Source organism: Haloarcula terrestris, assembly GCF_031624315.1.
Taxonomy (GTDB): Archaea; Halobacteriota; Halobacteria; order Halobacteriales; family Haloarculaceae; genus Haloarcula; species Haloarcula terrestris.
In genome coordinates this window covers 55,861-111,397 of the sequence record NZ_JAMQOM010000003.1, presented here as the reverse complement: position 1 = coordinate 111,397, position 55,537 = coordinate 55,861, and the positions used below count along the sequence as shown (strand labels likewise).

Genomic DNA, 55,537 nt, shown 5'->3' with positions numbered 1-55,537 from the left:
TCGGGGTTCTGTAGCAGGTGGACCGTCGCGTCCACTAGTTCGCCGAGGTTGTGCGGCGGGATGTTGGTCGACATGCCGACGGCGATCCCCGACGAACCGTTCAGTAGGAGGTTCGGGACTTTCGACGGCAGCACGTCGGGTTCCTGCAGGCGGTCGTCGTAGTTGCTGGAGAAATCGACAGTGTCTTTCTCGATGTCTGCGAGCAGTTCCTCGGCAATGGGGGCCATCCGGGCCTCCGTGTACCGCATGGCGGCCGCCGGGTCGCCGTCCATGGAGCCGAAGTTCCCCTGGCCGTCGATCAGCGGATACCGCATCGAGAAGTCCTGTGCCATCCGAACGAGCGTGTCGTAGATGGCTGAGTCGCCGTGTGGGTGGTAGTCACCCATCGTGTCCCCGACAATCGAGGAGGACTTCCGGTGGGCGGAGTTCGAGGAGACGCCCATCTCGTGCATCGCATAGAGGATGCGCCGGTGGACGGGCTTGAGGCCGTCTCGAACGTCCGGGAGCGCCCGGCCCGCGATGACCGACATCGCGTAGTCGATGTAGGACTGCTCCATCTCGTCCTCAATGCGGACGTGTTTGATCTGCTCTGCTGGCGCGTTCGCGTCGTTAGCGTCGGAACTCATATATCGACCCACTCCGCTTCAGGCGAGTGCTCCTTGATGAATTCCTTGCGCGGTTCGACGGCGTCGCCCATCAGGACGTTGAACATCTTGTCCGCGGCCGCGGCGTCCTCGATGGTGATCTGCTTGAGAATCCGGTTGTCGGGGTTCATCGTCGTCTCCCAGAGCTGTTCGGGGTTCATCTCGCCCAGCCCCTTGAACCGCTGGACCTGGGTGGGGTTGCCGTCACACTTCTCCTCGATGATCGTGTCGCGCTCCGCGTCCGTCATCGCGTCGTAGGTGTTCCCGCGGTAGCGAATCCGGTACAGCGGCGGCTGGGAGGCGTACACGTAGCCCGCTTCCAGCAGCGGCTTCATGTGCCGGTAAAACAGCGTCAGCAGGAGCGTCCGGATGTGTGCCCCGTCGACATCTGCGTCGGTCATCAGGATGATCTTCTCGTAGCGCAGGTCCTCGATGTCGAACTCGTCGCCGATCCCGGTCCCCAGCGCGGTGATGAGGTTCCGTATCTCGTTGTTCTCCAGAATCCGGTCCAGGCGGTGTTTCTCGACGTTCAGAATCTTCCCCTTGATGGGGAGGATGGCCTGGAACTCCGGGTTCCGGCCCTGTTTGGCGCTGCCGCCCGCGGAGTCACCCTCAGCGATGAACAGTTCGGCTTCCTCGGGGTCCCGCGTCTGACAGTCTGCGAGCTTGCCGGGGAGTGCCGTCGAATCCAGTGCCGACTTCCGCCGGGTGAGCTCCTCGGCCTTCTGTGCGGCCTTCCGTGCCTTGGCGGCCTCGACGGCCTTCCCGACGATGGCTTCGGCGGTGTCGGGGTTCTCCTCGAAGAAGGTCGCAAGCCCGTCGTGCATGGCCGACTCGACGATGCCACGGACCTCGCTGTTGCCGAGTTTCGTCTTGGTCTGGCCCTCGAACTGCGGGTCGGGATGTTTGACAGAAATAACGGCGGTCAGCCCCTCGCGGATGTCGTCGCCTTTGAGCGTGTCGTCGAGGTCTTTCAGCAGATTGTTGTCGGTCGCGTAGTCGTTGACAACCCGTGTCAGCGATGTCTTGAATCCTGTGAGGTGTGTCCCACCTTCGCGCGTGTTGATGTTATTGGCGAAGGCGTGGATCGAGCCCTGCAGGTCGTCGGTCCCCTGCATAGCGATCTCGACCTGAACCGGCCCCTCCGTGATCTCTTCTTCGTCCTCGAAGTAGATGACATCTCGGTGGAGCGGGTCCTTGGTCTCGTTCAGATATTCGACGAACTCACGGATGCCGCCGTCGTAGGCGAACGTCTCCGTTTCGCCGTCACGTTCGTCGGCGATAGAGATGGCGACACCGGAGTTGAGGAACGCGAGTTCGCGCAGCCGGGACGACAGCGTCGAGAACTTGAAATCGCCGGTCTCGAAGATCTCGTCGTCGGGCCAGAACCGGACCGTCGTCCCAGTCTCTTCGTCGGGTTCGAGATCGCGGACCTTCTTCAGGCCGTACTCGGGTGCGCCGTGGTCGAAGCGCTGCTTCCAGAGCGCGCCCTCGCGCCTGACCTCGACTTCGAGCCACTTCGAGAGCGCGTTGACGACGCTGACACCGACCCCGTGGAGCCCCCCGGAGACCTGGTAGGACTTGTTGTCGAATTTCCCACCGGCGTGGAGAATCGTCATCACGACTTCGACGGCCGGACGGCCGTGTTCTTCGTGCGTGTCGACGGGGATGCCCCGTCCGTCGTCGCTGACAGAGACAGACCCGTCGTCGTGAATCGTTACGTCGATGTTGTCACAGTAGCCGGCGAGCGCCTCGTCGATCGCGTTGTCGACCACCTCGTAGACGAGATGGTGGAGGCCGCGAGCATCCGTCGACCCGATATACATCGCGGGTCGCTTCTGGACGGCTTCCAGCCCTTCGAGGGTCTGGATCGACTTTGCGCCGTACTCATCAGACTCTCCTGACATAGGAACTTACCCGTGCTAATACAGGGGGACGTATAAAGGTCCCGCACGCGCGCGAGACCACGGTTTCGGGAGACAGCGACCACTTTCACTCCGGTGGCGATTACCTTATAACCCCGACGCGGGTACGTACCGCACGACAATGACCTCGTATCAGTCGCGACTCGGCGAGGGCGAGGGGATCGCCGAGGAGTTGGCCGAGTCCCAGCGGGCCATCTCCATCGCCGAGTTCTTCGAGAAGAACAAGCACATGCTGGGCTTCGACTCGGAGGCCCGAGCGCTCGTCACGGCCGTCAAGGAGGCCGTCGACAACGCGCTCGACGCCTGCGAAGAGGCCGGTATTCTCCCCGATATCTACGTCGAAATTCAGGAGTCCGGGGACTACTACAAGCTGGTCGTCGAGGACAACGGTCCCGGCATCACGAAGGAACAGGCACCGAAAATCTTCGGGAAGCTCCTCTATGGCTCCCGTTTCCACGCCAGAGAACAGAACCGCGGCCAGCAGGGGATCGGGATTTCCGCGGCCGTGCTCTACTCGCAGCTTACCTCCGGCAAGCCGGCGAAGATCACGTCCCGGCCGAAGGGCCAGGACGAGGCCCAGTACTTCGAACTCATCGTCGACACGGACACCAACGAGCCGGAAATCAGCGTCGACGAGACGACGACGTGGGAACGCCCCCACGGGACCCGCATCGAACTGGAGATGGAAGCCAACATGCGGGCTCGGTCGACGCTGCGGGACTACATCCAGGACACCGCCGTCGTCAATCCTCACGCCCGAATCGAGTTCGACGAACCGGGGCTTGACGAATCACTGAAATTCGAACGGGCCGAGCGTGCCGAACTCCCCGACGAAACCGAAGAGATCCGCCCACACCCACACGGCGTCGAACTGGGGACGCTTCTGAAAATGCTCGAAGCCACGGATTCGTACTCGGTGTCGGGCTTCATGCAGGAGGAGTTCACCCGCGTCGGCGGGAAGACCGCCGATAGCGTCATCGCGAACTTCAACGACCGCCACTACGGCCGCGGCATGGCCTGGCAACCGCCGAAAGTCAACGAGGACGCCGACATCGAGAGCGCCGTCGAAGACGCCGTGGCGAACAAAGGCGCTGAAACAACAGCGACGTTCGCGGCCGCCGTCTCCGACGCCATCCACGACCGCGACCGGGTCGCGTACCACGAGGTCGAAGCTATCGTCGACGATGCAGCCGAGGACGCCGAAGCCGACGGCGATACGACGTTCGGTGCGACGGTTCGAGAGAACGCCGTCGACGCCGCCTGGGGGGCCGTCACCACGGACCTGACCGGCGACCTCTACGCCCTCGTCGACGAGGTGACGACGAAGCGGAAAGACGACGCCGCCATTGAGGGGCTGGCGAGCCGACTGGCCGACAAGTTCGCCGACGACGGCCGCCATCGGCTGACCCGTGACGAACTCCGAGCGTACATCGACCGCGCGGCCGACATGACCGAGGAGCAGGACGATGCCACCTACGGCGACACGGCACGCGAAAACGTCCTCGAAGCGCTCTGGACGGCCGCCGAGGGCGTGCCGGCGGAGCCGCCGAAGGTCGCCGACATCGCCGCCGACCGCGACACCGCCAGCGAACTGCTGTCGGCGATGCGGGAGACGGACATCATCGCGCCGCCGACGGACTGTCTCTCCCCGATCAGCGCGGAACTCGTCGAGGAAGGACTGCGCAAGGAGTTCGACGCGGACTTCTACGCCGCCTCGACGCGGGACGCCGCGGTCCACGGCGGCGACCCGTTCATCGTCGAGGCCGGCATCGCATACGGCGGCGAACTCGAAAGCGAGGGCACGGTCGACGTGATGCGCTTTGCCAACCGCGTGCCGCTCGTGTACCAGCGCGGGGCCTGTGCGACCACGGACGTGGTCAAATCCATCCGCTGGCGCAACTACAACCTCGACCAGCCCGGCGGCTCCGGCATCCCGAAGGGGCCGGCCGTCATCATGGTCCACGTCGCCTCGACGAACGTCCCCTTCACCAGCGAATCGAAAGACGCCATCGCGAACGTCCCCGAGATGGAAGACGAGATCGAACTCGCCATCCGGGAGGCCGCCCGCGAGCTCAAGAGCTACCTGAACAAGCGCCAGTCGATGCAACAGCGCCGCGAGAAGCAGGACAAGCTGGCGACCATCCTGCCGGAGATGGCCGAGAAGCTCACCGAGGTGACCGACAACGACGAGCTCCACATCGACGACTCGCTGGCCCGCATCATGAACAACGTCCTCGTCGAGCGCGAGATCGAGGACGGCACCGTTCGGGTTCGCATCGAGAACAACGACGACACGAACGCGGACGTGGAACTGACCGACATCGTTACCGCCGAACCGCAGGACACCAACGGCGCGACGGTCGTCGAGATGGACGGCGAGTGGTTCGTCAAGTGGTCCCCGACCGTCGGGGCCGGCGAAACCGCCGTCCTCGAATACAGCGTGCCCGGCGAGGCCGAGTTCACCGTCTCGGTCGACGGCATCGAAGACGAGAAACTCACGGTGAACGCCTGATATGAGCACCGATTCAGACACCACACCCGACACCGAGGAAGCGCGCGAGCAACTCATCGACCTCGCGGCGGACTTCTACGACCAGTTCGCCGACGGCGAGGTGCCGACGATGACAATCCCGACCCGGACCAAATCGAACATCGTCTTCGACGAGGATGAGCAGGTCTGGGTGTACGGCGACCGCGACTCCACCCGGTCGGCCAAGACGATTTCCGGGGCCGAGAAGATCCTGAAAGCCGTCTACACCATCGACTTCCTCTCCCAGCAACTGGAGGAAGACCGCTCCTCGACCCTGCGTGAACTGTACTACCTCTCGGAGTCCTGGGACCTCGACGAGGCCCAGTTCAACACGCAGGACGAGTCCAACAACCTCATCGAGGACCTGGAAATCGTCTCCGATGTCAAGCGCGAGGACTTCCACATGCGCCCGGAGGAGTCCGGCGCGAAGGTGATGGGGCCGCTGCTTCTCCGCGAGCAGACCAACCGCGGCGACCGCGAGATCCACTGCCAGGACGACGTTGGACAGGGCGGGTACCAGATCCCGAACAACCCCGACACCATCGAATTCCTCGACAACGACGCGAAGTTCGTCCTCTGCGTCGAGACCGGTGGTATGCGCGACCGGCTGGTCGAGAACGGGTTCGACGACGAGTACGACGCCCTGGTCGTCCACCTCGGCGGCCAGCCAGCGCGGGCGACCCGGCGGCTCATCAAGCGCCTCCACGACGAACTCGACCTCCCGGTCACGGTCTTCACTGACGGTGACCCGTGGTCGTACCGCATCTTCGGGTCGGTCTCCTATGGCTCCATCAAGAGTGCACACCTCTCGGAGTACCTGGCGACCCCCGAAGCCCAGTTCATCGGCATCCGCCCGGAAGACATCGTCGAGTACGAACTGCCGACGGACCCGCTGTCGGACTCCGACGTTAACGCCCTGGAGAGCGAACTGGAGGACCCGCGGTTCCAGACGGAGTTCTGGGAGGAACAGATCGAACTCCAGCTCGACATCAACAAGAAGGCCGAGCAGCAGGCGCTCGCCTCTCGGGGCCTGGACTTCGTGACGGATACGTATCTGCCCGAGCGACTGGACGAGATGGGGCTGCTGTAGACGGCATCTGCGAGACGTTTTTCGATTATTCCAGCGCGTACACAGTATCGGCAGCGGCGACGTAGGCCCGCGTTTCGCCGACAGACACGTCGGTCAGGTCGCGCTCGGCATCGAAGGCCCACCGTTTCGTTCCAGTTGTCGCATCGAGTGCGAACTTGAATCGGTTCCGGGGGTCGTCGTCCGTCCACGAGTCCACGTACAGGGTGTCGGAAACGACCGCTGCCGGCACCACCCCTTCAACGTCCGCGTCGGGCTCCCACGTCCAGTTCGGTTCGCCGTCGCTACTGTCGTAGCTGCGTAGTACGTCGCCACCCGCATAGAGGAGGCCGTTCTGCACCGGGGCTTGCTGGACGTATCCGGACTGCTGTGCTCGCCACTGTTGCTCGCCGGTCGAGGGATCGAGCGCAGCGACATGTGTGCCACCGGCGTAAAGTGTTCCGTCGTGGAGCGTCGTCGATGCGACGGACCCGTCGTCGTGTCTCCAGACGGTCTCGCCGGTGTCAGCGGCGACGCCGATGAGCGTCCCGTGGGTCTCGTCCACGTCGGCGGCATAACAGAGCGTGTCGTCGGTGGCGACCATCGTCTGAGAGTAGTAGTCGGCAACGTCGTTGGTCCACCGTTTTTCACCGGTTTCAGCGTCGTACGCGTAGAACCGACCGTGCGACGCCACGTATATCGTCCCGTTGTGCACGACCCCCTCGTCCTGGTCCCCGATTTCTCCGGACCATTGTACCGACCCGTCAGAAACGGCGAGCGCGTAGAGCGTCCGTCCCTCCTTCGACGGGGCGTCGGTGTTCGTCCCGACGTACACCAACTCTTCGGTCGCGCCGAGCATCGCAAGCCACCACTCTCCGGGCGAAAACGTCCACTGCTTCGCACCGCTTTCGGCGTCAAGCGCCACGACAACCTGGTCCTCGTACAGCCCTTCTTTCCCACTTACGACGAAGACGCTGTTCCCGACGTGTATCGGTTGCGAGCGGATGGGGTCGTTCACGTCGTACGACCACTGTTGGCTCCCGTCAGCAGTTGCGAGCGATTTGACCCTTCCCGACTCAGTCCCGACGTACAGACGGCTCCCCGTGCTGATCGGCGGGGCGGTGATCGCCGAACCGAGTGACTGCCGCCAGGCGACGGACGAGTCCGTTTGTTCACTCTGTGTGTGGGTGTCAGTCCCATCCTCTGATTCCGGTATCGCCTCAGTTCCAATCGGCGAAGTCTCTACGTATCCGTTCGAACCGAGACAGCCAGCGGACGCCAGTCCGAGGGTCGCGATACAGCCACGGAGGTATCGCCGACGGGAGGAGGGCATTAGGAGTCCATCTCCTGTCTCTCGGTAAGTGTTTTCTGTCGAGTGGAAAACGGGAACAGTCGTCGTCGGATGAATGATTCGCCAGCCGAACAGTGGCGAATCCAGATGCGTCTGGCCCGATTCTGCGTGGCACCCCATCACTCGCGATTGGCCGCCCTGTCTTGGGGCGGTAGTTTCAGCAGAGAGCGGATGTGCCGCCGGAACCAGTTTCGTATTTTCGCACCAACAGGGGAGAACACTAGCGTCGCAGCGAGGGAGATCGAGACGAGTTGGACCGCGACCGCGACCCACGATGTAAATGCCGGAGCAAAAGCCGTAGCGATCCCGACAACTAGGACCAGATAGATGCCCTGTTCCGCGAGAAAGTAGCCGAAACTGGCCCGGAGTGAAGGATGAAAGCCCGCGGTCCAGAACAACACGACGACGACCGTTCCGAACAGCAGGCCGGTTCCCATCGTCGACAGCGGCAGTTCGGCCTGAATCGCAGCGGCCACCGCGGAGCCGAGGGACCACAGCGACGGCCCGACGAAAAGCCAGACGAGCAGTAGATGACCGAAAGAGGGGGAGGTCGAGGACTGTTCTTTCCCCCCTCGTTCAGTGGGGCGTTCCATCGTGGTGGTGTTCTGCTGAACGCCCCAATACTATTTTTGATTGATAGATGCAGCGAGGGAGACCTGTTTCTGGGCGTCGCCGGGCGCTTTGCCAGTCAGTTCTCGTCCAGTACGACCGGAACGCCGCGTTTCGCTACGTCCTCCGCGAACGCGCCGGAGTCGCCCTCCAGCGATTCGAACGTGTTGTAGTGCATCGGCAACACGAGATCCGGGTCCATCTCCGCGGCCAGCGCCGCGGCGTCGTGGCGGTCCATCGTGTAGTTCTTGGCGATAGAGGGGACGAACAGCGACACGTCGAGTTCGGCGTGACCGTCCAGCACGTCGCTGTCACCGGGCCAGAAGACGCGGGTGTCGTCGACGGCGACGAGGAAGCCACAGCCGATACCCTTCGGATGGATCGGGCTGCCGTCGTCGTTGACGTTCGGGCCGTCCTCGTGGTTGTACGCCGGCATGGTCCAGATCGGCACGTCGTCGACCAGCACGTCGGCCTCCATCCCCACTTTGCGGACCTCGTAATCGAGGTCGGACAGGCGGTCGAGGTCGCGGTCGGTCGCGTGGACGTTGATTCCCTCGAACGCGACCACGGTGGCGTCATCGCTGGCGACGCGGCGGATGCCGTCGGGGTCGTAGTGGTGGATGTGGGTCACGCAGACGATGTCGCCGTCTTTCGGGGCGTAGTCCTGTGACGGCGGGTGGCCGATGCCGTCTTTGTGGGGTTCCCACTCTCCAGTGAGGACGCCGTAGCGGCCGGGGTCGAAGTAGACGACCGTATCATCGCCTTCCAGTCGGAGCGTCGCGTAGCCGAGCCACTCCGCGGTGATGCCGTCGTGTCTGACTGTCATGCGTCCCGCTTCTCAGAGGGGGCCATTACGCGTGTCGGTACAGTCCGCCACGACTCGCCCTGATTAACCGTCGCCAGCCAGTCGTTCGACGCGCTCCAGCGAATCGGCGTTGTCAGGCGTCTTGTCCTCGCGGACCGAGAGGAACCGCGGGAACCGGAGCGCGTAGCCCGAGTCGTAGGACTGGGAGGCCTGAATCTCCTCGTAGCCGACCTCGAAGACGACCGCCGGGTCGAGCACCACGTCGCGGCCGTCCTCGCGCCGGATGTGCGGTTCGAAGCGCTCTGTCAGGTCATCCAGTTCCGCGTCGGTGATGCCCGTGGCGACGTTGCCGACGGTGGCGTAGCCGTCGTCGGTCCGGACAGCGAGTTCGAACGAGCCGAGGACGTTCGCCCGGCGGCCCTCGCCCCACTCCGCGCCGGTGACGACGCAGTCCAGGGTCTCTACGTCGGGCTTTCGCTTGCGCCAGTGCTTGCCCCGCTTGCCGGGCGAGTACGTCGCAGTGGGGTCTTTCAGCATGATACCCTCCTGCTCGGCGGCGAGGGCGTCGGCCTCCAGGTCCGCGATCTCGTCGGGCTCGTCGGACAGCCACATCCGCGAGATAACGTCGCTCTCTGGCGGGAACAGCGATTCCAGTCGGTCGTGGCGCGTCTCCAGCGGGGCGTCCAGCAGGTCCTCGCCGTCGACGTGCAGACAGTCGAAGGCGTGGAGGCGAACGGCCACGTCCTCGCGGGCCGCGGCCACGTCGTGTTTCCGGCGGAAGCGACGCAGCACCTCCTGGAACGGGAGCGGGTCGCCGTCCGCGTCGACCGCGACCACCTCTCCGTCGAGGATCGCCGGCGCGTCCAGCGTCGATTCGACAGTGTCGACCACCTCCGGGAGTGGGTCAGTGACCTCCTCCATGTTCCGGGAGAACAGCCTCGCGTCCTCGCCGTCGAAGTGGACCTGGACGCGAGCGCCGTCGTACTTCCACTCCACCGCGGCGCGGTCCCAGTCCTCCAGTGCGCCGGCGACCGTCCCCGCCTGGGCCAGCATCGCCTGGACGGGACGGCCGATTTCGAGCGTGATACCTTCGAGTCCCGATTCGCCCTCGTCGCGGGCCACCTCGGCGACCATGCCGTAGTCGTTTGACACCTGCACGGCCCGCTCGACGGCGTCGACCGGCACGTCGAAGGCGGCGGCGACGGCGTCCCGAACGGTGCCCTCGCCGACACCGATGCGCATCTCCGAGAGGACGAGCCGTGCGAGGTAGCTTGCTTCGGCTGGCGAACACCGGGAGAACAGGCCAAAGAGGATGTCTACTTTCGTCCCCTGGCTTCCGCTGCCGTCGACGGCGGCCAGGTCCCGGAGCGTCTCGTCGAGTTCCGCCACAGTGAGGGCGTCGTTCCCGCCCCCGCCTGCGCCGAACGCGGCAAGGCCCTGCTGGCCGCCGAGGTCGTAGCTCGCCGCGACGGCCCCGATTTCGCCCATGTCGGCCAACCGTCCTTCCACGTCGTCGGCGCTGACGTTCCGGCCGGCCGCCCGAGCGATGGCCTCGTAGCAGAGCCGCGGCCCGATATCGAGCGTTCGGGACTCGTAGGCCGGAAACACACGGCCCTGGACGAAGCGGGCAAGCGTCGGGAGGTCCGAACCGGCCGCTCGGAACAGGTCGGTCACCGCCTCGGTGATCGCGGTGTCGGCGCTCTCGGCTTCGATTGCTGCGGCCCGGTCGGCGAAGGCGGCGAACTCCATCAGCCCACCCTACCCGACTGGGAACCGTAAATCCAGCGTCACTCGACCGTGTACTGGACGGTGACGTTCTCGCCGGCCGTCGACGACGCGTACGGGCGGTCCGCTGTTCCCGACGTTCCGTCGAAGGGGTAGTCGAGCTGCTGGTTCCCGTTGGTGTCTTGATGAGCGACCAGCACGATCGGACGGCCGGACGACGGCGGCCTATCGAGCGTAATCCGTACGTCGCTGTGGCTTCCGGCAGTAAGGTACTCGGAGGTCCCGAGCACCCGACCGTCTTCCTCGAACTGGCGGACGACGATGAACCCGCCCTCGGAGAGAGAGGCCGATTCGACCGTGATCTGGTCGCCCGAGACGGCGGGGCTGGTGACCGTCATCGACGCGACCGGTGAGGACAGCAAGATGAAGGCGACGTAGGCGACGCCAAGCAAAATTGCGGCGTGTTTCGCGCCGTCTTTGAGCGTTCCCTCGCCGAGCTGGCCGCCGATGAAGCCGGTCAGGAGCGCCTGAATGAGGGCGGTGTGGAAGAACACGAGCGTGTACGCGGCCTTGTCGACGCGGCCAAAGCGGGCGAACTGGTCGACGCCGACGCCGAGGCGGTTCGATTCTCCGGCCGGCATCGGGACGCTCGACGGAAGGCTCGGGACCAGCACCTCCTGAACGGCGACGATGATGACCAGGAACACCAGGAATGCGACGTAGATGACGACGAGATAGGTGAGCATCTGCTGGCGTCGTCGCCGTTTCAGCCGGAGGTCGGCCCGCGACTGGGTGGCCGCGATGCGGAACACCGGGCCGAGCTGGCCCGAAGCGTGCATCGCGTGGGTCAGCAGCGTCACGATGCGCGTGATGGCCGTCGTCTGGACCCGGCGGCCGAACCGAACGAGCGCGTCGTCGACGTTCGCGCCCATCCTGATGTCGGCCCAGATGCGGTGCATCTCCTGGGTGAGCACGCCGATATCGCTGCCCCGGACCCGGCGGAGGCTCTCCACGACGGTCATCCCGGCCTCGTTCAGGCTCGCCAGCCGTTCGAGCAGGTCCGGCGTCGCGTCCTCGATTCGGGACAGTCGCCGGGTGTAGACGTACCGGGCGAGCGCGAACGGGCCAAGAATCAGCAGGACCGACTGGATGACGAGGTCGTCGAGGATACGGATATTGACCGTCGACGCCTGGAACGCCGCCGGGGCGCGAACGAGCAACAACACAAGCGCGAGGGGGACGGCGAGATAGAGGACGTACACCGGGTTCCACACCAGCGACTGGAGCGGGGCGCTGAGCAGGTCCCGGATCGATTCGACGCGGTCGTAGAACCGGAGCCGGAGCCAGTTCGCCTCGTCGGCCGGGGCGACGCCGCCGTCGGTCACGCCGAGACGGCCGGCTCCGAGACTGGGTTTGCCCAGGGTCGCCGTCTCGTACCGGTCCAAAATGTCGGTCGTTCCGGCGCTACCGATGCCCAGCGACTGGAGCTTGCTATCGAGATACACCATGAAGCCGACGTTGGCCAGCGGGATGACGAGATACGCCATCATCTGCAACAGCCAGAGGGTGTCCGTCGTCGTCAGGCCGAACACGAGCAGTATCGTCATCAGGAACAGCACGGCGGCGACGAACACGGTGACGTAGGCCTCGGCGACGGTGGCAAGTCGCTCCAGCAGGTCCTCCTGGCGCTCGGCGGCCTGCTCCTGGTGGCGCTCGTACTGCTCCCGGAGGAACGGGGCCAGCGACTGGCCGCTCTGGAGGACGCTGGAGAGGTTTTCGGTGAACGTCTTGAACTGTTCACTGGGGGTCCGTCGAGAGACGTGTTCGAGCGCCGAGATCATGTCCCGGCCGAACAGGTCCATCTCCCTGACGGCGACGCCGACCTCCTTTGCCGTGTCGCCGTAGATCTCTTGATTCCGGGCCAGCACGCGCATCACGTCCGGGAACGACATCCCCCCACGGGAGAGCGCGTACATAAAGGCGATAGTGCGGGCCATTCCCTCGTCGATGTTCCGGCTCCGCACGTCCGCCTGGTTTTTCAGCCGTTCCCAGCGATAGAGATACGTGAGTCCAGCCGTTGCCGCGCCCGATAACACGCCGCCGACGATGAGGATGTAGAGCGTCTGGGTCGGCGTCAACACGAGTTCGAACGTGCGCAGGCCGAAGGCGGTCACCATCGTCGACGGGAGCCCCTGTGCGAGGGTCACCAGCGCCGGCAGCACTAACAGCAGGCCGCCGATGGCGTATGCGCCGGTTATCGCCCCGGCGACAGCCCCCACACAGGCGTACACGAGCGTTCTGGCGGCGTACCCGCGGTAGGTCTCGTCGACGTAGGCGGCTTCGAGCTGGCGTTCGCGCTTGGGCGACGCACCCACGTAGCGGCCAAAGAGCCGTCGGGACAGCCGCGTGACGGTGCGGTCGAAGCGCTCGTTAACGGTGCTGTAGCCGATAAGCCCGAGAATCCCGACGACGACGGCGAGCGGTGCCAGACCGAGCGGGTTCAGCGCCATGTCAGGCTATCGCGTCGTCGTCGATGTTCGCCATGACTTGCTCTTTGTCCGCGTAATACTTGTTGACCATCGCCGTGAACTTCCGGTAGTCAGTGATGCCTTGCGACTGGAGATACCGGAGGAACCGCTGGCGGTTCCGAAGTTCCGTGAGCAGTTCCGACTGGGTCCAGCCCCGTTCATTTCGGATTTCGTCCAGTAGCTCGCTGTTGTTCTCGGTGAAGCGGTCCTCGGTGGCTCGCCAGTTGTACGTCGTTGAGTAGTCCAGTTCGCCGGTCCGCTGGTCGATACCCTCGATTTCGGCCAGCGTCTTCGCGCGACGGACGCGCTCGTCGCCGGAGCGGGCAAGCACCTGCACACAGAGGATGTCGAGGCTCTGGACCATCGGCCGCGGGACGTTGATTGGCTCGTTCTCAAGCCGATTGATGACCGTCTGGACGGAGTCAGCGTGCATTGTCGAGAACGTCGTGTGCCCGGTGTTCATCGCCTGGAACAGCGTGATCGCCTCCTCGCCGCGCACCTCGCCGACGATGATGTACTCGGGGCGGTGCCGGAGCGCAGAGCGCAGGAGGTCGTACATCGTGATGTCCGAGTCGCCCAGGCGCTCGCGGGTGACCGAGGAGAGCCAGTTGTCGTGATACAGTGACAGCTCGCGGGTGTCCTCGATTGAGAGCACCTTCGAGCGGGGCGGGAGAAACATCGCCAGCGCGTTCATCGACGTGGTCTTGCCGGCCGCCGTCCCGCCCGCGAAGATGAGTGACTTGTTGGACTCGATGGCCAGCCAGAGGTAGGCGAGCATCTCGACGGAAAAGGTGCCGTACTCCAGCAGTTCGATGGGCGTGAACGGCTCGTCGGCGTACTTCCGGATGGTGAAGGCGGAGCCACGCGGCGTGACTTCCTCGCCCAGGGCCAGTTCGATACGCGAGCCGTCGGGCAGCGTCGTCGAGACGACTGGGTCCGAGACGGAGACGTGCCGGCCCGAGCGCTGGGCCAGCTGGATGACGAAGTCGTTCAGTTCGTCGGCGTCGTAGACGATGCTCGTCTCGATGTCGGTGTAGCGGTCGTGGTAGACGAAGATGGGGAGGTTCGCCCCGTCACAGGAGATGTCCTCGATGTCCGGGTCGTGCATCAGGGGGTCGATGTGGCCGTAGCCCTGGAACGAGCGATACAGGTAGTAAAACAGCCGGTAGAACGTCTCCGGTTCGATGACGACGCCGTACTCCTCAAGCCTGGCTTCGAGTTCCTCCGTGAGGACCCGCTCCGGGTCAGTGTCGACATCGTCGCGGTAGATGAGCGGGATACGGATGTCCTCGAACAGGCGGTCCAGCAACTCCCGCTCGATGTCGGACAGCGAGGGTTCGACGACCTGATACAGGTGTTCGTCGCGCTCCGGGTCGTGGTTGATCGAGGCGAAGGCGAAGGGGACGTTCAGCCAGTAGCGTTCGACCTCGTTGTAGCCGTCAACCCCGTCGAACTCGACCAGCGCCCCGTGGCGGTTGGGGTCGTAATTCGCCGTGGGGACCGCTGACCCGCTCAGTACCGTCGCGGTCCGCGAAAGCCACGACTGGATGTGGCCGAGCGGATCCGAAACGAAGTCACCGGGTTCGGGGGGTTCTGGGTTCGACATCGGTGGTTCAGTGGGGAGCACACGGCACTCCCCGGAATATACACCTGCTATCGTATCCACCTACTTAAATTCGCTCGCCGAATTATCAGCAGTCTAATCGCCAGCAGTCGTGCGAACGAGGCCCGTGACGATCACGCCCGGTCGATAGTCAACAAGAGGTAGGCGAACACGAGCGCGACGAGCGCGCCGACGGGAACGGTGATACCGGGAAAGGACGTGATGAACAGCCCGCTGGCCGCGAGCGTGAGGACGCCGACGAGTCCGAGCAGCCCGCCGAACAGCCGAACCGGATCGATCGGAAGAGTCGCGTCCATGTGATCTTCAGCGACGTAGTAATAGAGGCTGAGTCCAAGCGGGAGCAGGAACGTTGCGAACGCGGCGAACCCGAGCGTGCCGGCGAGCGCAAGCGGCGCTGACCCCTGAAAGCCGGCGACCTGCCAGGCCCAGAGGAACGGCCGCTCGCCGGGCAGCGTCGCGCCGAAAATGAACTGGAACCGGAACGGGAGGAAGCGGAAACCGATGACGGTCACGCCCTCGATCTCGAACAGCGAAACCGACCACGGGGCCAGTCCCACGAGCCACGTCGCAAGCACCGCGAACTCGCCGGCGTACTCTGATTTCACCCAGGCCATGCTACTGTCAGAGGGTAGGCCGGTCCGGTAAAAGCTACCGATACCGACAGTCGGTGCGCCGTTACGTTCATTTGGTCGGGCCACTAACCGTTAGATACCGGAATGAGGCGTGATTACTTCACCGTCGATATCCAGGCTTCGGCCGCCGACAACGACGACCCGACGATCGCGATCGAGTACGACGGGCCGACAGGAGCGCTCCGCGAACGCCTCGACAAAGTAGACGGCGGGACACTCGACGGCGAGGAGATCGACGTGACCTTCCGCCGCCAGCCCGAAACCGACGGCGTCCTCTCGCTGACGAACCGCCTCACCGGCGAGTACGTCTTCGAAGCGACAGCACCGACCGGCGATATTGACGCGCTCGTCTCCGCGGCGGACGCCCAGGAAGACCCACAGTTTATCATCCAACTCACCGACGGCGAAGGCGAGTCACGGACCTACGAGCTGCGGACGCTGCTCGTCTACGACCACGACGGGAGCCTCCTGCGGGGACAGAGTCTGATCCCCGGCGGCGTCGAGCTGTAAGCCGTCTCCTCGTTGTTACAGCCGCTCGACAATCGCTGGAAGCACCCGTGTGACATCCGCCCGCAAGACGTGTGTGGCTTCGGTATCACACGGCGTTTCCTCGTAGTTTATCACGACTAGCGTGCTGCCCGCCTCAGCAGCGATTTTCGGCAGTAGCGACGCCGGCCGCACCGACAGCGACGATCCCACAGCCAGGAACACGTCGCTGTCGCGGGCCAGGCGCTGGGCCTCGCTCATCGCCACGTCGGGCAGGGACTCGCCGAACAGCACCACGTCAGGCCGGTAGACGCCGCCGCAGTCACAGCGCGGCGGGAGGTCGCCATCTGCGGCGGCCCGCTCGAACACGGCTTTGGCGTCCCGACGGTCGCCGCAGTCGTCACAGACGACGCGTTGGTGGTTCCCGTGCAGTTCGATGACGTGATCCGTCCCGGCGGCGTCGTGCAGTCCGTCGACGTTCTGCGTGAGGACGCCGTCGAGGTGGCCCGCAGATTCGAGCGCCGCCAGCGCCTCGTGGGCGGCGTTGGGCTCAGGGTCCAAATCGCCGTAGATGGCCTCCCGAAGCGAGAGCCGGTCCGCCCAGAAGCCCGCTGGGTCGGCGTCAAGTCGGCGGCGACGGAAGTCCGCCGGGTCGTGGCGCTCCCAGACGCCGTCGTCGCCGCGAAAGGAGGGGATGCCCGACGCCGTCGAGACGCCCGCGCCGGTGAGGGCAACGCCGGTTTCGGCGGTGCGGAGCGCATCGGCCACGGCATCGAGTGTCTCGTCGGCGACGCCATCGGTCCCGTGCCTGTCATCGGCCATACGCTCACTTCACGATGGGATGCCGTGGGTCTATCGGATAGGACGCCGGCGGTGATGGCGACGGCGGTGGACGCTGCTCCGGGAGTTCACTTCCCACGGAGTCGCCCGTATTGTTCCGCCTATAGAAACTCCCGACTCGTGATACCCAATCGACAGTGGGCTGGTAGAATGTCACACGACCACGGGAAGAGAAAGACGGATTTAAATCGCCACCGCTCGCGTGTCTGCATGACATGCGCTTGCACGAATACCAGGCGAAGCAGGTTTTCGCTGACGCGGGGATTCCAACGCCCGCATCGCAGTTGGCCGAGACAGTGGACGAGGCCGTCGATGCGGCCGAGGAGATCGGATACCCGGTCGCAATTAAGGCACAGGTACACGTGGGCGGCCGCGGCAAGGCCGGCGGTATCAAACTCGTCGAGTCCAAAGAGGAGGCTCGCGAGGCCGCCGAGGACATTATCGGGATGGATCTCAAGGGGTACCACGTCTCGAAGGTCCTCGTCGAGGAAGCCGTGGACTTCGTCAACGAGCTATACGTGGGCGTGACGATGGACCGCAACGAGGGTCGCCCCGTTGCGATGGTCTCTACCAAGGGTGGCGTCAACATCGAGGAGGTCGCCGAGGAAGACCCCGACGCCATCGCCCGCGAGCACATCGACCCCGCCTTCGGGATGCATCCGTTCCAGGCCCGGAAGGTCGTCTACGAGGCCGGCGTCGACCGCGCGGTCGCAAACGACGTGGCGAGCGTCCTCACGACGCTGTACCAGCTCTGGGACGACCGCGACGGCGCTGACACGGAGATCAACCCGCTGATGATTACGGCCGACAACGAGGTCATCGCGGCCGACGCCGTCATGAACATCGACGGCGACGCCTTGTTCCGCCAGCCCGAAATCGCCGAGATGGGCGAGGAGGCCGCGGAGGGCGACGAACTCGAACAGAAGGCCGACGAGTACGGCTTCGACTACGTCCGACTGGACGGCAACGTCGGCATCATCGGCAACGGCGCGGGCCTCGTGATGACGACGCTGGACCTCGTGGACTACTACGGCGGCGAGCCCGCCAACTTCCTCGACGTGGGCGGCGGCGCGAAAGCCGACCGCATCGCCAACGCGCTGGATATGGTGTTCTCCGACGAGAACGTCGACTCCGTCGTGTTCAACATCTTCGGCGGCATCACCCGCGGCGACGAGGTCGCCAACGGTATCAACCAGGCCCTAGAGCAGTTCGACGAGATCCCGAAGCCGGTCACCGTCCGGCTCGCGGGGACCAACGCCGAAGAAGGGATGGAGATTCTGAACAAAGACCTGGTCACGGTTGAGCACACGCTGGAGGACGCCGTCCAGCGTGCGGTCGAGTACGCAAAGGAGGTGGAAGCATGAGTGTTCTAGTCGACGAAGACACGCGCGTCGTTGTACAGGGGATCACCGGCGGTGAAGGGAAGTTCCACACCGAACAGATGCTGGAGTACGGCACGAACGTCGTCGCCGGAGCCGTCCCCGGCAAGGGCGGCCAGGAAGTCGCCGGCGTCCCGGTGTACGACACCGTCCAGGGCGCGGCCCGCGAGGAAGACGCCAACGCCGCCGTCGTGTTCGTCCCGCCGGCCTTCGCCGGCGACGCCTGTTTCGAGGCGCTCGACGCCGACGGTCTGGACCTCGTCGTCGCCATCACAGAGGGCATCCCGACCCAGGACATGTCCCGGGTCTACCGGAAACTGCAGGAGACCGACACGCACCTCGTCGGGCCGAACTGCCCCGGCGTCATCACGCCCGGCGTCGCCAAGCTCGGTATCCTTCCGGGGAACATCTTCTCCGCGGGGAACGTCGGTCTGGTCTCCCGCTCGGGGACGCTGACCTATCAGGTCGTCGACAACCTCACCAACCGCGGTATCGGCCAGTCGACGGCCATCGGTATCGGCGGCGACCCAATCATCGGGACGGATTTCATCGGGGCCTTGGAGCAGTTCGAGGCCGACCCCGACACCCACGCCGTCGTGATGTGTGGCGAAATCGGCGGCGAGGACGAGGAGGAAGCCGCCCGCTACATCGGCGAGCACATGGACACGCCGGTCGCCGGCTTCATCGCTGGCCGCACCGCCCCGCCCGGAAAGCGGATGGGCCACGCCGGCGCTATCGTCTCCGGCTCCGGCACCGGCACCGCCCAGTCGAAGATCACCGCGCTTGAGGACAACGGCGTCCCGGTCGGCGACACGCCCGAAGAAGTCGCGGACCACGTCGAAGACCTGCTGTAGGGCACCGTCGGTTTCTTGGTACCCGTTTTCGTAGTGTCAGACGATGACGCGTACTCGCGGGACCGTCCATCTCGTCGCCGGTACCGAAGCGACTGACCTGGCCGCAGCGCTCGCCGAGGAACTGACAGCGGGCGGTGTAACAGCCGAGGCCCTTCAGGATCCCAGCACGGTCCAGGACCGACTGGCCGAAGGGGATATCAGAAGTGTTGTCCTCAGCGACGGTGGCGACCACGACGGGCTTGCGATGTTCGAGCAACTGCGAGCGGCAGGGGCCATGGTTCCGATAGTGCTCGTCGCGGCCGACCCCGACCCGGCCCGGGTCACCGAGGCGCTCCGTGCCGGCGTCACCGATTACGTCGACAGCGAAACGTCGCCGGCGCTGTTGGCTGCAAAGCTCGAAGCGTACGCGACCCGGTGGCCGACGGACTGGCGCGTCGGCGCGATGCAGTGGGACGAGGTTTCCAGCGGCGTCTCCCACGATGCGAAGAACCCGCTGAACGTCGTCATGGGGCGGTTAGAACTGCTTGACATCGGCGAACCCCACGAAGCGGTGCTGCTTCGGTCGGTGAACCGAGTCGAGTCGCTGCTCACCGACCTCTCGCGCATCGGCAGTATTGCGCGCCCGGCCTCGGAGACCGAACCGCTCTCGCTTTCGGACATCGCGACTGAGGTCTGGGCCACAGGGAGCTACGAGGACGCGACGCTGGAGGTGGCGACGGACGCGTCTATCGACGCCGAACGCGACCGGCTGCAACTGCTGTTCCGCGAACTGTTCGACAACGCAGTCACACACAGCGACGGGCCGGTGACCGTCACCGTCGGCGACACCGATTCGGGGTTCTACGTGGCCGACGACGGCCCCGGAATCCCCGAGGCGGACCGCGAGGGCGTGTTCGACCAGGGCTTCGGAACGACGCAGGATGGAGAGGGGTACGGACTGTTCCTCGTCGATACCGCGGCGCGAGCCCACGGCTGGACGGTGACGGCCGGAGAGAGCGAGTCCGGCGGTACGCGTATCGACGTGGCGGTTTCGTAATCCCTACCGGCGACACCCTGGGTCCCCAGTCGGTGGGCGAGCGTGTGTGTGAAAGAGTAGGTTACTGTCCACACCGGTTCGCAGCCGTGCGGTTGGGAGTGAGTGTACGGATCGAAGTAGGGTCGCAATATTCGATAGTATTGATGATAGTCACAAATCCTACTCAAATAATAGTCAGTGGTATCCTATAACAATCATGGCGTACTCCGTGCCTGGAAGTACCGGGTTTCCCGGTGTCTTATGACTGAACCAGACGACACACAGGCGCTAGCGGAGCGAATCGCAACTGCGGTAAAGGAACGAGCGACGGGTGACGGACAGGGGCGTCGTCGGTCATGCGAGGACTGTCTGGCGCGCCTATCCGCACGCGAGTGTCGGTTATCGGACTGGACGCCCGTCCCGGCAGGCGTCAGACGACAGGTCTGTACACGGGCGGTCAGTGTTGGACGGGCTTTACTGTCCGGGATATGAGAGGTTACAGTCGCCGAAAACCGACGGACGGCGGCCGACCGTAATCTTCCGACAACGGAAAGAAGCGGGCGTGAACGTTCCGGTATCGCTATAAGGGATGAATCTGTAGTTTCGAATATGCCTCATATTTGTCGGAACTGCAAGCGGACGTTTAGCACAGAGCTCGAACTCGAACTCCACCGGGATACATGCTCGGACGGGCAGCTCTACTGTGACGACTGCGGCGACCGCTTCACGGAGCGAGCGGCGACGGAGGACGGCTGGCACTATCGGTGTCCGAACGAGGACTGTGACGGGTCCGGGATCGACGACGACATCCACAAAGTATCGGACGCACGCGTAACCAAACAATAAGAAAGACTGGCGGTACAGAGGGGCTGTGACGCCGGAAACGGTGTTTCTCGTCTGTCAATTTAGCCAGTAGATGTATACGTGTGACTAACAAATCAGGGTCGAAGTGACAGTCCCAGACCGAAGCGCACCCCGCTTGCCATCCGTTATTCAGGGAATCGGGTGGCTGGTTCTCCTCACAACTGTCGGTAATTACTTTTATTTCACTGATGCTGGACTTGCAGCCGTTTTTACGGCCGATTTCGTGGTTAGCATGCTGGCAATCAGTCCATTCGCAGTGACAATCATCGTCGGCGGGTTCTGGCTCAGCAACTCGGATATCGGTTCGGAACAGTATCAGCGGATCGGGACCTGGTTTACCGGTGGATTCGTCAGTTTCTTGCTGTTGAACCTGGCGATGATGCTGACGTGGCCGACGGGGTCGCTAGGTGACGACATCGGATGGGGACTGTTTGCGGTTGCTGTCGGCGGTTCCGGCGGCCTCTTAATGGGCATCTTCGAGGCACGAGCGATTTCGCGGGCCGTCGAGGCCGAGCGGCACCGACTCCAGCGGGAAGCTGCCGAACAGCGCAACGAGCGCCTCGACGAGTTCGCGGCCGTGGTCGCACACGACCTCCGGAACCCGCTCAACGTCGCGTCGGGGAACCTCGAACTCGCACGCACCGAGCACGGCTCGGAGCACCTCGATACGGCTGCCGCCGCGATGGACCGGATGGAGACGCTCGTCGACCGGACGCTGACGTTGGCCCGGAGCGGACGCATCATCAGCGATGTAGAGGCCGTCGACCTCACTGAGTTGGTCGATAGCTGTTGGGACGCTGTCCCGACGGCCGAGGCGACGCTCGAAAACGATGCGGCGATACTCATCGAGGCCGACCCGGATCGGCTCCAGCACCTGTTCGAGAACCTGTTTCGGAACAGTGTGGAGCATGGCTCCACAATCAGTCAGCCAGAGGCTAACGACGCCGTCGAACACGGCGGCACCGACCTGACGGTTCGCGTTGGCTCGATGGAAGGCGGATTTTACGTCGCGGATAACGGCTCCGGAATCCCGCCGGCCAAGCGTGATGCAGTGCTCAACGACGGCTACTCCACCACGGACGGCGAAGGCGGCCTGGGGTTGGCAATCGTTCAGCGAATCGTCGAAGCCCACGGCTGGGAGATCGACGTGGTAGAGAGCGACGGCGGCGGGACGCGATTCGAGATTACGGGCGTCACGACAGTGGCGGACGACAAAGAAGACGGCGAGACGCGGTCGCAGACACCGATACAGTCCTGACAGCGGTTCGGCAGCGGTTGTCTACTCGTTTCGCCGCGTTGCGATAGTTGCGATCCGCTGGCACGCCCGGGCACAGACTGGTGCGTAGCCGGTCGCAAGCGGTGGGATCTCGAACCCGACGACGGAGCCGCCGGACCGTTCCTCTGCGAAGTGACCCGTTGCGGGGAGTCGCGCAACGTCCCACGTCCAGCGGTACGGCGCACACGCTGTCACGTCGAAGGAGAGCCACACCGCACCGGCAACGCGAACACGACCGGTCGACCCCGCCGAGATGTATCGGCTATCCGTCTCGACGGCCGTGACCGACGGTCCCCAGTCGGGCCAGCAGTCCGTGTCGGTCAGGACCTGCCAGACGGCGTCGACCGGCGCAGTCACATCTCGGCGGACGACCAGCCGCCGACCGTCCGGTGTTCGCTCCAGGGAGACGCTGTTCCCACCGATATCGAGTGCCATTATCAGAAGCAATAGGGCGGAGCCAAGGTATAGGTTAGTTCACTCACAACCACTCGCCAGATGATTGACGCCCGGGATATTCGAAAGGAGTATGGCGGTTTCGTCGCTGTACAGGGCAGTTCGTTTTCCGTCGACCGCGGGGAGGTGTTCGGTATCATCGGGCCGAACGGTGCCGGCAAGACGACGACGCTGAAGATGCTCGCTGGCCTGCTGGAGCCGACGAGCGGGACCGCCGAAATCGCGGGCCTCGACACAGAAACGGCCGAGATGCGCCAGCAGTTGGGCTTTCTCCCCGAGGAGTCGCCGCTGTACGAGGAGATGACGCCGATATCCTATCTGAAATTCTTCGCCGACCTCTACGACGTACCGCCGGACGTGGCCGAGGAGCGGATGCACGACACGCTGGACGAACTGGAGCTCGAACACCGCGACCGGAAGCTCGGAGACATGTCCAAGGGGATGAAACGGAAGGTCGCCATCGCGCGCTCCCTGATCAACGACCCCGACGTGCTCATCTACGACGAGCCGGCGTCGGGACTGGACCCCCTGACGACGAACTACGTCATCGAGTTCACCGAACAGCTGGCGAAGGAAGGTAAAACCATCGTCTTCTCGGCGCACAACCTCTTTCACGTCGAATCGATCTGTGACAGGGTCGTCATCATGAACGAGGGCGAAATCGTCGCCCGCGGCGACCTCGAACAGTTGCAGGCCGAGTACGGCCACACGCGGTATCACGTCTACACGACCGTCGACGTGCCAGGCGCAATCAAGGAAAACGGAACGTACGAGCGCGTCGTCGAGAGCATGGAGGAAGTCGAAACGACACGCAGGCAGGCAGAAAACCGCGGCGGTGACGTGGTCGACATCCGGACGGAGGAATCCAGCCTTGAGGAGGTGTTCCTCAACGTCGCCGAGGCCGGCACTCGCGGCACACGGTACGTCGAGGAGGACGCGGAGTAGATGCAACCCGACAAGCTCCTGCGTGTCGCAAAGTGGGAAGTCACGAAAAACGCCGGCGGCGTCGACAAGCGAACCATCGTCGTGATGGCGCTGTCCCTGGTCGCGATGGGTGCAGTCGCGGCAATAGCTGTCAGCGGCGGCGGCGCGGGCATGGACGACGGCATCTACCGCATCGGGGTCGACGATGACAGCCCGTACCACGGCGTCGCGGCCGATGATCGGACCTTCGACATCCGCGAGCCTGACCCCGCCGCAATCGAGCGACACGAGCAGGAACTCCTGTATCGCGGCACCACACTCCGGAGCGTTCCACGGACGGCCAAAGAGCGGGCTGCGCTGGCCGAACTCCGGGATAGTACGGCGCGGTACAACGACCGGACGCTCGCCCGGGACGACAACCAGACCGCCGCGTTCCCGGTGTCCGTGACGCTCGTTTACGAGCAGCAGTCCGGGAGCAGCCAGCTTGATCCCCGAAGCGATGACGGCAGTGACGGCTCCGGCTCCGACTCCTCGGGCGGGAGCGGATCGAGCACCGGCGGTAGCGGAGACGGGTCAGAGACGAGCGGCAGTGGCGGAAGCAGCGGCGACGGCTCGGCAGCGAGCAGCGGGGGTGACGGAGCCACCGGCGGCAGCGGCGCGAACCTCGGCGCAATCGGCGCGCGGCTGACCGGTGACGTGCAGGGCGGTACTCCCTCGGACATCTCACCGCCGTTCCCCTTCGAATCGCTCGTGCTTGCCTTCCTCTACATCGTCCCGATGAACTTCGTCATCCAGGCATACGGCTCGTCGATGCTCTCAGAACGGCTGAACCGTCGCGGGGAACTCCTGCTGGTGACACCGGCCTCCCGAGGGGATATCATCGGCGGGAAGACCCTCCCGTACTTCCTGGGAGCCGTCGGCGTGACGGCACTCATCACCGCAGCGTTGAAGTTCGGGAACATCGCGCCGGCGGGAAGCCACGTCGCGGTGCTGGCGGTGGTCCCGCTCGTCGTCCTGTTCCTCTCGGCGACGTTCTGTGGGGCGATGTTCGCCCGCTCGTTCAAGGAACTCACCTTCGTGACGGTGACGATAACGGTGACGCTGACCTCCTACGCGTTCGTCCCGGCCATCTTCACCGACGTGACGCCGATTGCGCTCATCTCGCCGCTGACGCTTGTCGTGCTGGACCTCACTGGGCAGTCTGTTGGGATCTCATCGTTCGTGTTCTCGACGCTACCGCCGCTTCTGACCGGGCTGGTGCTGTTTGGCCTCGGGGCAGGCCTCTACCGCGAGGAGGACATGTTCACCCAGCGGCCAATCCCGCTGAAGGTGCTTGATGCGCTGGCCGGTGGTATCAGATCCCGACGGAGCGCGCTGAAGATGAGCGTCGTCCTGCTGCCGCTGGTCATCGTCGCCGAACTGGCGGCCGTCGCGTTCCTGTTCGTCCTCGACTCGGTGTCGCTGAACGTCTTCGGGACGAACCAGTCGCTGGGCATCGTGCTTGTGCTGGCGGTCATCGTCGTCATCGAGGAAGTCGCCAAGAGCCTGCACGTCTACGCCGGCTACGACCACGCCCGCTACGAGCGGACGCTCCGGTCGGCACTTGGCATCGGCGCGCTCTCCGGCCTCGGCTTCTTCATCGGGGAGAAAGGGCTGCTTATCGCCAGGCTATCCGACCTTGAGAGTCTACCCATCGGTGAGGCGGCGCTACAGGGTGCGACCCTGCCCGCTGGCCTGCCGCTGTGGATTGCAGGGCTGTTGTTCCTGCTCCCACTGGCGTTGCATACGGTGACGGCGGCCATCTCGTCGGTGGGCGCGAGCCGCGGGCGACGGGCATACCTCGGTGGGCTGGGGCTGGCTATCGTGATTCACTTCGGCTACAACTTCGCGGTGGTGAGCACCCTTGTCTGAGTCTGAGGACCGCCCGGTCTGGCGCGACCCGCGGGTCGTCATCGCCCGGCGGGACATCCGGTCGCTATCCCGCGAGAAGACCATCGTGCTGGCGCTGCTCATCCAGCTCTTTGTCGCCGGGTTCTCCTCGTTCCTTGTCGTCGGCCTCACGTCGCTGTATGACCCCAGTTCCGTGGCGGCCGGCGAGGTCGAAATGGCCGTCACCGGTGACGCCCGCGAGGAACTGGAGGCCGCAGCCGCTGAACAGGACGGCACCCGGGTCACCGCGTTCGAGAGCGAGGCCGCCGCACAGCAGGCGTTCCAGCAGCGCCGAGTGGACGCGATACTCCGCGGCGAGTACGTGCCGTCGACGAGCGGGCCGGGGGAGCAGATAGCGGTCACTGCCGTTGTCCCCGAGGGGAGCATTCGGTCGACGCTCATCGTCGTCGAGGTCCGGCGGGTCCTCAGCGCGTTGGAGCGCCAGGAGCGACTGGAGCGGACGCCGTCTCTCGACCAGCCGCCCGTGCCGCTCCCGGAGACCGTCAGCGCGAGTCAGTACTTCGGGTTCACCTACACCATCCTGATTCCGCTGCTCCTGTTCCTCCCGCCGTTCATCAGCGGCTCGGTAGCCGTCGACACCGTCACCGAGGAGATCGAACGCGGGACGCTGGAACTCCTTCGTGTCGCTCCGGTGTCGCTGCTTGACATCATCGACGGGAAGGCCCTGGGCATGGTATTGCTGGCCCCCGCGCAGGCGCTGCTATGGCTCGCCCTGCTGTCCACGAACGGCATTGCCGTCTCGAACCCGGCGGCGATTCTGCTGTTCATCACGGCCGTTACCGTCGTCGTCGTGACGCTCGGGGTAGTGCTGGGCATCACGCTCCAGAACCGCCGCCCGGCACAGTTGCTGTTCTCCGTACTCACCCTCGTGGTGTTCGGCGGGGCCGTCCTCCTCCCGGAGCATCCGGCGACGACGGTGGCGAAGTTGGCCGTCGACAGCCCGACGCTGCTGACGTACGGCCACGTCGGCGGCATGGTCCTGGTGGCGATTGCCGGGTACGCCACAGCCAGGGTCTATATCGGCCGGGTCGCAGCGGAGACACTGTAGGCGACGCCCAACCTTTTTCGCCGGCGCGCCCGCGACTTCGGGCATGGAGTACACGACACTCGGGTCGACCGGCATGGAGGTCAGCCGGCTCTGTCTGGGCTGTATGAGCTTCGGCACGTCGGAGTGGCGCGACTGGGTGCTCGACGAGGACGAGAGCCGCGAGGTCATCGAGCGGGCCATCGACCTCGGGATCAACTTCTTCGACACCGCAAACATGTACTCGATGGGCGAGTCCGAGCGCGTTGTCGGAACCGTCCTCAACGACTACGACCGCGACAGCCAGGTCGTGGCGACGAAGGGCTACTTCCAGATGGACGAGGACAACCCCAACTCTGGGGGGCTCTCGCGGAAGGCCATCGAGCAGGAACTGTCAAACTCGCTGAACCGACTCGGGATGGACACCGTCGACCTCTATCAGATCCACCGCTGGGACTACGATACCCCCATCGAACAGACGCTCCGGGCGCTGGACGACGCCGTCCGTCGGGGGCAGGCGCGCTACGTCGGCGCGTCGTCGATGTGGGCCCACCAGTTCGCCGACACCCTGCGGACGAGCGAACGCGAGGGGCTGGAGCGGTTCGAGACGATGCAGAACCACTACAATCTCCTGTATCGGGAGGAGGAACGCGAGATGCTGCCGCTGTGTGAGAAGGAGAGCGTCGGCGTGATGCCATGGAGCCCGCTGGCCCGGGGCTATCTCACTCGACCCCACGAGCAGGTCGAGGACACGGTGCGGGGCCAGACGGACGACCACGCCCGCGAACACCCCTACTACGAGGGAAGCGGCCGTGAGGTCAACGAGCGGGTCCAGGAACTGGCCGGCGAGTACGATGCCTCGATGGCACAGATCGCCCTGGCGTGGGTACTCGACAAGGAATGGGTCGACGCACCGATTATCGGCACGAGTAGCCTCGAACACCTCGAAGAAGCCGTGGCAGCGCTGGAGATCGACCTGTCGGAGAGCGACGTGGAGTGGCTAGAGGACCCCTATGAGCCGGTGCGGGTGTCCGGCCACGAGTAGCGGTCCGGCACAGTCTACCCGGTACACGAGGAAACGGGCGATTCACTCGCCGTAACCGTTAATACCTCATCTGTTGTAGCTAGATCTTGAGGATAGGTAACAATGAACAGCTTCCGGGAGCCGGAGGGCGAACGGTCCGAGGAATCGCCGTGTCCGGACGCCTGCGTCTGTTCGGTCGTCGACCCGGTCGAACACTACGTGACTGGGATACTGGGATTCGTTGCGACGCTTCTCCTGGGTGTGCAACTCTATCCCTGGCTCCAGGCCGTCGCCGGGCCGTCGTCGTTTCTCGGCGCGACGTGGCTGGTGTTCAGTTTCGCCGCGGTCTGGCTCGTCTGCTGGATCGCACTGGAGGTGGCCTGGGAGTGGCGTGCCGGGCGGGTACACTTGTTGTAGCTGGGTCAGCCGCGAAGGTCGGCCGCGACCGCCTGCATTCTCCGGAAATCGTCGTCGGAGTAGGCGATGAGCCGTACGTCCGTTAGCGAGTCGGGCTGGAAGGCACTGATCGCCTCGCAGAGGATCCGGACGCCCTCCTCGAAATCGAAGCCAGCGATGCCACAACCCAGCGCCGGAAGCACGAGTGACTCGCAGTTCAGTGCGTCGGCTTCCGCCAGCGCGTTCCGAGTAGCGTCCCGGATGCTCTCGGCAGTTGACTGCCCGCCTGGCGGCATCGCGGCGGCGTGGATGACGTACTCGGCGTCGAGGTCGTAAGCGTCAGTTGTGGCGACGCCACCGAGGTCGACCGGTCCCTTCGCGACGGCCTCGTCGTTGAGCCCCGATCCCGCCGCGCGTTTGAGCGCCCCGGCGACGCCGGAGCCCATCCGCAGGCTCGTGTTGGCCGCGTTGACCAGTGCGTCCGCCGACTGTGCAGCGATGTCGCCCTGGATTACCTCGAACTCCATGCGCGATGCTGGGAGCGGCGCGGTCAAAGTTTTAGTGCAGACGTGGCCGGACGCGCTCATTGCTATCTGTCACCGCGTCCCACGCCAGGCAAAAACCCGTCTGGTCCCTACAGACCGACATGGACCTGCTGACGATGACGTGGCAGGACGTGGGGTTCATGCACTGGCCCGTCGCGCCCGATATTGTCCAGTCGACGCTGCCGGACGGGCTCGCTGTCGACACGTACGACGAGCAGGCGTGGCTCAGTGTTGTCCCGTTCCACATGGCCGATATTCGACCGCGAGGTAGCCCCATCGGTCGGTCCTTCGGCGAGCTAAATCTCCGGACGTACGTGGTTGCCGACGGGACGCCGGGCGTGTACTTCTACAATCTCGACGCCGACGACCGGCTCAGCGTCACGCTGGCCCGGCGGCTGTTCCAGCTGTCGTACTACCACGCGTCGATGCAAGTCCGGACCGACGGCGACAGCGTCGAGTTCCGGAGTCGTCGGACCAGTTCGCGTGCGCCCCCGGCGGATTTCCACGCAACATACGAGCCGACGGGGCCGCCGGAGACGCCCGAGCCGGACTCCCTGGAATCGTTCCTGGTGGAGCGGTATCGCTTCTACGCGGCGAGCGACGACGGGGCGGTGTACTACGCCGACATCGACCACGAACCCTGGCCGCTGCAGCCGGGCCGAGCCGACATCCGGACGAACAGGCTGTTCGCAGCGTCGGGATTCGACAGGCCCGACGGCGAGCCGCTCGTCCACTACTGTGCGGAGATCCCGGTGACCGCGGGCCGGCTCCACCGGCTCGATGGGGTCGCCCAGTACACTGATTAGCGTGTCGCCCCCAGTGACGGTGTGGTCGCCCTTCGCCCGCTGCAGGTCACCCTCGATGACGTGTGTTTCTGCCACTGGCCGGTCGCCGAGACAACGGTTGGAGCGGTGGTCCCCGACTGGCTCACGGTCGAGACGAGCGACGGCGACGCCTGGGTGTCGGCCGTCGCGGCGACCGTCGACCGCGTCGAGACGTTCGGTGTCGAGATCGCCGGGCCGTCGGAGTTGCTCACGGTACGGACCTACGTCCGCGGCCCGACCGGCCAGCGCGGGGTCTGCGTGCTGGCGCTGTACGGTGACGACAGTCGGACGACGACGGCGGTTTCGGAGCTGTTTCGGATCACAGTTGGCGACGCCGTTCCGCGGCTGCTCCCGACGGCCGACCGACGCCGGGTCCTCGATGCCGGCGACCGACGGCTGTTCGAGTGCCGGTACACGGTCGAGGGTGACCCGGTGGCGATCCCGCCGGATTCGCTGGCCTCGTTTCTCGTCGACCGGCAGCGGTACTTTACGACCGGTCGGTTCGGAACGCACCTCGTCGGCAGCGTCGGTCACGATCCGTGGCGGCTCGACCGCATCGACAGCTCCGTGACTGGATCGGTACTTCCGTCCGTTGATATATCCGCATGTGAGTCGGACCCACTGGTCCACCACAGTCCCGGCGTGCAGGTATCGATAGCACCACCGATACCGCGCTAGCGGGTGTCTCACGGTCGACCTAGCTCCCTTGAAATATAAGTAGGGACAGCCCATTTGAGGGACAAGGAACCCGCCGCCCACATGACATCTGAAAACAATATACGGACGTTAGTCGTCGACGACAGCGACTTTTTCGCGGAAATGACCGCTGATACACTCACGCAACAACACGGCATCGACTCTGTCGCCGCAAACAGCGCCGAAGAAGCACTGAACCGGCTCGACGCGGACGGGTTCGATTGCGTCGTCAGCGACTACGAGATGCCCGAGATGGACGGGCTGGAACTGCTTGCGGCGATCAGGGAGACGAACTCGTCCATTCCATTTATTCTACTGACCGGGCGAGGGGACGAGGAGACGGCGAGTGCCGCCATTGCGGCCGGCGTCGCCGACTACCTCCTGAAGCTCGAAGTCGTCGAAGACAAGCAGTACGGCCGGCTGGCGAACCGGATCGAGAACGTCGTCTCACAGGAGCGTACCCGCCGGAAGTTCGAGTCGCTGGTCGCGGACTCCCCGGACGGTATCGTCCACCTGACGACCGACGGGACGATCCTCTCGGTGAACCCCTCGATGGCCGACCGGCTGGGTGTCGACCCCGACGCACTCGCCGGCCGGACGCTGGACGACGTGATGGACAGCGAGGCGGCGACCCAGCGTATCGAAGCCGGCCGGAACGCGGTCGAGAACGGTGCCGCGACGCGGACGGAAGACGCTGTCGACGGACGCCACTATCAGAACCAGTTCATCCCCGTCGACAGCCACCGCGAGACAGACACGTTCCAGCTGGTCTCGCGTGATATCACCGAGCGCGTCGAGCGCCAGCGCGAACTGGAGCGCCAGAACGAGCGGCTCGAGGAGTTCGCAAGCGTCGTCAGCCACGACCTCCGGAACCCGCTGAACGTCGCACAGGGCGCAGTCGACCTGCTGTCAACGCCGGCCGATAGCGAGGACGCCGAACTGGTCGCCAAAATCGACCGGTCGCTGGACCGGATGGGCTGTATCATCGAGGACGTACTCGCACTGGCACGGCAGGGCCGGACTGTCAGTGATCCACAGGAGACAGAGCTGTCGACGCTGGCGTCGACTGCATGGACCTGGATCGAGGCGGAGCAGTCATCCATGTCGGTCGAGTCGAGCGCGGAACTCGCCGCCGACAGCGGGCGCGTGCAGGACCTCCTGGCGAACCTATTCCGGAACGCCATCGAACACAACGACGGCGAGGTCGAAATCGAGGTCGGGCTGCTGGAGTCAGACGACGGCTTCTACATCGCGGACAACGGAGCGGGTGTCGACGGCGACGCTGATGACGTGTTCGAGATGGGCTACTCCTCAACCGATGACGGTACCGGTTTTGGGCTGGCTATCGTCGAACAGGTCGCCGAGGCCCACGGCTGGGCGGTGTCACTGACCGATAGCGATAGCGGCGGGGCGCGCTTCGAGGTGACCGGCGTCGAACTACACGACTGAGACGGACTTTTCACTGCCGGGTTCCGAGTAGTGGTAATGACAGTCGAGGGGGTCATCGTCGACCTGGACGGAACTGTGTACCACGGAGACACGCTGTTACCGGGCGCGGCGTCAGCGATCGACGTGTTCAGAGAGCGGGGCCTGCGGATCTGCTTTTTCTCGAACAACCCGATCCACGACGGGAGCGAGTACGTCGAGCGATTGCGGGGGCTGGGCGTCGACGCCCGCGAGGGAGAGGCCTGTTCTTCCGGCGTGGTCACCCGCGAGTACCTCAACGGGACCCACGCGGGGGACACCGTGTTCGTCATCGGGAGCGACCAGCTCCGTACCCTTGTTGAGGGGACAGCGGCACGCCTCGTCGAGGAGCCCGCAGCGACTGACGTGTTACTGGCCTCCTGGACTGACGGCTTCCACTACCGCGACATGGTCGATGCGCTCCGGGCCGTCGACGACGACACCGTCTTCCTCGGAACCGACCCGGACCGGACGTTCCCCGGCGAGGACGGCGCACCGGTCCCGGGTTCCGGAGCCATCATCAACGCGATTGCAGGCGTCATTGAACGGGAGCCGGACCGGATACTGGGCAAGCCCTCTGAGATCGCCGTCCAGGCGGCGCTGGAGCGACTGGACTGTGCGCCGGCAGATTGTCTCATCGTCGGCGACCGACTGGAGACTGACATCGCCATGGGTGAACGGAACGGAATGACGACCGTCCTCGTCAGGACGGGTGTGACCGACGAGCGGGCGCTCGAACGGAGCGCCGTGACGCCCGACCACGTCATCGATTCGCTGGCGGACATCGAGGACGTGCTGGCGTCGCTTGCCGTGTGACACGGCGCTGGTAATTCACCTTCGGCTTTATTTTCTCAGCGACCGTAGCGTTCACTGGTGTTACCGATGAGCAAAGACATCCTCATGATCGTCGGCGATTTCGGCGAAGACTACGAGATTATGGTGCCGTTCCAGGCGCTACAGATGGTCGGCCACGAGGTCGATGCGGTGTGTCCCGACAAGGAGGCCGAAGAAACGATCAAGACAGCGATACACGACTTCCGGGGCGACCAGACCTACATGGAGTCCCGCGGCCACGACTTCGTCCTGAACGCGACGATGGCCGAGGTGGACCCGAGCGACTACGACGCGCTGTGTGTCCCTGGCGGTCGCGCCCCCGAGTATCTGCGGACCTACGACGCGGTGCTGGACGCAGTACGACACTTCTTCGAGGAAGACAAACCCGTCGCGGCGCTGTGTCACGGACCACAGATCCTCGCCGCCGCCAACGTGCTCGACGGCTACGAGATGACCTCGTACCCGGCCTGTCGCGCCGAGTGCGAGGCCGCCGGCTGTTCGTGGGTCGACGAGGTCGTCACCGACGGCAACCTCGTCACCGGCCAGGCCTGGCCCGACCACCCCGAGTGGCTCGCGCAGTTCATGGCCCTGCTCGGCGACGAGGTGTCCCACGGCGACCCGATTCCGGCCGACGACTGAGGCCCGCAACTTTGGGGGATTCATAACAAACAAATAACGGGGGCGTTTCTCTCCGTTGAGGCGGGTGGGAACTGGCATAGTGCACCATTACGTTCGCCCGCCTCGTTCTCAACGACGGGACGACATGACAGATAGCAGCAGCCGACTGTGAAGAGCCTGGCAGGTGGCTGGGTACGTCTCACGGTGGCACCAGATTTGTTATGCTGGCGGTTGAACAACCGCGTGCAATGCCCTCCAACACGCGACCGCAAGACGACGAGCGCGGCTGTCCGAAATGCGGCCACACCGGCACTGACGTGGGTAGCATCTCGACCACCGGCGGCGGCCTTTCGAAGATGTTCGACATCCAGACCAACCAGTTCCAGGTCGTCACGTGTACGAACTGCGGCTACTCGGAACTGTACCGGGACACCGGGTCCGCAGGTAGTGACCTGGCGGATATCTTCCTCGGCTGACGATGCCTGCCGTGACTGGGCTGTTCGTCGTGGTCCTGCTGTTCGCACTGGCCGCGCCGCTGGTCCTGTACGCGCTGATCCGTAGCGAACACGATCAGGGCGTCGAGACGGACCGCGAGACGGCCGAACGGATGGCCCGGCGCGATACGGACGACGACCGACGGGTCCGGTAGCGAAGCGGGACCGCCGCGACGGCACCCCGATACGCCGAGCTACGCCTGTCTGATACGGTGTACAGCACCGCTATTACCGCTGACGCCGCCGGCATCGGTCGTACAGACGAGCAGTTCCCCTGCCGTCGTTCGACCGAACGAAAGGACGTTCGAGCCGAAGCCATCGTCAGCGACGGGTACCGCCGTGACCGGCCACAGACCGTCGTCGCGCTCCCGTGCGACGAATAGCTGCCCGTCGGCCCGCCAGTCGGCGAACACGTAGTGGCCCTGCAGTGCGGGCACAGCGTCCCCATCGTACAGGTAGCCGCCGATGACGGAGATGCCGGACACCGACGCTCCCCCGTGGGGATACTCGATGATCGGGTCGATGAGCGGGTCGCCGTCGGGCGTCTCGCCGGGGCAGTTCTCCGCTCCGAAGCAGTGCGTGGCTTCGCGGACGTTCCAGCCGTAGTTCCCGCCGCGTTCGACGACGTTCACCTCCTCGTACTCGTTCTGTCCCACGTCGGCGACGAACAGGCGGCTGCCCGGGCCGAAAGAGAAACGCCAGGGATTGCGAAAGCCCCAGGCGTACTGTTCGCCGAGGCCGTCACCGTCGACCAGCGGATTGTCCTCGGGGACCGCGTACGGCGAGTCGCCGCCGGTGTCGACATTGATCCGGAGGATACTCCCCAGCAGATTCTCGGTCACGTCCTGCCCGTTCCCGCCCGGAACGGCGTCGTACCAGTCGTCGACGTGGCCCGTGCCCTGGTCGTTCGCACCGCCGCCGTCGCCGACGCCGACGTAGAGGTACCCGTCCGGGCCGAACGCAATGGACCCCGCGTTGTGGTTGGCCTGTGGCTGTGGAATCTCAAGTACCGTGCGCTCGGACTCGGGGTCGAACGAGCCGTCGCTGACCTGAAACGAGGACAGCACGAACGTGTGTGAATACGAATCGGGCGTCCCCTCGCGCCGCGGGGCGCTGTATCGCAGAAACACCCGACCGCTCCCGTCGAAGTCAGGGTGGAACGCGGCCCCGAGCAGTCCGCGTTCGTCGTAGCCGCTCACGTCGACGACGCGGTCACGGATATCGAGCGCCACTTCGAGGTCGCCGCCGTCGGTGACCCGGTACAACTGACCGGGCTGATCGACGACGTAGAGGGTCCCCTCCGCTGGGACTGACACGCCGACCGGCGAGGTGAACCCGGTAGCGAGTGTCTCCACGCCGAGTTCGAGATCGGCGAGGTCGCCCGCCGCTGTGCCGTCGCTCCCGGTCGCCGCCCCATCGGTTCCCACCCCGCCGTTGCCAGTGTCCGTTTCGTCGCTGCCGGAGTTTCCGGGCGTGGCACAGCCAGCGAGGCCAACAACTGTCAAGAGTCCGGTCTGAATGAATCGCCGTCGGGAGGGCCGCTGCATACCGTCCCAACGGTGCGAGGCCCCATCAACGTTGTAGCCCGAGTAAACTCAAAACAATGGGAAAGTGTACCGATGTCGAACCTTTTATACTAATTCTTGCACAACGTCCGCGCATGGTAGACAAAGAAGACCTGCGCTCGCAGTTCGTCGAGGCGTTCGAGGAAGCAGACTACCCGATCTCCAGTCCGATGGATCTCGTCCCGGCGCTGCCCAGCGGCCCGTCCACGAAGTTCGAGTCCGGCGACTTCTCGATGACGGCGATGGAACTGAACACGAAGCTGGACGGGGAGTTCCCCTACGAGAGCGTCGACGACTTCGTCGACGATGTCATGTCGTCGCTCGAAGACCAGGACCTCATCTGATCGGGACTGACCGGGCTCGGGCACGCTGTTTCGGTTTTGCGCCACAGTCTCCGAAAGCATCGGCCGACTCAGTCAAAACGCCCGGGTCGCCAGACCCTTGCGGTTTATCAGGCTACCGTCCATAGCCGAGATATGGTCGGTGTGTCGGGAATCGAGACGCTCGTTCGGACGTTCGGCCCCTTTCTCATTCCCGCGACGCTGTTTGTACTGGGTGCGATCGGCTATCTGTTCCTGTGGCTGTTGACCCGCTACCGACGTGAAACGTACGCCGCAGACGAGTAATCGGTGCCAGCAGCCTGTGACCGACGCGAACAAAGTTGTTGGAACCGCCAATCTTTTGGGTTAGATACGTCTAATTTGGTGTATGTTGAGTGCCAAGATGGAGGATTACCTGAAGGCCATCTATCGTCTAGAGCGGGACGGCGACCCGCCGATTTCTCCGTCGACTATCGCCGAAGCGCTCGATGTAACGGCACCGACGGTCACCAGTATGGTCGAGAAGCTGGCCGACCGTGGACTCGTCGAACGCGAGAAGTACAAGGGCGTGGGGACGACGCCGGAAGGCGAGACGGTGGCCCTGGAGATCATCCGCCACCACCGCCTGCTTGAGACGTTCCTGACCGAGCAGCTGGGCTACGACTGGACAGAGGTCCACGAGGAGGCCGAGGTGCTCGAACACCACATCAGCGAGGAGTTCGAGCGCCGGGTCGCGGCCGTGCTCGACGAACCGGAGTTCGACCCACACGGTGACCCGATCCCCAGCGATTCGCTGGACCCGATAGACGACGACTCCGTGACGGCGCTGTCGGAACACGGGGAAGGGGGCCGACTCGAAGTCGCGCGGGTCCGAGACCGGGACCCCGACGAACTCACGTACCTCTCCGATGCCGGCATCACACCGGGGACAGTGCTGACCGTCGAGGAAGTCGCCCCAATCGGGATGGTGACGGTCCGGCTTGAGAGCGGGTCATCGGTGTCGTTACCGGACCACATCGCCGACGCGATTCAGGTCCGCGCCCCGGACGCACGTGGCGAAGACGGAGTGAGCCAAGTGTGAGCGACGTGACGTGGCTGACGGTCGTCGCGATAGCGGCCGGTGCGCAGCTCGCGGTCCTCCCCGGCGAGAAAGTCCAGTTCATCATCGCCGGCCTGTCGACACGATTCAATCCGTTCCTCGTCGTCAGCGCCGCGGGCACCGCGTTCGCCGGCTGGACAGCACTGGAGATCTGGTTCGGCTCCGCGATCACGTCGGTACTGCCCGGTATCGTCCTCGAAAGCCTCACTGCCGTGATGTTCCTCGTCTTCGCGATCCTGCTGGTTCGCAGTGCGCCGGCGGCCGACACGGACCAACAGGAACCCGCGTCCGGCTTCGCCACCGATGGCGGGCAACTCGACGTTCGCGTCCCCGTTGTCGACTGGCAGGTCCCGAACAAGCTCGGGGGGTTCCTGCCCATCTTCGCGATGATGGCCTTCGGCGAGTTCGGCGACAAGACCCAGTTCATCACGATCACGCTCGCCGCCCAGTACAGCGCCTACGGGAGCGCCATCTGGGCCGGCGAGATGCTCGCCATCATCCCGGTGAGCCTCGCCAACGCCCTCTTCTTCCACCGCTTCGCCCACCGGTTCAATCTTCGAACGGCCCACTTCGTCGGCGCGGGACTGTTCCTGTTTTTCGCCGCGGACTTCGCCCTGAGCGTGACGATGGGGGTCTCGCTGTGGGAGACGATGGTCTCGGCCATCGCGGCGCAGATGGGTGCCTGAAAAGCTCTGTGCCGTCGTCCCGCTCGTAACCGCCCAGGGGAACCCCTACTCTCAGTCCCGGCCGATGCTGTCGAGTTCCCGCGTCTCCTCCGTGGCGGCTAACGGCTGGAGCTTCCCGGCGAGCACCGCGAGAACGTAGATGCCCACTGCAACGAGGACGATGACGCCGCCGGCGGTCGCACCGGCGTAGTACGAAACCCCGATGCCGAGTACCACGGCCAGTTCCGCCAGCACAATCGAGACCAACAGCGACTCCGAGAAGCTCCGTGAAACCTGTGTCGCGCCGGCGACCGGGACAACGAGCATGGCCGCGACGAGGATGACGCCCATAATCTGCATCGCACCGACGACGACGAGCGCCGTCAGCATCACCATGATCCGGTTGTACCAGGCGACCGGTAGCCCGGAGACGGCGGCGGCAGTCTCGTCGAACGTGACGTACAGCAACTGGTTGCGTGTGAGTGCGACCGTCCCGACGATGACGCTGAACAGCCCGAGCATGATGACCGCGTTCTCGGCCGACACCGTCGAGAGGTTGCCGAACAGGTACTGGTTGATACCGACGGCCAGTCCGCCGGCGTTGAGGCTGATGAGGACCGTCCCCAGAGCGAATCCGGTCGAGAGGACAATCGCCATCGACACGTCGTTGTAGGCGTCGGTCGCCTCGGAGATGAGTTCGATGAGCAAGGCCGCGATGACGGCCACGACGACGGCGGTGAGATACGGCGAGACGCCCAGTTCGAAAACGCCGTTCAGAAACAGCCCGACGGCGACGCCGGCGAAGGCCGTGTGGGCGAGCGCGTCCCCGATGAGCGCCAGTTGGCGGTGGACGAGGAACGTTCCGATGAGCGGCGCGATGACACCGACGCACAGCCCGACCAGTATCGCCCGGTACATGAAGGTGTACTCGGGGCTGATGAGCTCCAGCCCGGTCAGATGGTAGAGCTGTGTCAGGAGCCAGTACCACAGTTCGAGGACCGGAAGGAACACCTCGTAGACGCCACCGGAAGCAAACGCGAGTGTCATCCGCCCCCTCCGGTCAGTGACTGCGCGCCCGTCCCGAACGCCCTGGCCAGCGCCGCGCTGTCGGTGAATTCCGCCGACGGGCCGTCAAAGTATATCTCACGGTTCAGGCAGATGACGCGCTCCGCGTGTTCGGTGACGGCCTGCAGGTCGTGTTCGATGAGCAGGACGGTGATGCCGTCGGCGTGGAGGACATCGAGTAGTTCGTAGAAAGCGTCGACCGATTCAGTGTCGACGCCGACGGTCGGCTCGTCCAGGACGAGCAGATCGGCCTCGCCCGCCAGCGCCCGGGCGATGAACGCTCGCTGGCGCTGCCCGCCGGAGAGGTTGGTGATTCGCCTGTCGGCGAAGCCCGTCATCCCGACCGTTTCGATGGCCTTGTCGACGATGCGCCAGTCGGCCGCGGAGAGCCGACCGAACCCGACGTGTGGGAACCGTCCCATTTTCACCACTTCGCGGACCGTTATCGGCATGTCCTGGCCCGTGCCAGCGCGCTGTGCGACGTAGCCGACTCTGGCCCCGTCGTCGAACGCCGTCGCATCGACGCCGAACAGTTCCGCGGTGCCCGCGTCCGGTTCCAGCAGCCCGAGCAGCAGTCGCATGAGCGTCGACTTGCCCGAGCCGTTCGGGCCGACCACGGCGACGTACTCCCCGGGGTCGATACTGACGCTGATGTCTTCGACGACCGGCGTGGCGGTGTAGCCGAACGACACGTCCGTGAGTTCGATAACGGGCGACTCGCTCTCGGTCGTCTCTGTCGGCGCTTCGTCAGTGTCGCTTCGGTGGTGGGAGCGCATCGACACCATCACTCGAAGTTCCGCCAGGTCTCGTTCCAGCCGTCCGGACCCGCGTTTTCGGGTGCGACATTGCCCAGAACGACCTCGAACGTCGGCATGTTTATCTGATAAGCGATCTCCTCGTAGCCCCAGTCGTTTGCCACCCACTCCTCGCGGACGCCGGCATAGGGCGTCACCGGGTAGTAGGCCTCGACTGCTGTCTCGGCGAGCAACTGCCTCGCCGGCTTCCGGGTTTCGAACACGCCGGCCCCGATGTACCGGATATCGTTCTCTTCGATGACCGCCTTCGCCTCGGTGATATCCGACGGTTTCACGTCACCGCTGGCAGCGAGGTTGACCACGAGCGGTCGCATGGTGACACCGTACCGGGTCCCGATGTACTGGAAGGCGTTGTGGGCCGCGAGCTGGACCACGTTCCGGTTGGCCCGGTCGAAGATCTCGGCGTAGTCCGCGTCGATGCGGTCGAGGACCGCCGATTTGTACGTCTCGGCGTTGTCCCGGAGCGTGGCTTCGGCGTCCGGTGCGAGCGCGACCAGCCCTTCGGTGATGTTGTCGACCGACTGCTTCGCGCGCTGGGGGTCAAGCCAGAAGTGGGGGTCTCTGGCCCGGTTCTGTCCGACGCCTTCCTCGTCGCGGTCGAGGCTCGCCGCGAGCGATTCGAGTTCGACGCCCGCACGGACGTTGATGAGTTCGGTATCCACGTCGTCGTCTTCGAGGGTCTGGATCGCCCGGTCCGCCCACGGCTGGAAGTCCGGGCCGACGTGGATGAACGCGTCCGCGTCGATGATCTCTCGCGTGATGCTGGCGTCCGGCTCCCAGCCGTGGCCGTGCAATCCAGTCGGGATGAGATTCTTGACCGTTATCGGCGTCCCACGTGCGACCTCACGGGCGAAGTCATAGAAGCTGAAAAAGGACGCGACCGCGACCGGCCCGTCCGCACCGGTCGCGCTGCCGTCGCTTGTGGACGCTTCGGCCCCGCCGCCGGTCAGACAGCCGGCGAATCCACTCGTGAGAACGCCCGCTCCGGCACCGAGGGCCTGCCGGCGGGTGAGTCCACCCGATGGCTCGCTGGAGAGTTCGATATGCATCATATGTGAATTGCTATCGTAGAAGTATATAATAGTTAGTATCTAAGGAACAGATTAGATTAGTCTAATACAGACTACTACCCACCCTCTGTGCCGCGTGTAGCCACAGAGACAGGCGGGCATAACGCATAAACCGGCGCTCGAAGTTGGTCCGATATGCCCGGGCTCGACGACACCGATCACGAGATCCTCCAACTCTTGCTCGAAGACGCGAGGCGACCCTACAGCGACATCGCCGAGCGTGTCGGCCTCTCGCCGCCGGCGGTCTCCGACCGCGTCGACCGACTCTCCGAGATGGGACTGATACAGGGGTTTACTGTCGATGTCGACCGCTCACTGTTGCAGGCCGGCGTGCCGGTTCTGATCGAGATAGACGCGAAACCGGGGCGGGCCGCCGACATCACGTCGGCGGTCAGCGACGCCGAATCCGTCGAACGAGTGTACCGGACCGCCAGCGGCCGCGTGGTTCTGGTGGCGACCGTCCCCCAGTCCGACGCCAGCGAACTCCTCGCCGACCACGTCGACCTTGAGGCCGTGGACAGCTACGAAGTCCGGATGATCGCGGACAGCGACTGGACCGCCGGCCTGGGCGCGGCGGAGTTCGCACCTGATTGTGCGGAGTGTGGCAACACCGTCGACGAGGAGGGCGAACAGCGGACGCTCGACGGCGAGCGGTACTACTTCTGCTGTGGCTCCTGTGCGGAGCGGTTCGTCGACCAGTACGAGTCACTGAAAGACGGGGCCTGAACTGCGAACGTCACTTTAGATTGCGAAGTTACTGCCGATATGAGTTTAGACCCAAACTAAACGGGTGGTTTGGCCTTCGAATTGAAGGGACAAACCGCATGAACGAGGGGGCCGTACAGTAAGGCAAGATGAGCAACCGGACCACCCGGCTCGAACTGACAGGGATGAGCTGTGCCAACTGCGCGGGCACGATTGAGGAGTCGGTGGACCAACTCGACGGCGTCGCGTCCGTCGATGCGAACTACGCCACCGACGAGGGCAGCGTCGAGTACGACCCCGACGTGGTATCGCTGGCCGACATCGTCGCCGCCGTCCGGGACGCGGGCTACGACGTGGCGACGGAGACGGTGACCGTCGGCATCACCGACATGTCGTGTGCGAACTGCGCGGACACCAACGAGGAAGCACTGGAAGGAACTGCGGGCGTTATCGAGGCCGACGTGAACTACGCCACCGACGAGGCCCAGGTCACGTACAACCCGGCCGACGTATCGCGTGCAGACCTCTACGACGCCATCGAATCTGCGGGCTACACGCCCGTTAGAGAGGGGGAAGGCGGCGACGACGGGAGCGACGCCTCCGGCGGCGAACAGTCCGGCGCTGACCGCCGCGCCGCCGCGCGAAACGGGGAGACACGCAAACAGCTCAGACTCACGCTGTTCGGAGCCGTCTTCTCTGTGCCGCTCCTGTTGTTCATGGCGGATCACCTGTTCTCGCTTGGCCTCATCCGCGAGACGATTCTGGGAGTTCCGCAGGGCTGGATTGCCTTCGCACTGGCGACGCCGGTCCAGATTCTGCTCGGCAAGCCCTTCTACGAGAACTCCTACAAGGCACTAGTCAACAACGGCCGGGCCAACATGGACGTACTCATCGCGCTGGGCTCATCGACGGCGTACGTCTACTCCGTGGTCGCGCTGGCGGACCTCATCGCGAGCACGGGGCTGTACTTCGATACGGCCGCGCTGATTCTCATGTTCATCACGCTCGGCAACTACCTCGAAGCACGCTCGAAGAGCCAGGCCGGGGCCGCCATCCAACAGTTGCTAGAGATGGAGGCCGACACGGCGACGGTCGTCCGCGACGACGGCACTGAGGAGGAAATCCCTGTCGACGAGGTGGAGGTCGGCGACCGGCTGAAAGTCCGGCCGGGCGAGCAGATTCCGACGGACGGCGTCGTCGTAGGCGGCGACTCGGCTGTCGACGAGTCGATGGTGACCGGCGAGTCCGTCCCGGTCGAGAAAGGTGAGGGCGACGAGGTCATCGGCTCGACGGTGAACCAGAACGGCGTCCTCGAAATCGAGGCGACCAAGGTCGGCTCCGAGACGGCCATCCAGCAGATCGCCGAGCGGGTCCGGCAGGCCCAGTCCCGCCAGCCCGACATCCAGAACGTCGCCGACCGCATCTCCGCGTACTTCGTGCCGGCGGTCATCGGCAACGCCGTCCTCTGGGCGGTACTGTGGGCAGTCGCGCCGGAGACGCTGGCGGCCGTCGTCGATGCGCTCCCACTGTGGGGGCTGGCCGCGGGCGGGCCGGCCGGCGTCGGCGTGAGCGAGTTCGCCGTCGTCGTGTTCGCTTCCGCAGTGCTCATCGCCTGTCCCTGCGCACTCGGATTAGCGACGCCCGCCGCGACGATGGTCGGAACGGCAATCGGCGCGCGCAACGGCGTCCTGTTCAAGGGCGGCGACGTACTCGAACGGGTCCACGAGGTCGACACCGTCGTCTTCGACAAGACGGGGACGCTGACGAAAGGCGAGATGGAACTGACCGATGTCGAGGTCGTCGGCCCGGCCGCCGACGGCGGGACGCTCAAGCCCGAGCGCGAACTGAGCGAGGACTTTGTCCTCGAAGTCGCCGCGACTGCCGAACACGCCAGCGAGCACCCGCTGGCCGAGGCCATCGTCGAGGGCGCACGCGAGCGCGGTATCGATGTCGAGGACCCCGACGAGTTCGAGAACGTCCCCGGCCAGGGCGTGAAGGCGACGACGCGCCACGGCCGCGTCCTCGTCGGCAACCGGAAACTGCTCTCCGAAGCCGGCGTCGATATCGGACCGACAGCGGAGCGAATGGATGCGCTGGAGCGCGAGGGCAAGACGGCGATGCTGGTCGCGCTGGCCGAGGACGCGGGGGGCGACGGCACCGAGAGCGATAGCGACCCGGACTACCGCCTCATCGGTATCGTCGCCGACGCCGACACGGTCAAGGAGTCCGCGAAGGCCGCTGTCAGCGGCCTCCGAGAGCGCGGGCTGGGCGTCTGGCTCATCACCGGCGACAACGAGCGGACCGCCCGCGCCGTCGCCGAGGAAGTCGGTATCGACCCCGACAACGTGATGGCCGACGTACTGCCCGAGGACAAGGCCGACGCCGTCGACGAGCTCCAGGGCGACGGCGACCAGGCGATGATGGTCGGCGACGGCGTCAACGACGCGCCAGCGCTGGCTGCCGCGAGCGTCGGCTGTGCCATCGGCTCCGGGACCGACGTTGCTATCGAGGCCGGCGACGTGACGTTGCTCCGGGACGATCCCGCCGACGTGGTGAAGGCCATCCGGATCTCCGAGGCAACGCTCCGGAAGATCAAGCAGAACCTCTTCTGGGCGCTGGGCTACAACACGGTGATGATTCCGCTGGCCTCGCTGGGGCTGCTCCAGCCGGTGCTTGCCGCCGTTGCGATGGCCGCATCGTCCGTATCAGTGCTGGCCAACAGCCTCGCGTTCCGCCGGTACAAACCGGATTCGGAGTATCGCCTGCTGGGCTTCCTGCGTCGCTGATCGGGAGCCGTCTCCAGCAGACTCATTTGTCGCCGGGCCTCACTTGCGAACAGTGACTGCTGAGGAGCGTGTCGCCGACGAGCCGACGGGACAGCCAGTGTCACAGCCGACAGGGGTCGGCGTTCGGCTCCGGGCGCTCTGGCGCGCACTCGTCATCGTCTGGCAGTTCGTCCCGCTGCTGTGGGAGTGGGGTCGGGACCGCAAGCGGTTCCTCCTGTTCGGCCGGTCCCGGACAGCGACTCCCGAGACGCAGATGCGGCGCGCTCGCTACCTGAAAGACACCTTCGTCAATCTGGGTCCGGCCTTTATCAAACTCGGGCAGATGCTGTCGACCCGGCCCGACGCCCTGCCGCGGGCGTACGTCGACGTGCTCTCGGAGCTCCAGGACAACGTCCCGCCGGAATCGTGGGCGACCATCGAGCCCGTCATCGAGCGGGAACTGGGCGACGATGTCGACGTGCTGTTCGATGAATTCGACACGACGGCGATTTCCGGGGCCTCACTGGGACAGGTGTACGAAGCGCGGATCGACAGGCAGCGGGTCGCGGTGAAGGTGCTCCGACCCAATATCAGAACGCGCGTCGAGTCGGACCTGCGGGTGCTGTCGACGCTGCTGCCGATACTCACCTACGGCGCGGACCCCGGGCAGGCGTTCACGCTGGAGAATCTCACCGAGGAGTTCGCGGCGACGGTCCGCCGGGAAATGGACTACGGCCACGAGGCGCGGATGCTCCGGGAGATCGGCGACAACTTCGCGGCCGACGAGGACATCGCCATTCCGGCACTCATCGGGAGCCACTCGACGGACCGCGTGCTCACGATGACATACATCGACGGCGTGAAAATCGACGATGTGGAGCGACTGGACGAACTCGGCATCGACCGGCCGGCACTCGTCCGCCGGCTTGAGGAGGTGTACATCCAGATGATCGTGGAGGACGGCCTCTTTCACGCCGACCCCCATCCCGGCAATCTGGCGGTCCAGCCCGACGGGACGCTCGTCTTCTATGACTTCGGGATGACGGGCTATCTCGGCCCCAAAACCCAGGACCAACTGCTGGAGTTCTACGTCGGCCTGGCGACCGACGACGTGGACCGCGTGATGGACGCCTTCGTCGAGATGGGCGCGCTGGACCCGATGGCCGACCGGGACGTGATGCGGGAGGCCTTCGACATCGTCATCGAGCAGTTCCGCGGCGAGGACATCAGCGAGTACCGCGTCGAGCAACTGGTCGGCCAGTTCGAGGCACAACTGTATGAGTTCCCGATGCGCCTGCCACAGGACCTGGCGCTGGTGGTCCGCGTGACGACGGTGCTTGAGGGGGTCTGCCGGACCCTCGACCCCGAGTTCGACTTCATCGAGATCATTTCGGAGTACGTCATGGAGCAGGGAGCGGGCGATGATGTCAGAGAGCAGATCAAGACGGAGATCCGGGAGACGGTGACGGGCTCGACCCGGTCGGCAGTTCGGACCGCGCCGAAGCTAGAGGATGCACTCGACCGGGCCGAGCGCGAGGAACTGCTCGTCAAAACGGTCTTAGAGGACAGCGACGGGCTGAGCCGGGTACTCGCCAAGCGGCTCCTGCTGGGTATCGTCGCCAGCGCGGGCATTCCGCTGAGTGCGTATCTCTACACCGTGAGCGGGCTGGAGGCCGCCGGACTTGCGCTGGGCGGGAGCGCGGCGGTGCTCGGGGTTCTCGGGTGGTCGTTCCGCCGACGCCGCGGGCCGGCGCTGGCGACGCCACAGTTCACCCGCCACGAAATGCAACAGCGCAGGGCGGCCGACGCGCCCGAACTAGACGAGTAGCTGGATGTCGGCGTCGGCCATGTGCTCAAGCGCCGTTGCCGCGCCGACCCCGGTCGTGACGCCGTCGTAGAACACGTCGGTCTCGTAGTCGAACAGTTCCGTCGTCATCTCACAGGCCTGCAGGTCGACGCCCATATCGAGCGCTGTCTCGACGAGTTCCTCAATCCTCGGCGTCCCGTTGGCGTCGATTTCTCTGTTCATGTACCAGGTGGTCAGCGAGTCACCGCCGGGGAGCGCCCCGAGGATGTTCGGCATCGGCAGACTCGGATTGCCGACGGCGCTGACCTGAAGTTCGCGTGAGCGCTCCTCGTGGAGGATGTCCAGCGCCCAGAAGGTGTGGAACACCGTCACGTCCCAGCCGAAGGCGGCGGCCGTACTCGCCAGGATGAGCGGCGGATAGGCCATGTCGAGTGAGCCTTTCGTGGCGATGATCGTCATTCGCGTCGGCTCATCCACACCGAGCGCCGCCACCTCGGATTCCAGGTCGGCCACGCGCTGTTGGAGCGACTGCTCGTCCGTCGCCGCGTCGCTGCTCATGCGTCCACCCGCTCGATGCGGTGGTGATAGACAGTCGTTCCGTCGTCCTCAGACTCCGTCTGCTCGCGTAGGACGACGGAATCGAGCGTCGATGCCCAGCCCGCGATATCGCTGACGCTGCCGGCGTCCGTTGCCAGGACTTCCAGCACTTCGCCGACTGCCAGGTCGTCGACGGCCTGTTTCGTCTTGACCACAGGCATCGGGCACGACGCCCCTTTCACATCCAGCGTCTTCGCAACAGTCAGTTCGTCGTTGTTGGTTGCCATTGGATTGTACTCAGCACACAATATATTGTGCGGTCGAATAAGTCCTTTGGCTACAGATGTCGAGAAATTCTCGCTATTCCGGCACCTAGTAGGACAATGTTTGTTTTGGTATTGTGTATTTTGTACAATTCTACCAATGCCTTTTTGTACGGCTAGCGGATACAGAGCGTACAGAATGACCGACAAACCGTTCGAGATTCCGGAGACAGTCGAAACGATAGCGCCGGTGGCACTGGCCCAGCAACTCGCAGACGGCGAACCGATTGGTATCCTGGACACGCGTGCGCCGGACTCGGTGGACGACTGGCGAATCGACGGGCCGGGCGTCGAGTTCGCGAACGTCCCGTACTACGAGTTCCTCGACGGCGTGACGGACGACAGTCTCGCTGCGCTTCCGGATGCACGGCCGCTGTACACGGTCTGTGCAAAGGGAGAATCCAGCCGATTCGTGGCTGACCGCCTCGACGACGCCGGAGTTGACGATGTCATCGCCGTAGCGGACGGCATGGCGGGATGGGAACGCGTGCTCACGTCGACGGAACTCGACGTGGATACGGCCGCAACCGTCGTTCAGTTCCACCGCCCTGCCTCGGGGTGTCTCTCCTATCTCGTCGTTTCCGGAGACGAAGCGGTCGTCGTCGACCCGCTCCGGGCCTTCGCTGACGACTACGTCGCGGCCGCCGCCGACCACGGCGCGGACCTGGTCGCCGCGGTTGACACACACGTCCACGCGGACCACGTCAGCGGGGTCCGGGCACTCCAGCGCGACCACGGCGTTCCAACGATGGTCCCCGCCGGCGCGGTCCAACGGGGCCTTGACTACGAGAGTCCCTACCAGACGATTGCCGACGGCGAGACGATATCTGTCGGGTCGGTCGCTATCGAGGCGGTCCACACGCCCGGCCACACGAGCGGGATGACCTCGTTCCTGGTCGAGGACACGGTGTTGCTGACCGGTGACGGACTGTTCGTCGAGAGCGTCGCTCGGCCGGACCTGGAAGACGGCGACGAGGGGGCACCCGACGCCGCGAGCCAACTGTACGAAACACTGCAGGAGCGCGTCCTCTCGCTGCCCGAAGCCACGGTCGTTGCCCCAGGGCATGCGAGCGACGGGACGCCCCGCGCGGCCGACGGCAGTTTCACGGCCAGGCTGGGCGATATCGTGGACTCGCTGGACGTGCTCACGCTGGAGCGGGCGGCGTTCGTCGAGCGTGTGCTGGGTGACATGCCGCCGCGGCCGACCAACTACGAGGAGATTATCGCCACGAACCTCGGGGAACAGCAGGTCGCCGACGACCTGGTCGCCGAACTGGAGCGGGGGCCGAACAACTGCGCGGCCAGCGCCGACACCATGCGAGGGGACTGAGATGGGGCCGGAGACGCTGCTCCCGAACGGTATTGCCCACTACCTCCTCGGTGGCGTACTCATCGGCGCGGGGACCGTCATCATCTACGGGGCGACGGGTATTACCGCCGGCGCGAGCACGTTCCTCGAATCGACGCTGTCGTATGTCTCGGACCGCCCGCGGTTCCAGCAGTTCCGCTTCACTGCGACCCGCGACTGGCGGGTCGTGTTCACGCTGGGAATCGTGCTCGGCGGCGCGCTGTACGGCCTCGCATTCGGCGAGTTCGGCTGGACGACGGACGTGCAGTGGTGGCGACTGCTCGGCGGGGGTGTCCTCGTCGGCGTCGGGACCCGGGTCGGCAAAGGGTGTACCTCCGGCCACGGCGTCTGTGGCGTCGGCTCCCTCTCGGAGGCGTCGCTGCTCAACGTCGGTGTCTTCGTGAGCATCGCCATCGGCACGGCGCTGACCGTGCAGGCACTGGGGGTGACGCCGTGAGCGACGCCGGCCGCCATCCGCTGTTCATGCCCGCGATACTGGTCGGTGGCGTCGTGTTCGGTTTCGGCCTCGGCCTCAGCCAGATGTACCGACCGGAAGTCGTTCTCCGATTTCTCCAGCTTGCGGATCTTGGCCTCCTGTTCGTGATGGGCGGGGCGAGTCTGGTCGCCGGGACGGCCTTCGCAGTTCTGAGTCGGACCGGCCGTCGCGCCCCACTGACGGGGACCGAGTTCGGCAAGCGGCTGAAGACGATGGACCGAAACGTCGTCATCGGTGGTGGAATATTCGGCGTCGGCTGGGGCCTCTCGGGCATCTGTCCGGGCGCGGCGTACGCGAGCCTCGGTGTCGGCAACCTCCCGATCCTCTATGGCGTCCTCGGAATGTTCGTCGGCGCGTACCTGCAGGGGTATGTCCGGTCGCTGTCGAGCGAGGCGGGGCACCCAACGGAGGAGCCGGCGTGAACGATACCACTATCAGCGACCCGTCGGGAAGGTTTCGACATGCCTGAACCGATCCGCACGATGCTGTCCGAGGAGTTCGAGTGTGACTACCTACTGGAGTGTTTCCACGACCTCACCGACCTCGACCGGGCCTGCTTCGAGCGACTCGTCGAGACTGACGAGCCGGTGACTGTGGACGAACTCGCTGCGCAGGTCGAGCGTGAACGGACGACCGTTTACCGGTCACTGCAGCGCCTCCTCGACGCAGACCTCGTGGTGCAAGAGCAGGTCAGCGGCGAGGGGAGCGGCTACCACCACGTCTACGACGCCGCCGACCCGGACGACGTGGCCGACCAGATGCAGCGGGAACTCAACGACTACTACGCGATGATGGGGCAGCTCATCAGTGACTTCCGCCGGAAGTTCGGGGAGCGCGTCGAAGATGACTGAGGACCAGTTCACGCCGGACGGGGAGCAAGAGCGCCGACTCGGTGCTGGCCTGTTCGAACGGGAGATGGGGCCCAGTTCGTCGATGGCCCACCTCTATCGGGGCGAGGTCCACCGGATGACCCGCTGGCGGGAGCGACTCGACCGCACCACGAACTGGGCCGTGACCGTCATCGCCGCCATCCTCACCTGGGCCTTTTCGGACCCGGGGAACCCCCACTATCTCATCCTCGTCGGCCTCGTCGCGCTGGCCGCGTTCCTGGGCATCGAGGCCCACCGCTACCGTGGGTTCGACGTGTGGCGCTCCCGGGTGCGGCTCATCCAGCAGAACGTCTGGGCACAGGGGCTCGACCCCAGCAGCGACGTTGACGACCACACCTGGCGAGAGAAGCTTCGGGCCGATTACCATCAGCCAACGCTGAAAGTCCCGTTCGAGGAAGCGCTGGCCCATCGGCTCAGGCGCGTCTACCTCGCGCTGGTCTCCATCGTGACGGCCGCGTGGCTCATCCGCGTGACCGCCTTCGCCGAGTCGGGGCCGTGGCCGGCGAGCGCGAGCGTCGGCATGGTCCCCGGAACGGTCGTCACCGCTGTTGTCGCGCTCGCCTACCTGGGTGCGGTCGTCGTGGCCCTTCGCCCCCGGACCTGGCACTCGCGGTCGGAGCTCCGCGAGTACGCCGTCGGCGACTGGGCGGAGGAGTGAATTACGGGACAGCGAGAACTCACAGCTCGCCGGCGTCAGCCATCTCCCGTATCTCTGCGGCCCGTTCGCGGATTTCATCGAGTTCCGCCTCGTCTTTGTTGTCGACGTGGCTGTACATCAGCCCCATCCGGTGATTCGACCGGAGCGCGTCCTCGTTGCGGTCCAGAAAGTCCCAGTACAGGGCGTTGAACGGACAGGCCCCCTCACCGGTCGTCTTGGTCTTGTAGTATGGACAGCCCGAGCAGTAGTCGCTCATCTTGTCGACGTAGTTCGCCGACGAGGCGTACGGTTTGGTTGCGAACACACCCGCGCCGTACAGCCCCATCTCGACGACGTTCGGCGTCGTCACCCAGTGGAAGGCGTCGACGTAGCCGGCGTGGAACCACCGATTGAGCTGGGTCGGTTCGACGCCGTAGATGAGCCCGAAATTGGCAAGCACCATCAGCCGCTCGATGTGGTGCGAGTAGCCCCGCTTTCGGACGTCGTCGACCACGTCCGAGAGGCAGGCCATGTCGGTGTCTCCGTCCCAGTAAAAGTCGGGCAGGTCCTCGCTCGCGCCGAGCTGGTTCGCATCGGCCAAGTCGGGCATCTCCCGTCGGTAGACGTGCCGGAGGAACTCACGCCAGCCCAGCACCTGCCGGACGAACCCTTCGACGCTGTGCAGCGGGGCATCGCCGTCTTCATACGCAGCAATCGCACGCTCGATGACCTCCGCCGGCCCAAGGAGACCGAGGTTGAGCGATGTCGAAAGGAGGCTGTGGCTCATCGCCCACTCTGCGTCCAGCATGGCGTCCTGGTACGGTCCGAACTCGGTTAGTCGGTTCGTAACGAAGTGATCCAGCGCTCGGACGGCCTGCCGGCGGGTGACCGGCCAGCGGAACGGCTCGGGGTCGGCCCAGTCGCCGCCGTAGGGTCGCTCGTCGTAGCTCCCATCGAACGTCGCGTCGACCCATTCGATGACCTTCTGGGTCACCTCGTCCGGTTCGAACTGCGGTGGTTCCGGCGGCGTCCAGCTCTCGGGCGGCGTCTCCCGGTTCTGGTCGTCGTAGTTCCACTCGCCACCGACAGGGCCACCGTCATCCAGTAGGTACCCCGTTTCACGGCGCATGAACCGATAGAAGTCCTCGTGGCGGTAGCGGCCGTCACTGGCCCACTCGTCGAATTTCGCGGGGGAGCAGATGAATCGCTCGTCGGGAACGGACTCGACGGTGCCGCCGGCCTCGGCCACCAGCGATTCGAGTCGTTTCCGTGCGGACTCGGTCTGTGGCCGGTGGGTCACGAGCGTGTCGTCCGGATGAGTCTCGAAGTGTTTCGCCAGTCCGCGCTCGAAACTCTCGGCCTGGTGGTAGTGAACTGTCCGGCCCTCCGACCGCAGATCGTTCCTGAAATGTCGCAGCGCGCTGAATAGTAGGACCAGTTTGTGCGGGTGGTACGGCAGTTTGCGAGCGAACGACTGCGCCTCGATCAGGAGCACTGGTTCGTCCGACCGGCGAGCGACGGGACCGGACCGCCGAACGAGGTGGTCACCGCGGAGCCAGACAGTCATCTCTGAACGGACACTCCCATTGGACGCAGTGAGGGGACCGATCCGCATCAATCCCGGTCCGAACTGTGTCGGTATCGTGGCGTCATCGGGCAGGTCTGTCGTCAATTATTGTTCCCGGACAAACGACAGAAACGACTGCCTTATCAGTGCACAGTCATAACTTTAGACGCATGTCAAACGACCTCGACAGGCGGACATTTATCCGCACGACTGCGGCCGTATCGGGCGCTGGACTGCTTGCTGGCTGTGGCGGGTCCGGCGGTGACGGCGGTAGCAGCGGCGACGGCGGTGACGGCGAGATGGAAACCACCGAAACTGAGGAAATGGAAACCACTGAAGCCGAGGAGATGGAGACCACCGAGAGCGGCGGGGACATGGAAACCGTCGAAGCGCCGAGCGAGGTCGCGGACTACGTCGGCGACGCGTCGAACTTCGATGGCTCCATGGTCGTGATGACCGATCAGGACGAGGTCACTGTCGCAGTCGGCGCGGAGGGCAACGGGGGCGCGTTCGCCTTCGACCCGCCTGCAGTGCAGGTCTCGACCGGAACGACGGTCGTCTGGGAGTGGACCGGCGAAGGATCCACTCACAATGTCGTCTCCGAGGACGACGGCCCGCTCGACTCGGGTTCGGCTGTCGCCGAGGAAGGAACAACCTACGAGCACACCTTCGAGGAAAGTGGCACCTACCTCTACAACTGTGTCCCGCACGTCGCGCTGGGCATGAAAGGCGCAGTCGTCGTCGAATAATCCGATAGGTACCGGCCGGTTTTTATCGTTTTACTAGCGCGGAGCGGCTGGTGACGTACAGCGAGTACGCGATGACTGCGAAACCGACTGCAGTGAGCGCGTTCTCGAAAATCAGTGCGACATCCGTGGGTAAGCCGAACAGTTGATCCGCGACACCGGCGATGAGCGACCCGACAGTGATGGTCGCGAAGCCGACGGCGAGATACGTGAGTCCGGTCGCCCTCGTTTTCAACGCAGCGCGAGCGGCAAAGTAGGTGATGAGCCCGCCGAGCAACACCGTGACGGTCTTGAACCCGATGACGATGAGTGGAATGTCTCCGTTCATAGTTCCTCACTGACGCGAGACCACAGGTGCGCGAGCCGGTCGCTCGGCCGCTCCTCGGCCGGCAAAACGTCGACCTCCAACGCGCCGTCGCCGTCGATGCCGACGAACACTCCGTCACAGTCCCGGACGTACGCGGTCGCGTGATGGCCGTCAGCGCGCACCTCCGTCTCCTCGGCAACCAGGTCGGCCTCGCTCAGTTGTTCGAGCTTCCGGTACGTGCTTGTCTGGGGCAGGTCACAGACCGAGGCGACCTCTTTGGCTGGCAGCGGCTCGTCGAGTACCCTGAGTATGTGGCGACAGTCAGGGTCGGCGAGGGCGTCAAACAGCGCCTGTGTCTCGCTCGCGTCGTTGTGTGCCACGGAGGGACCCTCTCAGGGGGACAGCCGGAGGTGGTTCTGCGTTCGATTCCGATGTGACGGCGCAGCGACGTGAATCCTGCGGGTTACCCGGCGTCCCGCGATACCCGGGTTCCGGTAGCTAGCCGATGTCGAGAATATAAAACACCACCAGATAAAGGGCGACCGTTCGTTTCCAGAATCTGGAAAGGGGACACCCACTTTTCTATCACGGAGAGGAAACGATTAGCTTGCCATGCGACCGCCCTCCACTCGCAGACAGTTCCTTGCTAGCACAGGCCTGACAGCGCTGGCCGTTACCGCCGGCTGTGTCTCTTCGGGCAGTACTGGTTCCGCAGGCGACAGCGGGAACGGGACTGAAACTACGACCCCGACACCCACCGAAACAGCGACACCGGAATCAACGCCCGAGTCCCTCGACGACTGGCTCGACGACGCCAACGGCTACGACGGCGACCCCCGTCAGTACGGCCCGGCCGAACAGCCGGCGATCATGGTCGGCGAGGAGACCGACGACGGCCTGGCGTTCGATCCACCGGTCATCGAGATCTCGCCGATGACGAACGTCCGGTGGGACTGGACCGGCCACGGCGGCCAGCAGAACGTCGTCGCGCTCGACGGGACCTTCGACAGCGGCCGGACGAACGCCCAGCCCGGGACCGGCTATCACTACATTTTCGACGAAGTCGGCGAGTACCGCTACGTCTCCGAGCCCCACCGTGACGAGGGCATGAAGGGCGCAGTCATCGTCAGAGAGCAGCAGTCCTCGGGCTATCCCGCCGTCGACAACTGGCTCGCCGCGACGGGCAACTTCGACGGCACCGTCACGGACCAAACCGGCAGCGCGGAAGCCACAGTCGTCGTCGGTGCGGAGGGCAACGGCGGCACGTTCGCCTTCGATCCGCCAGCCCTCAAGATCTCACCGGAGACGACCGTCGTCTGGGAGTGGGCCGACAACGCCGGCCCGCACAAAATCATCTCGAAGGACGATGGCCCGCTCGACTCCGGCTCGGTCGCCACCGACAGCGACACGACCTACGAGTACACGTTCGCCGAAACTGGGATCTACCTGTATGCCTGTGCACCCCACAGAGGACTCGGTATGAAGGGGGCAGTCGTCGTCGAATAAGCCGCGAAGCTTGCCGTATCGGTCCGCCTACGGGATCTTGACGCTGTGTTTGAGCGTCCCGATACCCTCGATTTCGATTTCGACCTCGTCGCCGTCCGCCATCGGGCCGACGCCCTCGGGTGTTCCGGTGGCGATGACATCGCCCGGTTCCAGCGTCATGTACGACGTGATCTCCGCAATGAGTTCCGGGACCGAGAAGATGAGATGCTCACGGGAGGAGGACTGCCTCGTCTCGCCGTTCAGTCGGAGTTCGATGCTAGCGTCCTCGGGGACGTGCTCCGGTGTGGCGACGAGCGGGCCGATGGGACAGGCGTTGTCGAAGGCCTTCCCGCGGACCCAGTTTTGCTCAATCTCTTGATCGTCGCGGTTCGAAATGTCGTTGACGCAGGTGTACCCCGCCACGACATCCATCGCGCCCGACTCGCTGACGTTTTTGCACTGCTCACCGATGACGACGCCGAGTTCGGCCTCGTAGTCGATGCGCTCTTTCCCCGAGGGCAGCGTGAGGTGCTTGCCGTGGGAGGCGACGGCGTTCGGGGCCTTGAGAAACAGCATCGGCCGGTCCGGGAGGTCCGAATCCATCTCCTCGGCGTGGTCGGCGTAGTTGCGCCCGATACAGACGACTTTCGTCGGCTCGCAGGGCGGGAGAATGTCCACCTCGTCGGGGTCGTAGGACTCGTCGCCGAAGGCGATGCGGCCGTACGGTCCGGCGGCGGCGGTAACGACGGGCTCGCCGTCCTCGACGGTCCAGCGACCCCCCCGGACGTTCCCCGCGGTATCACGGAATCGAACGCGCTTCATGTCACCGTTCTCTCAGGGCCGACAGATAAGCGTTTAGGAGGGGAAACCGGTCGATAGCGGGCTGTTCGACGGTTGTCTACCTGCGAATCGTCACCTGCGGTGGCCCGGCTGTCGGGCGCGTGACCGAACGGCTTTTGAGACGGGCCGGGCTACGCTGGGCCGATGAACGTCCTCGTCGTTGGTGCCGGCGCGATGGGCCGGTGGTTCGCGCGCACAGTCAGAGCCCACGCCGATGCGTCCGTCGCTTTCACCGATGTCGACCCGGCAGCCGCCGAGGCCGCCGCCGACGCGGTCGGCGGGCGCGCCGTCGCCAGCGACGCGACTGAGACTTTCGATGTCGTCTGTATTGCGGTGCCGATGCCCGTCGCCGAGACGGCTATCGACGAGTTCGCGCCGCTCGCAGCGGACGCAATCGTCGACGTGACGGGAAGCATGGCCGGCCCCATCGCCGCAATGCGAGCGGCCATGCCCGAGGGCCAGCGATTGAGTCTGCATCCGCTATTCGCCCCCGAAAACGCGCCCGGGAACGTCGCCGTCGTCGCCGATGCACCGGGACCTGAGACCGAGACTGTCGTCGGCGCACTCACCGACGCCGGGAACGACTGCTTCGAGACGACGGCGGCAGAACACGACGGAGCGATGGAAACAGTCCAGGCCAGCGCCCACGCGGCCGTACTCGCGTTCGCGATGGCCGCCGCCGACGTGCCCGACCGGTTTCAGACCCCGATTTCGGCGGGCCTGTTCGATCTCGTCGAGCAGGTCACCGGCGGCGACCCGCGGGTGTACGCCGACATTCAGGACGCCTTCGACGGCGCGGACGCGGTCGCCGAAGCCGCCCGACAGATAGCCGACGCCGACGCGGACACCTTCGAAGGGCTGTACGAGCAACTCTCATGAATCAGGACACCCGCCAGCAGATACGCGAGAACGCGCAGTACCTCCGAAACGTCCGGCCGCTGGACCCCGAGGAGCTACACGAATACGTCGAGGGCCAGCCCCACCCCGCCGTCGTCAAACAGGTACTTCGAGAGGAAGCGTTCGACCTGGGCATCGTCGAGCAGGACGACGGGACCTTCGTTCCGGCACCTGAGGGGCGCCTCTCGG

General features: G+C 64.9%; 58 protein-coding genes (2 of these 58 running past the window's edge). 36 read left to right on the top strand and 22 right to left on the bottom strand.

From position 1 onward, the window contains the following. On the bottom strand, nt 1-626 hold the 5' end (the start) of the coding sequence (gyrA, locus tag NDI54_RS07650; protein ID WP_310895867.1) for a DNA gyrase subunit A. It extends 1,828 nt beyond the left edge of the window; only the first 626 of its 2,454 coding nucleotides appear in the window; its start codon is at nt 624-626; its stop codon lies off the left edge, out of view. Then, nucleotides 623-2,551 (bottom strand): DNA topoisomerase (ATP-hydrolyzing) subunit B, encoded by a 1,929-nt coding sequence (gene gyrB, locus NDI54_RS07645; RefSeq protein ID WP_310895866.1) that lies wholly within the window; start codon nt 2,549-2,551, stop codon nt 623-625. The genes gyrA and gyrB overlap by 4 nt, the downstream gene beginning before the upstream one ends. Nucleotides 2,552-2,690: 139 nt before the next feature. Between gyrB and NDI54_RS07640 the strand changes: the two genes are divergently transcribed. Then, entirely contained in the window at nt 2,691-5,081 is a 2,391-nt protein-coding gene (locus NDI54_RS07640) for a DNA topoisomerase VI subunit B (RefSeq protein WP_310895865.1), read from the top strand. A gap of 1 nt (nt 5,082) precedes the next feature. Further along, complete coding sequence (locus tag NDI54_RS07635) at nt 5,083-6,189, top strand: DNA topoisomerase IV subunit A (RefSeq protein WP_310895864.1); 1,107 nt, start codon at nt 5,083-5,085, stop codon at nt 6,187-6,189. Between the two features lie 25 nt (nt 6,190-6,214). On the opposite strand, the gene NDI54_RS07630 is transcribed toward NDI54_RS07635, so the two are convergent. From NDI54_RS07630 to NDI54_RS07600, 7 genes are all read right to left on the bottom strand, one after another. Continuing rightward, entirely contained in the window at nt 6,215-7,498 is a 1,284-nt protein-coding gene (locus NDI54_RS07630; protein ID WP_310895863.1) for a PQQ-binding-like beta-propeller repeat protein, read from the bottom strand. Between the two features lie 137 nt (nt 7,499-7,635). Further along, nucleotides 7,636-8,109 carry a hypothetical protein gene (locus NDI54_RS07625; RefSeq protein ID WP_310895862.1) on the bottom strand — a complete coding sequence of 158 codons (474 nt, stop codon included), beginning with the start codon at nt 8,107-8,109 and terminating at the stop codon, nt 7,636-7,638. A gap of 95 nt (nt 8,110-8,204) precedes the next feature. Beyond that, nucleotides 8,205-8,951 carry an MBL fold metallo-hydrolase gene (locus NDI54_RS07620; RefSeq protein WP_310895861.1) on the bottom strand — a complete coding sequence of 249 codons (747 nt, stop codon included), beginning with the start codon at nt 8,949-8,951 and terminating at the stop codon, nt 8,205-8,207. Between the two features lie 63 nt (nt 8,952-9,014). Beyond that, nucleotides 9,015-10,679: an ATP-dependent DNA ligase LigA gene (gene ligA / locus NDI54_RS07615; RefSeq protein WP_310895860.1), complete on the bottom strand. Its 1,665-nt coding sequence runs from the start codon at nt 10,677-10,679 to the stop codon at nt 9,015-9,017. Nucleotides 10,680-10,717: 38 nt separating this feature from the next. Then, nucleotides 10,718-13,165, bottom strand: a complete 2,448-nt coding sequence (locus NDI54_RS07610; RefSeq protein WP_310895859.1) for a type II secretion system F family protein — start codon at nt 13,163-13,165, stop codon at nt 10,718-10,720. Nucleotide 13,166: 1 nt separating this feature from the next. Next, a complete protein-coding gene (locus tag NDI54_RS07605; protein WP_310895858.1) occupies nt 13,167-14,789 on the bottom strand; it encodes a type II/IV secretion system ATPase subunit in 1,623 nt (540 codons plus the stop codon). A gap of 131 nt (nt 14,790-14,920) precedes the next feature. Continuing rightward, nucleotides 14,921-15,421 carry a TIGR04206 family protein gene (locus tag NDI54_RS07600; RefSeq protein ID WP_310895857.1) on the bottom strand — a complete coding sequence of 167 codons (501 nt, stop codon included), beginning with the start codon at nt 15,419-15,421 and terminating at the stop codon, nt 14,921-14,923. Between the two features lie 102 nt (nt 15,422-15,523). Here NDI54_RS07600 and NDI54_RS07595 point away from each other — a divergent pair, with 102 nt between their 5' ends. Beyond that, nucleotides 15,524-15,949, top strand: coding sequence for a DUF5793 family protein (locus NDI54_RS07595; RefSeq protein ID WP_310895856.1), 426 nt, complete (start codon nt 15,524-15,526; stop codon nt 15,947-15,949). A 15-nt stretch (nt 15,950-15,964) separates the two neighbouring features. Here NDI54_RS07595 and NDI54_RS07590 read toward each other — a convergent pair whose 3' ends face one another. Then, a complete protein-coding gene (locus NDI54_RS07590; RefSeq protein WP_310895855.1) occupies nt 15,965-16,747 on the bottom strand; it encodes an NAD-dependent protein deacylase in 783 nt (260 codons plus the stop codon). Between the two features lie 233 nt (nt 16,748-16,980). Between NDI54_RS07590 and sucC the strand changes: the two genes are divergently transcribed. The 5 genes from sucC to NDI54_RS07565 all read left to right on the top strand — a co-directional run bounded on the left by sucC (nt 16,981) and on the right by NDI54_RS07565 (nt 22,135). Beyond that, entirely contained in the window at nt 16,981-18,129 is a 1,149-nt protein-coding gene (gene sucC, locus NDI54_RS07585) for an ADP-forming succinate--CoA ligase subunit beta (RefSeq protein WP_310895854.1), read from the top strand. Then, entirely contained in the window at nt 18,126-18,998 is an 873-nt protein-coding gene (gene sucD / locus NDI54_RS07580; protein ID WP_310895853.1) for a succinate--CoA ligase subunit alpha, read from the top strand. The genes sucC and sucD overlap by 4 nt, the downstream gene beginning before the upstream one ends. A gap of 43 nt (nt 18,999-19,041) precedes the next feature. Further along, complete coding sequence (locus tag NDI54_RS07575) at nt 19,042-20,034, top strand: ATP-binding response regulator (RefSeq protein WP_310895852.1); 993 nt, start codon at nt 19,042-19,044, stop codon at nt 20,032-20,034. A gap of 588 nt (nt 20,035-20,622) precedes the next feature. Further along, nucleotides 20,623-20,859: a transcriptional regulator gene (locus NDI54_RS07570; protein WP_310895851.1), complete on the top strand. Its 237-nt coding sequence runs from the start codon at nt 20,623-20,625 to the stop codon at nt 20,857-20,859. 250 nt (nt 20,860-21,109) lie between these two features. Beyond that, complete coding sequence (locus tag NDI54_RS07565) at nt 21,110-22,135, top strand: sensor histidine kinase (protein ID WP_310895850.1); 1,026 nt, start codon at nt 21,110-21,112, stop codon at nt 22,133-22,135. Between the two features lie 21 nt (nt 22,136-22,156). Here the strand turns inward: NDI54_RS07565 and NDI54_RS07560 are convergent, their stop codons facing one another. After that, nucleotides 22,157-22,588: an SRPBCC family protein gene (locus NDI54_RS07560; RefSeq protein ID WP_310895849.1), complete on the bottom strand. Its 432-nt coding sequence runs from the start codon at nt 22,586-22,588 to the stop codon at nt 22,157-22,159. Between the two features lie 60 nt (nt 22,589-22,648). On the opposite strand from NDI54_RS07560, the gene NDI54_RS07555 reads away from it, so the two are divergent. The 5 genes from NDI54_RS07555 to NDI54_RS07535 all read left to right on the top strand — a co-directional run bounded on the left by NDI54_RS07555 (nt 22,649) and on the right by NDI54_RS07535 (nt 27,945). After that, on the top strand, nt 22,649-23,551 hold the full coding sequence (locus NDI54_RS07555; protein ID WP_310895848.1) for an ABC transporter ATP-binding protein: 903 nt from the start codon (nt 22,649-22,651) through the stop codon (nt 23,549-23,551). Further along, nucleotides 23,552-25,441, top strand: a complete 1,890-nt coding sequence (locus NDI54_RS07550) for a PrsW family intramembrane metalloprotease (protein ID WP_310895847.1) — start codon at nt 23,552-23,554, stop codon at nt 25,439-25,441. It abuts the gene before it with no gap. After that, the gene (locus tag NDI54_RS07545) at nt 25,434-26,528 is read left to right on the top strand and encodes an ABC transporter permease (protein WP_310895846.1); all 1,095 of its coding nucleotides are present in this window, start codon (nt 25,434-25,436) and stop codon (nt 26,526-26,528) included. The genes NDI54_RS07550 and NDI54_RS07545 overlap by 8 nt, the downstream gene beginning before the upstream one ends. A gap of 43 nt (nt 26,529-26,571) precedes the next feature. After that, on the top strand, nt 26,572-27,549 hold the full coding sequence (locus NDI54_RS07540; protein ID WP_310895845.1) for an aldo/keto reductase: 978 nt from the start codon (nt 26,572-26,574) through the stop codon (nt 27,547-27,549). A gap of 102 nt (nt 27,550-27,651) precedes the next feature. Further along, nucleotides 27,652-27,945, top strand: coding sequence for a hypothetical protein (locus tag NDI54_RS07535; protein WP_310895844.1), 294 nt, complete (start codon nt 27,652-27,654; stop codon nt 27,943-27,945). Between the two features lie 5 nt (nt 27,946-27,950). Here NDI54_RS07535 and NDI54_RS07530 read toward each other — a convergent pair whose 3' ends face one another. After that, complete coding sequence (locus NDI54_RS07530; RefSeq protein ID WP_310895843.1) at nt 27,951-28,451, bottom strand: macro domain-containing protein; 501 nt, start codon at nt 28,449-28,451, stop codon at nt 27,951-27,953. A 119-nt stretch (nt 28,452-28,570) separates the two neighbouring features. Here NDI54_RS07530 and NDI54_RS07525 point away from each other — a divergent pair, with 119 nt between their 5' ends. The 7 genes from NDI54_RS07525 to NDI54_RS07495 all read left to right on the top strand — a co-directional run bounded on the left by NDI54_RS07525 (nt 28,571) and on the right by NDI54_RS07495 (nt 33,554). After that, nucleotides 28,571-29,275: a YqjF family protein gene (locus NDI54_RS07525; protein ID WP_310896325.1), complete on the top strand. Its 705-nt coding sequence runs from the start codon at nt 28,571-28,573 to the stop codon at nt 29,273-29,275. Between the two features lie 21 nt (nt 29,276-29,296). Continuing rightward, a complete protein-coding gene (locus tag NDI54_RS07520; protein WP_310895842.1) occupies nt 29,297-29,971 on the top strand; it encodes a DUF2071 domain-containing protein in 675 nt (224 codons plus the stop codon). Nucleotides 29,972-30,052: 81 nt separating this feature from the next. Beyond that, nucleotides 30,053-31,438: a response regulator gene (locus tag NDI54_RS07515; protein WP_310895841.1), complete on the top strand. Its 1,386-nt coding sequence runs from the start codon at nt 30,053-30,055 to the stop codon at nt 31,436-31,438. 36 nt (nt 31,439-31,474) lie between these two features. Beyond that, on the top strand, nt 31,475-32,269 hold the full coding sequence (locus tag NDI54_RS07510; protein WP_310895840.1) for an HAD-IIA family hydrolase: 795 nt from the start codon (nt 31,475-31,477) through the stop codon (nt 32,267-32,269). Nucleotides 32,270-32,335: 66 nt separating this feature from the next. Beyond that, nucleotides 32,336-32,926: a DJ-1/PfpI family protein gene (locus NDI54_RS07505; protein ID WP_310895839.1), complete on the top strand. Its 591-nt coding sequence runs from the start codon at nt 32,336-32,338 to the stop codon at nt 32,924-32,926. A gap of 227 nt (nt 32,927-33,153) precedes the next feature. Further along, on the top strand, nt 33,154-33,381 hold the full coding sequence (locus NDI54_RS07500; protein ID WP_310895838.1) for a zinc ribbon domain-containing protein: 228 nt from the start codon (nt 33,154-33,156) through the stop codon (nt 33,379-33,381). Between the two features lie 2 nt (nt 33,382-33,383). Next, nucleotides 33,384-33,554 carry a hypothetical protein gene (locus NDI54_RS07495; RefSeq protein WP_310895837.1) on the top strand — a complete coding sequence of 57 codons (171 nt, stop codon included), beginning with the start codon at nt 33,384-33,386 and terminating at the stop codon, nt 33,552-33,554. A gap of 39 nt (nt 33,555-33,593) precedes the next feature. Here NDI54_RS07495 and NDI54_RS07490 read toward each other — a convergent pair whose 3' ends face one another. Beyond that, nucleotides 33,594-34,946: a PQQ-dependent sugar dehydrogenase gene (locus NDI54_RS07490; protein WP_310895836.1), complete on the bottom strand. Its 1,353-nt coding sequence runs from the start codon at nt 34,944-34,946 to the stop codon at nt 33,594-33,596. 113 nt (nt 34,947-35,059) lie between these two features. Here NDI54_RS07490 and NDI54_RS07485 point away from each other — a divergent pair, with 113 nt between their 5' ends. From NDI54_RS07485 to NDI54_RS07470, 4 genes are all read left to right on the top strand, one after another. Continuing rightward, nucleotides 35,060-35,308 (top strand): MTH865 family protein, encoded by a 249-nt coding sequence (locus NDI54_RS07485; RefSeq protein ID WP_310895835.1) that lies wholly within the window; start codon nt 35,060-35,062, stop codon nt 35,306-35,308. A gap of 132 nt (nt 35,309-35,440) precedes the next feature. Then, complete coding sequence (locus NDI54_RS07480; RefSeq protein ID WP_310895834.1) at nt 35,441-35,590, top strand: hypothetical protein; 150 nt, start codon at nt 35,441-35,443, stop codon at nt 35,588-35,590. Nucleotides 35,591-35,672: 82 nt separating this feature from the next. Beyond that, nucleotides 35,673-36,365 carry a metal-dependent transcriptional regulator gene (locus NDI54_RS07475; protein WP_310895833.1) on the top strand — a complete coding sequence of 231 codons (693 nt, stop codon included), beginning with the start codon at nt 35,673-35,675 and terminating at the stop codon, nt 36,363-36,365. After that, nucleotides 36,362-37,069, top strand: coding sequence for a TMEM165/GDT1 family protein (locus NDI54_RS07470; RefSeq protein ID WP_310895832.1), 708 nt, complete (start codon nt 36,362-36,364; stop codon nt 37,067-37,069). Before NDI54_RS07475 ends, NDI54_RS07470 begins: the two co-directional genes overlap by 4 nt. A 51-nt stretch (nt 37,070-37,120) precedes the next feature. Here the strand turns inward: NDI54_RS07470 and NDI54_RS07465 are convergent, their stop codons facing one another. Genes NDI54_RS07465 through NDI54_RS07455 form a run of 3 tightly spaced genes read right to left on the bottom strand, consistent with a single transcriptional unit; the run spans nt 37,121 to nt 39,977 of the window. Then, a complete protein-coding gene (locus tag NDI54_RS07465; RefSeq protein WP_310895831.1) occupies nt 37,121-38,095 on the bottom strand; it encodes a metal ABC transporter permease in 975 nt (324 codons plus the stop codon). Then, entirely contained in the window at nt 38,092-38,889 is a 798-nt protein-coding gene (locus tag NDI54_RS07460; protein WP_310895830.1) for a metal ABC transporter ATP-binding protein, read from the bottom strand. Before NDI54_RS07460 ends, NDI54_RS07465 begins: the two co-directional genes overlap by 4 nt. 8 nt (nt 38,890-38,897) lie before the next feature. Then, nucleotides 38,898-39,977, bottom strand: a complete 1,080-nt coding sequence (locus NDI54_RS07455; protein ID WP_310896324.1) for a metal ABC transporter substrate-binding protein — start codon at nt 39,975-39,977, stop codon at nt 38,898-38,900. A 156-nt stretch (nt 39,978-40,133) separates the two neighbouring features. Here NDI54_RS07455 and NDI54_RS07450 point away from each other — a divergent pair, with 156 nt between their 5' ends. From NDI54_RS07450 to NDI54_RS07440, 3 genes are all read left to right on the top strand, one after another. Continuing rightward, nucleotides 40,134-40,724: an AsnC family transcriptional regulator gene (locus tag NDI54_RS07450; RefSeq protein WP_310895829.1), complete on the top strand. Its 591-nt coding sequence runs from the start codon at nt 40,134-40,136 to the stop codon at nt 40,722-40,724. Between the two features lie 128 nt (nt 40,725-40,852). After that, nucleotides 40,853-43,489, top strand: a complete 2,637-nt coding sequence (locus NDI54_RS07445) for a heavy metal translocating P-type ATPase (protein WP_310895828.1) — start codon at nt 40,853-40,855, stop codon at nt 43,487-43,489. Nucleotides 43,490-43,541: 52 nt separating this feature from the next. Beyond that, on the top strand, nt 43,542-45,296 hold the full coding sequence (locus NDI54_RS07440; protein WP_310895827.1) for an ABC1 kinase family protein: 1,755 nt from the start codon (nt 43,542-43,544) through the stop codon (nt 45,294-45,296). Here the strand turns inward: NDI54_RS07440 and NDI54_RS07435 are convergent. Together NDI54_RS07435 and NDI54_RS07430 are read right to left on the bottom strand one after the other, a co-directional pair. Then, nucleotides 45,285-45,833: a DsrE/DsrF/DrsH-like family protein gene (locus NDI54_RS07435; RefSeq protein ID WP_310895826.1), complete on the bottom strand. Its 549-nt coding sequence runs from the start codon at nt 45,831-45,833 to the stop codon at nt 45,285-45,287. The two genes, NDI54_RS07440 and NDI54_RS07435, sit on opposite strands and share 12 nt — an antisense overlap. After that, nucleotides 45,830-46,099: a sulfurtransferase TusA family protein gene (locus NDI54_RS07430; protein WP_310895825.1), complete on the bottom strand. Its 270-nt coding sequence runs from the start codon at nt 46,097-46,099 to the stop codon at nt 45,830-45,832. The genes NDI54_RS07435 and NDI54_RS07430 overlap by 4 nt, the downstream gene beginning before the upstream one ends. Nucleotides 46,100-46,274: 175 nt before the next feature. Here NDI54_RS07430 and NDI54_RS07425 point away from each other — a divergent pair, with 175 nt between their 5' ends. Genes NDI54_RS07425 through NDI54_RS07405 form a run of 5 tightly spaced genes read left to right on the top strand, consistent with a single transcriptional unit; the run spans nt 46,275 to nt 49,527 of the window. Then, nucleotides 46,275-47,465, top strand: a complete 1,191-nt coding sequence (locus NDI54_RS07425; RefSeq protein WP_310895824.1) for an MBL fold metallo-hydrolase — start codon at nt 46,275-46,277, stop codon at nt 47,463-47,465. Nucleotide 47,466: 1 nt separating this feature from the next. Then, nucleotides 47,467-47,940: a YeeE/YedE family protein gene (locus NDI54_RS07420; RefSeq protein ID WP_310895823.1), complete on the top strand. Its 474-nt coding sequence runs from the start codon at nt 47,467-47,469 to the stop codon at nt 47,938-47,940. A gap of 26 nt (nt 47,941-47,966) precedes the next feature. Continuing rightward, on the top strand, nt 47,967-48,401 hold the full coding sequence (locus NDI54_RS07415) for a DUF6691 family protein (RefSeq protein ID WP_406600175.1): 435 nt from the start codon (nt 47,967-47,969) through the stop codon (nt 48,399-48,401). 39 nt (nt 48,402-48,440) lie between these two features. Next, nucleotides 48,441-48,830 (top strand): helix-turn-helix domain-containing protein, encoded by a 390-nt coding sequence (locus tag NDI54_RS07410; RefSeq protein ID WP_310895821.1) that lies wholly within the window; start codon nt 48,441-48,443, stop codon nt 48,828-48,830. Further along, entirely contained in the window at nt 48,823-49,527 is a 705-nt protein-coding gene (locus tag NDI54_RS07405) for a DUF2270 domain-containing protein (RefSeq protein WP_310895819.1), read from the top strand. The genes NDI54_RS07410 and NDI54_RS07405 overlap by 8 nt, the downstream gene beginning before the upstream one ends. A gap of 19 nt (nt 49,528-49,546) precedes the next feature. Here the strand turns inward: NDI54_RS07405 and NDI54_RS07400 are convergent, their stop codons facing one another. Next, nucleotides 49,547-51,073, bottom strand: coding sequence for a cryptochrome/photolyase family protein (locus tag NDI54_RS07400; RefSeq protein WP_310895818.1), 1,527 nt, complete (start codon nt 51,071-51,073; stop codon nt 49,547-49,549). A gap of 170 nt (nt 51,074-51,243) precedes the next feature. On the opposite strand from NDI54_RS07400, the gene NDI54_RS07395 reads away from it, so the two are divergent. Next, nucleotides 51,244-51,822 (top strand): halocyanin domain-containing protein, encoded by a 579-nt coding sequence (locus NDI54_RS07395; RefSeq protein WP_310895817.1) that lies wholly within the window; start codon nt 51,244-51,246, stop codon nt 51,820-51,822. A gap of 22 nt (nt 51,823-51,844) precedes the next feature. Here NDI54_RS07395 and NDI54_RS07390 read toward each other — a convergent pair whose 3' ends face one another. Beyond that, nucleotides 51,845-52,147, bottom strand: coding sequence for a DUF7521 family protein (locus NDI54_RS07390; RefSeq protein WP_310895816.1), 303 nt, complete (start codon nt 52,145-52,147; stop codon nt 51,845-51,847). Continuing rightward, the gene (locus NDI54_RS07385; RefSeq protein ID WP_310895815.1) at nt 52,144-52,506 is read right to left on the bottom strand and encodes a helix-turn-helix domain-containing protein; all 363 of its coding nucleotides are present in this window, start codon (nt 52,504-52,506) and stop codon (nt 52,144-52,146) included. Before NDI54_RS07385 ends, NDI54_RS07390 begins: the two co-directional genes overlap by 4 nt. 232 nt (nt 52,507-52,738) lie before the next feature. Between NDI54_RS07385 and NDI54_RS07380 the strand changes: the two genes are divergently transcribed. Further along, a complete protein-coding gene (locus NDI54_RS07380; RefSeq protein WP_310895814.1) occupies nt 52,739-53,632 on the top strand; it encodes a halocyanin domain-containing protein in 894 nt (297 codons plus the stop codon). A gap of 27 nt (nt 53,633-53,659) precedes the next feature. On the opposite strand, the gene NDI54_RS07375 is transcribed toward NDI54_RS07380, so the two are convergent. Continuing rightward, complete coding sequence (locus tag NDI54_RS07375; protein WP_310895813.1) at nt 53,660-54,433, bottom strand: fumarylacetoacetate hydrolase family protein; 774 nt, start codon at nt 54,431-54,433, stop codon at nt 53,660-53,662. Between the two features lie 162 nt (nt 54,434-54,595). On the opposite strand from NDI54_RS07375, the gene NDI54_RS07370 reads away from it, so the two are divergent. Further along, a complete protein-coding gene (locus tag NDI54_RS07370; protein WP_310895812.1) occupies nt 54,596-55,330 on the top strand; it encodes a prephenate dehydrogenase/arogenate dehydrogenase family protein in 735 nt (244 codons plus the stop codon). Beyond that, nucleotides 55,327-55,537, top strand: partial view of a small ribosomal subunit Rsm22 family protein gene (locus NDI54_RS07365; RefSeq protein WP_310895811.1) — the 5' end (the start) only. Its footprint extends 1,250 nt past the window's final position; the window shows 211 of its 1,461 coding nt (coding positions 1-211); its start codon is at nt 55,327-55,329; its stop codon lies off the right edge, out of view. The genes NDI54_RS07370 and NDI54_RS07365 overlap by 4 nt, the downstream gene beginning before the upstream one ends.

Excerpts from the sequence above, each read along its gene's own strand:
- sucD (WP_310895853.1), top strand. The coding sequence starts at position 18,126 with ATGAGTGTTCTAGTCGACGAAGACACGCGCGTCGTTGTACAGGGGATC.
- NDI54_RS07610 (WP_310895859.1), bottom strand. The coding sequence starts at position 13,165 with ATGGCGCTGAACCCGCTCGGTCTGGCACCGCTCGCCGTCGTCGTCGGG.
- NDI54_RS07430 (WP_310895825.1), bottom strand. The coding sequence starts at position 46,099 with ATGGCAACCAACAACGACGAACTGACTGTTGCGAAGACGCTGGATGTG.
- NDI54_RS07540 (WP_310895845.1), top strand. The coding sequence starts at position 26,572 with ATGGAGTACACGACACTCGGGTCGACCGGCATGGAGGTCAGCCGGCTC.
- gyrB (WP_310895866.1), bottom strand. The coding sequence starts at position 2,551 with ATGTCAGGAGAGTCTGATGAGTACGGCGCAAAGTCGATCCAGACCCTC.
- NDI54_RS07455 (WP_310896324.1), bottom strand. The coding sequence starts at position 39,977 with ATGCATATCGAACTCTCCAGCGAGCCATCGGGTGGACTCACCCGCCGG.
- NDI54_RS07550 (WP_310895847.1), top strand. The coding sequence starts at position 23,552 with ATGCAACCCGACAAGCTCCTGCGTGTCGCAAAGTGGGAAGTCACGAAA.
- NDI54_RS07525 (WP_310896325.1), top strand. The coding sequence starts at position 28,571 with ATGGACCTGCTGACGATGACGTGGCAGGACGTGGGGTTCATGCACTGG.
- sucC (WP_310895854.1), top strand. The coding sequence starts at position 16,981 with ATGCGCTTGCACGAATACCAGGCGAAGCAGGTTTTCGCTGACGCGGGG.
- NDI54_RS07395 (WP_310895817.1), top strand. The coding sequence starts at position 51,244 with ATGTCAAACGACCTCGACAGGCGGACATTTATCCGCACGACTGCGGCC.
- NDI54_RS07600 (WP_310895857.1), bottom strand. The coding sequence starts at position 15,421 with ATGGCCTGGGTGAAATCAGAGTACGCCGGCGAGTTCGCGGTGCTTGCG.
- NDI54_RS07595 (WP_310895856.1), top strand. The coding sequence starts at position 15,524 with ATGAGGCGTGATTACTTCACCGTCGATATCCAGGCTTCGGCCGCCGAC.
- NDI54_RS07460 (WP_310895830.1), bottom strand. The coding sequence starts at position 38,889 with ATGCGCTCCCACCACCGAAGCGACACTGACGAAGCGCCGACAGAGACG.
- NDI54_RS07445 (WP_310895828.1), top strand. The coding sequence starts at position 40,853 with ATGAGCAACCGGACCACCCGGCTCGAACTGACAGGGATGAGCTGTGCC.
- NDI54_RS07475 (WP_310895833.1), top strand. The coding sequence starts at position 35,673 with ATGTTGAGTGCCAAGATGGAGGATTACCTGAAGGCCATCTATCGTCTA.
- NDI54_RS07575 (WP_310895852.1), top strand. The coding sequence starts at position 19,042 with ATGACGCGTACTCGCGGGACCGTCCATCTCGTCGCCGGTACCGAAGCG.
- NDI54_RS07370 (WP_310895812.1), top strand. The coding sequence starts at position 54,596 with ATGAACGTCCTCGTCGTTGGTGCCGGCGCGATGGGCCGGTGGTTCGCG.
- NDI54_RS07495 (WP_310895837.1), top strand. The coding sequence starts at position 33,384 with ATGCCTGCCGTGACTGGGCTGTTCGTCGTGGTCCTGCTGTTCGCACTG.
- NDI54_RS07410 (WP_310895821.1), top strand. The coding sequence starts at position 48,441 with ATGCCTGAACCGATCCGCACGATGCTGTCCGAGGAGTTCGAGTGTGAC.
- NDI54_RS07480 (WP_310895834.1), top strand. The coding sequence starts at position 35,441 with ATGGTCGGTGTGTCGGGAATCGAGACGCTCGTTCGGACGTTCGGCCCC.
- NDI54_RS07415 (WP_406600175.1), top strand. The coding sequence starts at position 47,967 with ATGCCCGCGATACTGGTCGGTGGCGTCGTGTTCGGTTTCGGCCTCGGC.
- ligA (WP_310895860.1), bottom strand. The coding sequence starts at position 10,679 with ATGGAGTTCGCCGCCTTCGCCGACCGGGCCGCAGCAATCGAAGCCGAG.
- NDI54_RS07605 (WP_310895858.1), bottom strand. The coding sequence starts at position 14,789 with ATGTCGAACCCAGAACCCCCCGAACCCGGTGACTTCGTTTCGGATCCG.
- NDI54_RS07565 (WP_310895850.1), top strand. The coding sequence starts at position 21,110 with ATGCTGGCAATCAGTCCATTCGCAGTGACAATCATCGTCGGCGGGTTC.
- NDI54_RS07555 (WP_310895848.1), top strand. The coding sequence starts at position 22,649 with ATGATTGACGCCCGGGATATTCGAAAGGAGTATGGCGGTTTCGTCGCT.
- NDI54_RS07405 (WP_310895819.1), top strand. The coding sequence starts at position 48,823 with ATGACTGAGGACCAGTTCACGCCGGACGGGGAGCAAGAGCGCCGACTC.
- NDI54_RS07620 (WP_310895861.1), bottom strand. The coding sequence starts at position 8,951 with ATGACAGTCAGACACGACGGCATCACCGCGGAGTGGCTCGGCTACGCG.
- NDI54_RS07425 (WP_310895824.1), top strand. The coding sequence starts at position 46,275 with ATGACCGACAAACCGTTCGAGATTCCGGAGACAGTCGAAACGATAGCG.
- NDI54_RS07640 (WP_310895865.1), top strand. The coding sequence starts at position 2,691 with ATGACCTCGTATCAGTCGCGACTCGGCGAGGGCGAGGGGATCGCCGAG.
- NDI54_RS07635 (WP_310895864.1), top strand. The coding sequence starts at position 5,083 with ATGAGCACCGATTCAGACACCACACCCGACACCGAGGAAGCGCGCGAG.
- NDI54_RS07505 (WP_310895839.1), top strand. The coding sequence starts at position 32,336 with ATGAGCAAAGACATCCTCATGATCGTCGGCGATTTCGGCGAAGACTAC.
- NDI54_RS07435 (WP_310895826.1), bottom strand. The coding sequence starts at position 45,833 with ATGAGCAGCGACGCGGCGACGGACGAGCAGTCGCTCCAACAGCGCGTG.
- NDI54_RS07630 (WP_310895863.1), bottom strand. The coding sequence starts at position 7,498 with ATGCCCTCCTCCCGTCGGCGATACCTCCGTGGCTGTATCGCGACCCTC.
- NDI54_RS07560 (WP_310895849.1), bottom strand. The coding sequence starts at position 22,588 with ATGGCACTCGATATCGGTGGGAACAGCGTCTCCCTGGAGCGAACACCG.
- NDI54_RS07625 (WP_310895862.1), bottom strand. The coding sequence starts at position 8,109 with ATGGAACGCCCCACTGAACGAGGGGGGAAAGAACAGTCCTCGACCTCC.
- NDI54_RS07515 (WP_310895841.1), top strand. The coding sequence starts at position 30,053 with ATGACATCTGAAAACAATATACGGACGTTAGTCGTCGACGACAGCGAC.
- NDI54_RS07590 (WP_310895855.1), bottom strand. The coding sequence starts at position 16,747 with ATGGCCGATGACAGGCACGGGACCGATGGCGTCGCCGACGAGACACTC.
- NDI54_RS07390 (WP_310895816.1), bottom strand. The coding sequence starts at position 52,147 with ATGAACGGAGACATTCCACTCATCGTCATCGGGTTCAAGACCGTCACG.
- NDI54_RS07420 (WP_310895823.1), top strand. The coding sequence starts at position 47,467 with ATGGGGCCGGAGACGCTGCTCCCGAACGGTATTGCCCACTACCTCCTC.
- NDI54_RS07535 (WP_310895844.1), top strand. The coding sequence starts at position 27,652 with ATGAACAGCTTCCGGGAGCCGGAGGGCGAACGGTCCGAGGAATCGCCG.
- NDI54_RS07375 (WP_310895813.1), bottom strand. The coding sequence starts at position 54,433 with ATGAAGCGCGTTCGATTCCGTGATACCGCGGGGAACGTCCGGGGGGGT.
- NDI54_RS07490 (WP_310895836.1), bottom strand. The coding sequence starts at position 34,946 with ATGCAGCGGCCCTCCCGACGGCGATTCATTCAGACCGGACTCTTGACA.
- NDI54_RS07570 (WP_310895851.1), top strand. The coding sequence starts at position 20,623 with ATGCCTCATATTTGTCGGAACTGCAAGCGGACGTTTAGCACAGAGCTC.
- NDI54_RS07510 (WP_310895840.1), top strand. The coding sequence starts at position 31,475 with ATGACAGTCGAGGGGGTCATCGTCGACCTGGACGGAACTGTGTACCAC.
- NDI54_RS07530 (WP_310895843.1), bottom strand. The coding sequence starts at position 28,451 with ATGGAGTTCGAGGTAATCCAGGGCGACATCGCTGCACAGTCGGCGGAC.
- NDI54_RS07400 (WP_310895818.1), bottom strand. The coding sequence starts at position 51,073 with ATGACTGTCTGGCTCCGCGGTGACCACCTCGTTCGGCGGTCCGGTCCC.
- NDI54_RS07380 (WP_310895814.1), top strand. The coding sequence starts at position 52,739 with ATGCGACCGCCCTCCACTCGCAGACAGTTCCTTGCTAGCACAGGCCTG.
- NDI54_RS07465 (WP_310895831.1), bottom strand. The coding sequence starts at position 38,095 with ATGACACTCGCGTTTGCTTCCGGTGGCGTCTACGAGGTGTTCCTTCCG.
- NDI54_RS07485 (WP_310895835.1), top strand. The coding sequence starts at position 35,060 with ATGGTAGACAAAGAAGACCTGCGCTCGCAGTTCGTCGAGGCGTTCGAG.
- NDI54_RS07450 (WP_310895829.1), top strand. The coding sequence starts at position 40,134 with ATGCCCGGGCTCGACGACACCGATCACGAGATCCTCCAACTCTTGCTC.
- NDI54_RS07500 (WP_310895838.1), top strand. The coding sequence starts at position 33,154 with ATGCCCTCCAACACGCGACCGCAAGACGACGAGCGCGGCTGTCCGAAA.